Source organism: Paenibacillus sp. PL2-23, assembly GCF_040834005.1.
GTDB lineage: Bacteria > Bacillota > Bacilli > Paenibacillales > Paenibacillaceae > Pristimantibacillus.
Genome location: NZ_CP162129.1, coordinates 5,047,501 through 5,102,814 on the forward strand (window position 1 = coordinate 5,047,501; position 55,314 = coordinate 5,102,814).

The window sequence follows — 55,314 nt, forward strand, 5'->3', positions numbered from 1 at the left end:
ATCGCGTCGTCACGCGAACCCACCCTGGCGACATCATCCTCATGCATGCATCAGACACAGTCACGCAAACGCACGAAGCGCTGCCATCCATTATCGATCAGCTCAGAAGCGCGGGCTACGAGTTTGTCAGTGTGACACAGCTCATTTCTGGGACCGAAACGGAAGGCAGCGCTGTTCAAGACAAGCAGCCGTAACTCATTATCCGGCCGATTTCGCGGGCATAGCCGCGGAGTCGGCCGATTCTTTTTTGACCAGACGGTGCATCATCATATTCTGGTACGCATTGCAGATGAACAGTGGGAACATCATAAAGACGATCGCGGGTATATTGGTCTCCCCTTGCAGCGCCGGCCATGCCTCAACAAAGGTGACAACAAACAGAAGGAACATTGTCGGGATGAAGGCGCTTTGGTTCGTCTGCTTCACCTTCAGCCAGGCCATCAAAAGCGAAGCAAGCAGCACGACAAGCGGCAGCGTCCAGAAAAACCAATTGTTTGTGCGGTCTTCATACAGCACATAACCGAGGCCAAACACCGCGAATACGGTTGTGTACGCCTGAAGGGCGTTCCACAGGTATTTTTTGCGAAATACGCTAAGCGCGATATAGTTTAAGGTCAAATAAGCGAAGAAGCCCATTTGGCTGAACGCTCCGATCATCAAACCCGAGAGACCCATCATAAGCGCGTTGAAGCCTGTCACATCCATGCCAAGAAAGCCAAAGTCCTGGTCCGTGAGCAGCATAATGGAGCCGCACACCACACATACCAAAGCTCCCACTGCCATGGTGCTCCAGAATAAAAAGAACCATTTTCGTAAATTCACGCGATACTTCCTCCTACAAGGTAATTCCCTTTATTTTACCACGATCACATGAAAAAGCTAATGCCGGTCCATGATAAAACGGTGAACAATGCACATAATAAGATCGATCTCAGCCGCATCTCTACAAGAGGAGACCCAGCATTCAGCATTGACATAGAAGGGAGCAAGCAGGACATGCGCATTCGTTGGTCTTTATCGGCGTCTCTTATGGCGATCGCGTTATTATTGACAAGCTGCGGCGCTGGTTCGTCCGGCGGCAATTCGCAGCAGATGAGCTACAAGGACTTGAAATCGATGGTCATCGATATTCTGAAGACCGAAGACGCCCAGAAGGCGCTTCAGGAGTCGGCGGAACAGCTGTCCGGCTATACGGCGCAATCCTCCAAGCTGCTTTCCGTGCAGGATCAGGAGGAAGTGCGATTGGCCGTCAAGGATGTAATCAGCGCGCCTGATTACGATAAGGTCATCAAGAAGCTGATGACCGACACCCGATTCGCCGGAGAGTTCGCCAAAGCAGTGAACAAGGAAAACAAAACGATTCATAAGGAATTAATCAAAGACCCCGCTTATCAGCAAGAGCTGATCAAAACGATGAAAAATCCGGAGATGGAAAAGCTCATTCTGGAGGTGCTGAAGAGCGCCCAATACCGGAAAGAAGTTATGTCCCTGATGCAGGAATCCATGCAGAATCCGCTCTTCCGTCTCGAAGTGCTGGAGCTCATGAAAACGGCCGTCCAGGAAGAGCTTCAGCCGAAGCCGGACGAGAAGGTGCAGAAGCAAGAGGAAGAAGGACAGCAGCAAGAGGAGCAGGGCCAGGAGGAAGAGCAGCAGGGCATGGAAGAGGAAGAGCAGGCTCAGGAGGAAGAGCAGCAGTAACATGCGTCAAGATAGCGGCGGTAAAATGCGTCAAGACAGACAGCGGTGCGTTGCTTAAGGAAGAACAGCAGTAACATGCGTCAAGTAAGCAGCGTCAGCTGCAGGAGCGCTCATGCGGCATCCCCGGCATGAGAAGAAGCCCGAGCGGCAGGCATTATGCCTGAGGCTCGGGCTTCTTGCTGCCCTTGTGAACGGCCGCTTACGGTTCGCAGCGACGAATGACGTTGTCCGCCAGCTCCAGATAGAGACGGCCAGTCTCGCTATCCGCTTTGTACACAGATGGTGAGAAATCCGGCTCGGACACATGGTTGTCCGGCGCGCCAAGAGGAATCTGTGCCAGCAGATCGCAGTGCAGCGTCTCTGCCAGCTTGCCGCCGCCCCCTCTGCCGAATACGTATTCCTTGTCGCCCGACTTGGACACGTAGTAGGACATATTCTCGACAACGCCGATAATTTCGTGCTCCGTCTTGATCGCCATGGCGCCTGCGCGGGCTGCTACGAATGCCGCTGTCGCATGAGGCGTCGTGACGATAATCTCTTTGCTCTGCGGGATGATTTGGTGAATGTCCAGCGCGACATCCCCTGTTCCTGGAGGCAAGTCCAGCAGCATATAGTCCAGCTCGCCCCACTCGATCTCCTGGAAGAAGTTGCGCAGCATCTTGCCGAGCATAGGCCCGCGCCAAACGATGGGGCTGTTGTCCTCCACGAAGAAGCCCATGGAGATCACCTTCACGCCGAAGCGCTCGATGGGAATAACCCGATCGTCCACGACGACGGGGCGCTCCTCGATGCCCATCATATCGGGCACGCTGAAGCCATAGATATCCGCGTCGATGATGCCGACGCGTTTGCCCTGACGGGCCAGGGCGACCGCCAGATTGACGGTCACCGTAGACTTGCCGACGCCGCCCTTGCCGCTCGCGACGGCGATGAACTGCGTTCCGCTGCCCGCATCCAGCAGCGGGCTGGCCAGATCGGCCCCGTGCCCCTGTACGGGGCCGCCGGCCTGTCTGGCACCGGCGCTGCCGCCCGGTGCCGCCTGCGCTGCCGCGGGCGCCTGCTGCGCCCCGCCCGCGGCGGCTGGCGCCGCCTCGTCCCGAAACCGGCAATGCACGGTTTCGGCGCCGAGCGGCGCCAGGGCCTCGCGAAGCGAGGCCTCGAGCGCGGGCTGCTGCGCCGCGCTCGCTCCCAGAACCGTCAGCGATACTTGACGGTTCCGGACCATGACGTCGCGGAAGGCGATGCCCGCCGCGACATATCCTGAGGAGGCCATCGCAGATTCGATGGCCTCGATTGCTTGCTCACGTGTGATCATATGTAAGGGTCCCACCTTCATGGAATGAGAATAGCTCTAGCTCGCCATCTATTATAACACAGCATCGCGGAAAGTCATGAATTCGCGCTGATTCCGCGTTCCTCTACTTTACGTTGCCGTTCTGCAGGTCGATTTCCCGCTGCGCGCCGCCGCTCATCTGCTCTCCGGACGTGTACCGCAGTATGCCTTGATAGATCGATGCCGCCACCTTGCGCTGATAGTCGGAATCCGCAAGCCGCTGCGCTTCGCCCGGATTGGACAGGAAGCCCACCTCAACCAAAGCGGTTGGAATGTCTTTAATCGCTTTGATCAGATACACATCCCCCACCTTGGAGGCTATCCGCGTCGTATTCTCCAGATTGCGTTTGATCTCATCCTGAATAAACGCCGCCAGCATTCCGTTATCGGGATGATTGCCGGGATGGAAGAAGGTCTGCGCTCCCGACCATTGCTGCTGCGGGATGCTGTTCATATGAATGCTTACCACGATGGAGGCTCCGCTCTCGTTAATCAGCGTTGCTCTGCGCTTCAAATCCTCCGTCTTCCGCTTGCTGTACGCGTTAGCGTCACCGCTGGCCAGATCGTAGTCGCCTTCTCTTGTCATCACCACAATGGCCCCTGCCTGCTGCAGATAATCCCGTAAATACAGGGCAATCGCCAAGTTAAGATCCTTTTCAATCACACCGCTTCTGCTCACCGCTCCGCCATCCGCTCCCCCATGCCCCGCATCGATCACAATCGTCTTCCCCGTCAGCGGAAGCGTCCAATAGGACCATGTCCCGTTCGTCGGCAAGCTCTGGCGAAGCAAGTATCCGGTCAGCAAGATAACCAGCACCGCAAGCGCGATGCGCAGCGCTCCCTTCAGCGTAAGCCACACGACAAAATGTCGTTTCATTCGCCGAATCAAAAAAACCACCTCGTCTCCCCTGTCATTGAATGTTCAACCCGCTGCAGATCTATCCATTGGGATAAGCCCTGCGCGCACACATTCAAATATATGGGACGAGGTGGTTAATTATGAGCCCTTGCTTGAAGTTAGCCTACCGGCTGCTCCGTCATGCCTTCAATCAGAATCTTCGCAACCTCCGGACGCGAGAACTCTGGCGGCGGGCATACGCCGTCACGCAGCATCGCGCGAACCTTCGTGCCGGACAACGTCAGATGTGCCGACTTATCATGCGGACATGTCTTGGTTGTGGCCATATTGCCGCAGATCGTGCAGTAGAAGCTATGCTCGAAGTAGAGCGGCGTAATGCCCAGATCCTCAGTCGGAATCGTCTTCAGCAGCTCTTGCGCTTCGTACGTTCCGTAGTAGTCGCCTACGCCGGCATGGTCACGGCCCACAATGAAATGCGAGCAGCCATAGTTCTTGCGGACAAGCGCGTGGAAGATCGCCTCGCGTGGTCCTGCGTAGCGCATAGCGGCTGGGAATACGCCCAAGAATACGCGATCCGCCGGGTAGTAGTTCTCCAGCAGAGCCAGATAGCTCTTCATGCGTACGTTCGCTGGCACATCATCGGACTTGGTCTCGCCTACGAGCGGGTTCAGGAACAGCGCATCAACAATTTCCATAGCTGTCTTCTGGATGTACTCGTGCGCGCGGTGAACCGGATTACGCGTCTGGAAGCCAACAACCGTCTTCCAACCTTTTTCGGCAAAGATACGGCGAGTTTCCGAAGGGTCGAAATAAAACTCCTGGAACTTCTCCGGCTGTGGACGGTTAAGCACCGTAATGGAACCGCCAACGTAGGTTGAAGGGCGCTCCAGCAGCTTCTGTACGCCCGGATGCTCCAGATCGTCGGTCTTGAAGATGTTGACGGCTTCGACCTTCTGATCCACGGAGTAGATGCTCTCTACGTTGATTACGCCATAGGTTACGCCATCTTCGCCGATCAGAGCGGCTTTGTGTCCGACCTTCAATTCCTTCGCTTTCGTCTCGTCGACGGCAAGCGTAATGGGAATGCTCCATACCAATCCATTCGCGAGGCGCATGTTGTGAACAACCGACTGGTAATCCTCTTCATTCAGGAAGCCGGTCAGCGGCGAGAAGGCGCCAACGCCGATCAAGTCCAGATCGGAGATTGTCCATGCGTTAATCGTGATGGAAGATAGGGCTTGCGCTTCCTTCAGAAGCGCCTCGCGTTCTTCGCCTGCGGCGATCCGGTTAACCAGGTCGCCGCCATGAGGTTGAATTTGACTCATTATCGTTGAAAGCCTCCTAATATTTGCAAAGCAGCAAAGTATTTGTTCAATGATTGGGCTTACTTATGCAGACCGCATTCCGTCTTCTCTTGGCCCGACCAGCGTCCCGCACGCGGGTCTTCGCCCGGCATAACCTGGCGTGTGCAATATTCGCAGCCGATCGACGGATAATGATTGTCATGCAGCGGATTGTATACGACGTTGTTCTCGCGGATGTAGTTCCATACATCTTCACTCGTCCAGCTTGCGATAGGATTGAACTTCACAAGACCGAATTTCACGTCATACTCAATTTTCTTTGCGTTGGCGCGAGTTGGCGCCTGATCACGGCGAATGCCTGTAATCCAAGCGTCGTATTGCGACAGGATCTTCGTCAGCGGCTGCACCTTGCGGATATCGCAGCATTTGTTCGCGTCGGATTTCCACAGCTGGTCGCCGAATTGCGCCGCTTGCTCCTCAGGCGTAATCTCCGGCTTCACTTCCACGAACGGAATGCCAGGGTAACGCTCCGCCATACGGTCACGCGTCTCATACGTTTCCTTGAAGTGGAAATCGGTATCCAGATAGAAGATATCTGTCTTCGGACTTACCTTCTGCAGCATGTCTACAAGAACAACGTCCTCCGCGCCAAAGCTGCACGCAAAAGTAATGTTAGGGAATGTTTCGACTGCGAAACGAATAATCTCTTCCGGCGTAGCGTTCTCCAGCTCGACGGCTTGCTTCGCGATAAGAGCTTCTTTCTCAAACAAATTCATGCGTATAACCTCCGATATTAATTCCTAGTAAATTAGTCTGTATTACAAATTATACGCCTTTGACGCGTTGAGTTCAATGATAAGTTTTCACCATATTAAATGAGCCAAGGCATGGGCACGTTCCTATATTCCACCCACAAAAAAAAACGCCTGCTCTGTAATAGAGCAGACGTTCCGCTTGTATTAACGTTTCGAGAACTGTGGAGCGCGACGAGCGGCTTTGAGCCCGTATTTCTTACGCTCTTTCATACGTGGGTCACGAGTCAGGAAGCCTGCACGCTTAAGAGCCGGACGGAACTCAGGGTCTGCTTTGAGCAGAGCGCGGGAGATGCCGTGGCGGATTGCGCCAGCTTGACCGGACATGCCGCCGCCGTTAGCGATAACCAGCACATCGTATTTCGACAATGTATCAGTCAGGTTCAGCGGTTGCTTAACGATCAGCTTGAGTGTTTCCAGACCGAAATATTCGTTCAGATCGCGTTTATTAACAATGATTCGTCCTTCACCCGGCACAAGACGTACACGTGCAACAGAGTGTTTACGACGACCGGTTCCATAGTATTGCACTTGAGCCATGAAACTTGTCCTCCTCTTTATTACCCGCGAAGCTCGTAGACTTCAGGGTTTTGGGCTTGATGTGGATGTTCCGCACCTGCGTAAACTTTCAATTTAAGCTTCATCTTGTTGCCAAGACGGTTCTTCGGCAGCATGCCATGAACCGCGAACTCAATCACGCGCTCTGGCTTGTTCTTCAGCATCTCACCAGCAGGAGTAACCTTCAGGCCGCCTGGGTGCATGGAGTGACGGTAGTACTTCTTGTCAGCCAATTTGTTGCCTGTCAAAACAATCTTCTCTGCATTGATGACGATAACGAAATCGCCTGTGTCAACGTGTGGCGTAAATTGCGGTTTGTGTTTGCCGCGAATCAGGCTTGCAGCTTCACTGGCAAGACGACCGAGCGTTTTGCCTTCCGCATCGATGACGAACCATTTACGCTCAACTTCATTTGGCTTAGCCATATAGGTGGTACGCATGGATGATCCTCCTTAATTCTGTTACATTCATCGTTTTATAACAACGTTTCCGTTGGTTTGTTATACATAGTTGGAACTTGCGTTTGCGGCCATTCTTAGTCGGGGCTGTGGGAGAGCCACTAAGAAAGCACAAGTTATATTCTACTACAAAGAACAGTGAATCGCAAGCGTTAATTGAATTCAATATGCGAAGTTTTTATACATGACCAACTGGACTTAAGTCTGAGCCCTTAATCCATCACAGGACGGTATTCGCTCTCTTCGCCATACTGGTACAATATAGCTATTCAAACAGCAGTGCGATACCCTTGACCGACAAATCGGGGCGCTGCAAGCAAAAAGGAGAGAGGCTTTCATGAAACCAAAATCCCTGCTCGGAGTCACGTTTGTTGTGATCGGGCTGATTGGCTTGTATTACGTCTTCGCGAATGAAGGCAAGCTGCCGCTGGCTGGCCTGCACAGCGTCATCGGCTCAGAAATACAGGAGCAGAAAAAGGTGGAGCTTGACGGTATCCGGCATATCGAATTCGAGTCAAACAGTATTGATGCGAATTTCGTGCGCGGCGCCTCGGAGCAAGCGGTGTTCATGCTGGAAGGGCGTGCAACGAAATCCGTCATGGATAACCTGACCTTCGACTTTACGCAGGACGGCGATACGCTGGAGGTTACTCTGAAGCGGAACAACCCCTTCGGCTTCAACTGGTCCAGCCTGAAGCTAACCGTGGCGCTGCCGGAGCAGCAATGGGGCGATCTGTCCATCAGGCTGCGCAGCGGCGATCTTCAGCTGGAGGACCAGCTATTCGACAATGTGAACATCGCTTCCCATTCAGGCGATTTCGAAGCCGAGCGCTTAACCGTAGCCGGCGAGCTGTCCATTGATATCAACAGCGGCGATATTTTTGTAAAAGATTTTACGGCTGAGCTCGTGACATTCGACGTCTCAAGCGGCGACGTTCACCTCAAGGACGGAACCGCTGCTTACAAGGGCTCTACAAGCTCCGGCGATATTACGATTGAAGTGGAAGAGCTGCTCTACGACAGTGAGCTGGAAGCGAGCAGCGGCGACATTACCGTCAAGCTGGATCGTGATCCGGAATCCTTGGCGGTTCAATTCCGGGCCGGCTCAGGCGACGGCGTCATTAGCAAGAAGGGCTTCACGTATGACCGGGGCGCCCAAGGCGAACGTCATATCGAAGGAGCCTTTGGCAATGGCGATGTGCTTCTGCAAGCAGAGACCGGCTCAGGGGATTTCGTCCTGCGATAACAGGTTGAATCCGGCGCTGATACAGCGCCGGATTTGCTGCATCTGGGATGCCCGGCAGGGCTGCTACTCCTCATCCTCGTCGTCCATATCAGCCGAAGGCGGCGCAGTAAGCTCATGGGGATCCCCATACTCCACTCGAACAAGCGTAAGACCGTGAGGCATCGCCGTAGGCCCCGCGAGCGCTCTCGACCTGCCCTCCAGAATAGTCTTCATATCCTCCGGCTTCAGCTTGCCCTGGCCGACCCACAGGAGCGTTCCCATGATGACGCGCACCATGTTATACAGGAAGCCATTCCCCGTTATATACATGTGCAGCGCATCACCCTCCCGTTCAAAATAAGCCTCATACACCGTACGCACATGATGCGGCTTCGTCGAACGAATGGATGTAAACGATGTGAAATCAAATCTGCCCACAAGATAAGCCAGCCCCTCCGCCATCGCGTCCACATCCAGCTTCGTTGGGTGATGGAACCGATAGCTTCGGGCGAACACATCGGGGAATTTGCCCAGATCGATCGAATAACGATACGTCTTGCGTTTGGCCGACCGTCTGGAGTGGAAGATCTCCGGCACATCCCATGCGTCGAGGATAACAATGTCCTTCGGCAGCCGCGTATTCAGCGCGATCGCCCACCTTCCGGTAGGAATGGATGAGGCCGTATGGAAGTTGAATACCTGTCCCATCGCATGAACGCCCGCATCCGTCCGGCCGGAGCCGATGATCACGATATCTTCGCCGGTCAGATGCTTAATCGCCTTCTCGATTTCGTCCTGCACCGTCCGGCCGTACGGCTGCGATTGAAACCCGTTAAATCCAGCTCCATCATAGCTGACCCTGACGCATATGTTCCGCATGCCATTCACCCCCAGCCAACAAAAAAAGGTGGCCTCAAGGGTCCACCCTTTCTATGTGTCATTGAAACTTACGCGCGGTCAACCAGCTCAAGGTAAACCATAGGCGCGGAGTCACCGCGACGTGGTCCAAGCTTCAGGATACGCGTGTATCCGCCTGCGCGCTCCGAGTAACGAGTAGCCAGCTCAGAGAACAGCTTTTGAATTGCGTCTTGCTCACCGTTAACGGTTTCGCGACGAACGTAAGCTGCTACTTGACGACGAGCGTGCAGATCACCTTTCTTAGCTTTAGTGATCAGTTTTTCAGCGATGGAGCGAACCTCTTTCGCTTTAGCCTCAGTCGTTTGAATGCGCTCATACAGGAATAGATCAGTAACGAGGTCACGGAACAAAGCTTTCCGCGCGCTAGCGTCACGTCCTAGTTTTTGATATGCCATCTTGTTTTCCCCTCCCTTGCTCGGTTGTCAAATCTTGGTTGCAGTGAAGTCCTACTCTTCTACGCGAAGACCCAGACCCAGCTCTTCAAGCTTCTCTTGCACTTCCTCAAGCGACTTGCGGCCCAGGTTACGGACCTTCATCATGTCCTCTTCGGATTTGGTGATCAGCTCTTGAACAGTGTTGATGCCTGCACGCTTCAAGCAGTTATATGAACGTACCGAAAGATCCAGCTCCTCGATGGTCATCTCCAGAACCTTTTCTTTCTTGTCCTCTTCTTTCTCAACCATGATCTCCGCATCTTTGGCTTCATCCGTTAACCCAACGAACAAGTCCAAGTGCTCGGTCAATATTTTAGCGCCGAGGCTAACTGCCTCTTCAGGGCGAATACTGCCATCCGTCCAAACTTCCAGCGTCAGCTTGTCATAGTTCGTGACTTGGCCGACGCGTGTGTTCTCTACGCTGTAATTAACGCGAGTAATGGGCGTGTAGATCGAATCGACAGGAATGACGCCAATCGGTTGATCATCGCTCTTGTTCCGGTCCGCTTGCACGTAACCGCGTCCACGGTTAGCGAAGATACGCATATGGAGACGCGCTCCGGAGGCCAAGGTCGCAATGTGAAGATCAGGGCTCAGAATCTCGACATCGCTGTCAGCTCGAATATCGCCAGCTGTTACGTTGCCTTCGCCTTCCGCGTCGATTTCCAGTACCTTCTCTTCGTCGGAATGGATCTTCAGCGACAGGCCTTTCAGGTTCAGAATGATCTCCGTAACGTCCTCGATCACTCCTGGAACCGTAGAAAATTCATGCAGCACGCCATCGATTTGCACCGACGTAACAGCCGCACCAGGCAGAGACGATAACAGAATTCGGCGAAGCGAATTTCCTAGCGTCGTGCCGTATCCGCGTTCCAGCGGCTCGACCACGAATCGTCCGTAGGTTCCTTCATCATTCAGTTCTACGGTTTCGATTTTCGGCTTTTCGATCTCAATCACAATAGTACCCTCCTTCAAACGTCGTTCCGTTACCTAGTCGTTTTTATGTCTAATCTCGTAGTATGCCAAACCTTCACAACCATTATTCACAAGTTGCTGTTATTTGATACCACCTGAGATCCGACTATACGCGACGACGTTTCGGCGGGCGGCATCCGTTATGCGGAACTGGCGTTACGTCCTTAATAAGGTTAACTTCCAATCCTGCAGCTTGAAGCGAACGGATAGCGGCTTCACGGCCAGCGCCTGGTCCTTTAACCATAACCTCAACCGTTCTCATGCCATGCTCCATAGCTGCTTTCGCAGCGGATTCGGCAGCCATTTGAGCGGCAAACGGGGTGCTTTTGCGGGAACCCTTGAAACCAAGGTTGCCGGAGCTAGCCCATGAAATTGCGTTACCGTGCGGGTCGGTGATCGTAACGATCGTGTTGTTGAACGTGGAACGGATATGTGCCACGCCAGTGTCAATATTTTTCCGGTCGCGACGTTTTGTACGGACGACCTTTTTTGGTTTAGCCATTGATCATTATCCTCCCTTCTTATTTCTTCTTGTTCGCTACAGTACGACGAGGACCTTTGCGCGTGCGAGCGTTAGTTTTCGTACGTTGACCGCGAACAGGAAGACCGCGACGGTGACGAAGACCACGGTAGCAGCCGATCTCAGTCAGACGTTTGATGTTAAGCGAAATTTCGCGACGAAGGTCGCCTTCCACTTTAACGTTTTTATCGATGGCTTCGCGCAAACGAGCAAGCTCATCCTCAGTCAGATCGCGAACGCGAGTGTCTGGGTTCACTTCCGTAGAAGCCAGGATTTTTTGCGAAGTCGTTTTGCCGATACCGAAAATATACGTCAGGGCGATTTCAACGCGCTTGTCGCGCGGAATATCTACACCAGCTATACGTGCCATGGGCTATATTTCCCTCCTTTTATCCTTGTTTTTGTTTGTGTTTCGGATTTTCACAAATCACCATAACGTTGCCTTTGCGACGAATGACTTTGCATTTCTCGCAAATCGGCTTAACCGAAGGTCTAACCTTCATTGTGATTACCTCCCGAATCTTTCGTGGGCAAGCCGATAGAAACGGCCTACTTCCGATAGGTGATGCGCCCTCTTGATAAATCATAAGGCGATAACTGAATGACCACTTTGTCTCCGGTCAGGATGCGGATGAAATGCATTCTGAGCTTGCCGGACACATGGGCGAGAATCTGATGACCGTTCTCCAGTTCCACCTTGAACATGGCATTAGGCAACGGCTCAATAACCGTACCTTCGACCTCAATGACGTCTTCCTTAGCCAACCGTCATTCTCCTTTCGCATACGCAAACTTCTGAATCACATAACGCAACTTGGCATTGGTCACCCTGCCGGACTCTTGCATGCTGTTTGTTACCTCTTGACTGATGGCAGGCTGTAACTCGAGATGCAGAACGTTCTTCTTCTTCGGCGAATCGAATCTTCGCTTGTTGCCGTCCGCGATCAGAACGAATCGCTCGTCGATGATCCCGATAACAACGGCATAGCTTTCTTCGTCCTTCCCCCGAAGCACTTTGACGAGCTGACCAATCTGCGGGCGAGCTTCCATGGGTTAACCCTCAGGCTGCTGCGGCAGAATCGTCAGGATTTCAAAGCCGTCCTCCGTGACAGCTACCGTGTGCTCGAAGTGAGCGCACCAGGAGCCGTCCCGCGTTACGACTGTCCAATCGTCCTCGAGCGTCCGGACATACCGTTCACCGATATTGACCATCGGCTCGATAGCAAGCACCATACCCGGCTTCAGCCGCGGCCCTCTGTCCGGTATTCCGTAGTTCGGTATTTGCGGCTCCTCATGCAGATCCGCGCCGATTCCGTGCCCTACGTACTCCCGCACAACCGAAAATCCCGCTGCTTCGATTACCTTCTGGATGGCGTGCGATATCGTATAGAGTCTGACATCCGGCTTGATGAGCGCAAGACCCGCATACAGCGACTCTTCCGTGACATCGAGCAGTCTTTGAACCTCCGGCGTAACGCTTCCGACCGCGTAGGTCCAAGCGGAATCGCCATGATAGCCCTCATACTGCGCGCCGATATCGATACTAATAATATCGCCCTCGTTCAACTTGCGTGATCCGGGGAAGCCATGCACCAGCTCGTCATTGACTGAAGCGCATATGCTGGAAGGAAATCCATTGTAACCTTTAAACGAAGGAATGGCGCCTTGGCTTCTAATAAACGAGTCGGCAATCTCGTCGAGCTCACCTGTGGTGATTCCCGGCTTCACTGACTGCGCCATTAGACGATGCGTCTCCGCAACGATGCGTCCAGCTTCCTTCATTAATCGCAGCTCCGAATCGGATTTGCAAATAATCATTACAACGTACCTTTCAAGCAGGAGACGATATCGGATGTAACAACATCAATATCCTTCTCGCCGTCGACTTCGCGCAGGAGACCTTTACCGCTGTAATAATCAAGCAGTGGAGCCGTCTTGGACGTATATTCGTCCAGGCGCGTTCCCACCTTCTCCTCTGTATCATCGGAACGTTGATACAGCTCTCCGCCGTCCTTGTCGCAGACGCCTTCGACCTTGGGAGGGTTGAAAATCACATGGTAAGTCGTACCGCAAGTTCTGCAGATTCTTCTGCCCGTCAGACGAGCAAGCAATAATCCGCGGTCAACTTTTAAGTTTACTACATGATCTATGCTCCGGTCCAGCTCAGTAAGCATGGCATCAAGCGCTTCGGCTTGCTGCAGCGTACGCGGGAACCCGTCGAGCAGAAATCCTTGTCGGCAATCATCCAGAGCGAGACGCTCCTTCACGATGCCATTGGTTATTTCGTCCGGAACAAGCAGACCTTGGTCTACATATTCCTTGGCTTTCAAGCCAAGCGGCGTGCCTTGCTTCATCGCAAGACGGAACGCGTCGCCGGTCGAAATGTGCGGGATGCCGAACTCTTCTACGATCCGCTCCGCTTGCGTCCCCTTGCCGGCTCCTGGAGGGCCCATGAATAAAATGTTCATTACCGTGTTCCTCGCTTTAAACACAATAGGCTCGTTCGGGCCACGCGCGAACCTTCGAAGGCGCGTCAGCCCGCATTCGAACCTATTGTTATTTATTGATAAACCCTTTGTAATGGCGTTTGATCAACTGGCTCTCGATCTGCTTCATCGTATCAAGCGCTACGCCGACTACGATGAGGAGGGAGGTGCCGCCAAGCTGCACCGTACGCGGCAATCCAGCCAGCGCTCCGAAGAACACCGGGAGAACAGAGATGACCGCAAGGAAAATTGCGCCTGTGAGCGTAATCCGCGACATAACTTTCGTTAGGTATGCGGAGGTCGGCTTGCCAGGACGAATGCCGGGAATATATCCGCCATTCTTCTTCATCTGATCTGCCATTTGCACCGGATTAATTTGCACGAAGGTGTAGAAGAAGGTGAAGCCGATAATCAGCAATACGTACAGGACCATGCCAAGCGGACGGTCATAGTTCATATTGTTGATAATCCAGTCTGCCCAAGGCTGAGTGGACCAGAAGTTCGCAATCGTAACCGGGAACATGATCAGGGATACCGCGAAGATAACCGGGATAACGCCTGCGCCGTTCACCTTCATCGGAATATGAGTCGATTGTCCGCCGTACATCTTGCGTCCGACAACACGCTTCGCGTATTGAACCGGAATCTTCCGGATGCCTTGCTGGATGAAGATAACACCTACGATAATCGCGATGATCGCGACTACAATCAGAACCATCTTCGCAATGTTCAAGAACAGTTGATCCGCATTGCCTACGAATTGGGATTCGTAGATTGTACGAATGTGGCCAGGAATACCGGCTACGATCGCTGCGAAGATCAAGATCGAGATACCGTTCCCGATACCTCTCTCCGTAATTTGCTCGCCGAGCCACATCAGGAATGCTGTACCAGCAGTCAAGATAATCGCAATCAGCAAGTAATCCACGAAGGTTGCGCCCGGAATCATCTCAAAGCCGAATTGGCGGTTGAAGCCAATCGCCGTAGCGAAGCCCTGCACCAAGCCAAGGATAATTGTACCGTAACGCGTCATTTGAGCAAGCTTGCGCTTGCCGTTCTCGCCTTCCTTCGCCCATTCCGCAAATTTAGGGATAACGTCCATCGACAACAGCTGCACGATAATGGAAGCTGTAATGTATGGCGTAATCCCGATCGCGAAGATGGAGAATTGGAAGAGCGCACCGCCCGAGAACGTGTTCAGCAGGCCGAACAAGTCAGCGCCCGCCGAATCAATATTCTCGAATACGGTTTTATCTACCCCCGGCACCGGAATGAAGGAGCCGATACGGTAGATGAATAGAATGAAAAGCGTGAACAGGATCCGAGTTCTCAGATCCGACACCTTCCAAATGTTGGACACGGTTGTGAACAATTAGATCACCTCGGTTTTACCGCCGGCAGCCTGGATTTTCTCTACCGCAGATTGAGAGAACTTTTTCGCTTTTACAGTAAGCGCTACTGTCAATTCACCATTACCCAAGATCTTGATTCCTGCCAAAGGATTTTTTACAATACCTTGTTCAAGAAGAACCGCTGGTGTAACTTCAGTACCTGCTGCAAAGCCGTTAAGCTCTTCAATGTTAACAATCGCGTATTCCGTACGGAACGGGTTGTTGAAGCCGCGTTTCGGTACGCGACGGTACAACGGGTTTTGTCCGCCCTCGAATCCAGGACGAACGCCGCCGCCGGAACGAGCGTTTTGACCTTTGTGACCTTTGCCTGCCGTTTTGCCGTTGCCGGAACCGATACCGCGACCTTTGCGCTTAGGCGCTTGGGTCGAGCCCGGAGCTGGTGCTAACTCATGCAATTTCATCGTTCGTGCACCTCCTTGTAGATTTCGTTAAGTTTCGATCTATACTTAGACTTCTTCGACTTTGACCAGGTGGTTAACAGCGTTAACCATACCGCGGATAGCCGGGCTGTCGTTAAGAACGACCGATTGACGAATTTTGCGAAGGCCGAGCGATTCAACCGTAGCACGTTGTTTCTCGTTGCGGCCAATCAAACTGCGAACGAGGGTGATTTGCAATTTTGCCATCGTATGTCCCTCCTTAACCTAACAGCTCTTCGACTGTTTTGCCACGCAGCTTTGCAACGTCTTCCGCACGTTTCAGGCGGGATAGACCTTCCAAAGTTGCGTTGACCATGTTCAGGGAGTTCGAAGAACCAAGGGATTTCGTTAAAATGTCGCCTACGCCAGCAAGCTCGAGAACCGCACGAACTGGGCCGCCTGCGATAACACCTGTACCTTCGGAAGCCGGCTTCAGAAGAACTTCTCCAGCGCCGAAATGTCCGATTACAAGGTGAGGAATCGTTGTGTTTACGAGTGGTACATGGATCAGGTTTTTCTTCGCGTCTTCAATACCTTTGCGGATTGCATCAGGTACTTCGCCCGCTTTACCGATCCCTGCGCCAACGTAGCCTTTACCGTCGCCAACAACTACAAGCGCGCTGAAGCTGAAGCGGCGTCCGCCCTTAACAACTTTCGCAACGCGGTTGATATGAACGACTTTTTCAGTCAGTTCTAACGTATTAGGATCTACACGCAAGTCATTTTACCTCCTTATTAGATGATTAGAAATTCAAGCCTGCTTCGCGAGCTGCTGTAGCCAGCGCTTGAATTCTGCCGTGATACAAGTAACCTCCGCGGTCGAATACCACTTCGGATACGCCTTTCTCTTGAGCGCGCTTTGCGATCAATTCGCCGACTTTTGCAGCAGCCTCTACGTTGCCGCCGTTGCCGATCGCTTCTACCAGCTCTTTATCCTTTGTGGATGCGGAAGCCAGCGTTACGCCTGCTACGTCGTCGATCAATTGCGCGTACATATGCTTGGAGGAACGGAATACAGACAGACGCGGACGTGCAGCTGTTCCGTTGATTTTTTTACGAACGCGAAGGTGTCTTTTCAGACGGGCCTTGTTCTTGTCGCCTTTTGTAATCATGACCTAGGTTCACTCCTTTCCTTATGCCTTAGGAAGCTATCGCAAGGAACGCTTCAGGTTCCTTTACTTTATTTCTTCTTACCAGCTTTACCTTCTTTACGAAGGATGCGCTCGCCTTCGTACTTGATACCTTTGCCTTTGTATGGCTCAGGCTCACGTACGGAACGGATTTGAGCAGCAACTGCGCCTACGCGCTCTTTGTCGATACCGCGAACGGTAATCTTCGTGTTAGCTGGCACCTCGAACTCAATGTTTGCTTCTGGTGTAATCTCAACGGGGTGAGAGTAACCAACATTAAGAACGATTTTGTCGCCAGTTTTGTTAGCACGGTAACCTACGCCTACAAGCTCCAGATTTCTCGAGAAGCCTTCAGTAACGCCTGTCACCATGTTAGCCACGATCGAGCGAGTCGTTCCGTGCAGGGAACGGTGCAATTTATTATCGGAAGGACGTTCGATCACGATTTCGTTTTCCGCTACATTCACTTTCATGTCTTTGTGAAGCTCGCGGGAAAGCGTGCCTTTCGGTCCTTTTACAGTAATCACTGTGTTATCCAAGTTAACAGTTACGCCAGCAGGCACTTGGATCGGTTTACGACCAATACGGGACATTGTTACACCTCCTGTCTTTCTGACTTATTTCTTACCAAACGTAGCAGACTACTTCGCCGCCGGATTTCACTTGGCGAGCTTCTTTGTCTGTCATTACTCCTTTGGACGTGGAAATGATAGCAATTCCAAGTCCACCCAGAACGCGAGGAACCTCAGTCGCTTGAGTGTATACACGAAGACCAGGCTTCGAGATACGCTTCAGGCCAGTGATGACGCGCTCTTGGTTAGGGCCGTATTTCAAGAAAATACGGATAATCCCTTGTTTGTTGTCCTCGATATATTCAGCATCGCGGATAAAGCCCTCGCGCTTCAAAATCTCAGCGATTTGCTTCTTCACTTTCGAAGCTGGCATTTCCACCGTTTCGTGACGAACGACATTCGCGTTACGAATACGTGTCAACATATCTGCAATCGGATCAGACATAACCATTTGTGTGAACCTCCTTCCCGAACTAGGCTAAATTACCAGCTTGCTTTTTTAACGCCAGGAATCTGGCCCTTGTATGCTAACTCGCGGAAACAAATCCGGCAAATTTTGAACTTTTGCAAAACAGAATGCGGACGGCCGCAACGCTCACAGCGCGTATATGCGCGCACTTTGAACTTAGGTGTGCGTTGTTGCTTCACTTTCATCGAAGTTTTTGCCACTGGGTACTACACCTCCTAGAAGTGGATTACTTCGCGAACGGCATGCCCATTTGGGTCAGCAGCTCACGAGATTCTTCGTCCGTTTTTGCCGTCGTCACGATGACGATGTCCATACCACGAACTTTATCAACTTTATCGTATTCGATCTCTGGGAAGATCAGCTGCTCTTTAAGGCCCAGCGTGTAGTTCCCGCGTCCGTCGAACGCTTTAGTCGATACACCGCGGAAGTCACGCACGCGTGGAAGCGAGATGTTGAACAGCTTGTCGAGGAAGTGGTACATACGCTCGCCGCGCAGTGTAACCTTAACCCCGATTGGCATGTTCTCACGAAGCTTAAAGCCAGCGATAGACTTCTTAGCGCGTGTAACAACCGGTTTTTGACCGGAGATGATGCGAAGCTCTTCAACCGCAACATCCAGAATTTTGGAGTTGGAAACCGCTTCGCCAACACCCATATTGATTACAACTTTCTCAATTTTCGGCACTTGCATAACCGAAGTATAGTTGAACTTCTGCATCAGAGCAGGAGTGATTTCATTAAGAAAGCGACCTTTCAGTCTTGTTGTCATTGATCATGGACCTCCTTTCTTACCACAACGATTAGTCGATCTGTGCTCCGGATTTTTTGGCGATCCGGACTTTCTTGCCGTTGTCCAGCACTTTGTAGCCGATACGGGTTACTCCACCGCTCTTCGGATCTACGTGCATCACGTTGGACACGTGGATTGGAGCTTCTTGCTCGAGGATTCCGCCTTGCGGGTTCGCCTGGGAAGGACGCGAATGCTTCTTCACCATGTTGACGCCCTCTACAAGCACGCGGTTTTCTCGTGGATAAGCTGCGATGACGCGGCCTTTTTTGCCTTTGTCCTTGCCGGAAATCACAATGACAGTGTCATCTTTCTTTACGTGCAGCTTATTGTTATGGGATTCCAATACTTTTTTCAGCCTTGGCATTTGTTACACCTCCTGCTCGCTAAGCTATCAGGCATTTATCGGTTCGTTCTTAGATTACTTCTGGTGCAAGCGATACGATCTTCATGAAGTCCTTATCGCGAAGCTCACGGGCAACTGGTCCGAAGATACGAGTGCCGCGAGGGCTCTTGTCTTCTTTCACGATTACCGCAGCGTTCTCGTCGAACGCGATGTAGGATCCGTCTTTACGGCGTACGGAACGCTTCGTACGAACGATTACCGCTTTAACAACGTCACCCTTTTTGACAACGCCGCCTGGCGTTGCTTGTTTGACGGAGCAAACGATCAGGTCGCCGATATGTCCAACGCGACGGCCAGTGCCGCCCAGAACGCGGATACACATCAATTCTTTCGCACCGGAGTTGTCGGCAACTCTCAGTCGTGTAAATGGTTGAATCATGTTTACGTCCTCCTTTCAGCAGAGAAATGCTTAGGTCGATCTAACGCTATTAGAGAACAACAGCAACTTCTACGACTTCAACCAGTCTGAAGCGCTTGTCTTTGGACAATGGACGAGTCTCCATGATTTTCACGGTATCGCCAATCTTCGCTTGGTTGTTTTCGTCATGCGCTTTGTACTTTTTCGTGTACTTGATGCGTTTATGGTACAAATCATGTTTTTTGTAAGTTTCTACAGCCACCACGATTGTTTTATCCATTTTGTCGCTTACGACTTTGCCGATCTGAACTTTGCGGGCATTGCGTTCGCTCATGTTCTTCCTCCTTCCTTCATCCGTGATCGTTATTTTTTCAGTAAGGATCTATTAGCTGCTGATTCCGAGTTCTCTTTCACGCAGAACGGTTTTAGCACGAGCTATTTCCTTACGCACGTCACGAATCCGAGTCGGGTTGTCCAGCTGGCCAGTAGCCAATTGGAAACGAAGGTTGAACAGCTCTTCTTTGAAACCAGCGATTTGTTGTTCAATCTCGACAGAGGTTAGGTTGCGAAATTCACTAGCCTTCATTTGCTTCACCACCCACTTCTTCGCGTTTCACGAACTTCGTTTTGACAGGCAGTTTGTGAGCCGCAAGACGCATTGCTTCACGAGCTACTTCTTCAGGTACGCCGGCAAGCTCGAACATAATTTTGCCCGGTTTAACAACGGATACCCATTTCTCTACGTTACCTTTACCGCTACCCATACGAACCTCAAGAGGCTTCTGAGTGATTGGCTTGTCAGGGAAAATCTTGATCCATACTTTACCGCCACGTTTGATGTAACGTGTCATCGCGATACGAGCAGCCTCGATTTGGCGGTTCGTGATCCAAGATGGCTCAAGTGCTTGCAGACCGTATTCGCCGAATACGACTGTAGTGCCGCCTTTAGCGCGGCCTTTCATGCTGCCGCGTTGCTGCTTGCGGTGTTTTACACGTTTAGGTACCAACATGATTAGTTGCCTCCTTCCTGGGGAGCTGCTACTTTCTTCTTCGTAGGAAGGACTTCGCCGCGGTAGATCCATACTTTTACGCCGATGCGGCCGTAAGTTGTATGTGCTTCAGCTGTGCCGTAGTCGATGTCTGCGCGCAGTGTGTGAAGCGGAACTGTACCCTCGCTATAACCTTCCGTACGTGCGATCTCAGCGCCGCCAAGGCGTCCGCTAACCGCAGTTTTGATTCCTTTTGCGCCAGCTCTCATCGAGCGTTGGATCGCTTGTTTCAGTGCGCGGCGGAAAGATACCCGGCGCTCCAATTGTTGTGCGATGCTTTCAGCTACCAAGATAGCGTCCAGATCCGCTTGTTTGATTTCGGAGATATTGATGTGAACCTTTTTGCCTTTAGTAATCTTGCCAAGCTCCGTACGCAGGTTCTCAACTTCGGAACCGCCTTTGCCGATTACCATACCCGGCTTCGCCGTTTGGATCGTTACGTTTACGCGGTTAGCCGCACGCTCGATCTCAATGTGGGAAACTGCCGCGTCTTTCAGCTTGTTCTTCAAGTATTCACGAATTTTTACGTCTTCCAGAAGAAGATCGCCAAAGTCTTTGCCAGCGTACCATTTGGATTCCCAATCACGGATAATCCCGACACGAAGGCCGACTGGATTTACCTTTTGACCCACACGTTATCCCTCCTTATTTTTCAGATACCACCAAGGTGATGTGGCTGGTTCTTTTGTTAATCCGGCTTGCACGTCCCATAGCGCGAGGACGGAAACGTTTCATAGTTGGTCCTTGGTTCGCAAATACTTGCGATACGACCAAATTGTTAATGTCCAGCTGGTAGTTATGCTCAGCGTTCGCAATCGCGGAGTTGAGCAGCTTCTCGATGATCGGGGAAGCAGATTTTGGCGTGTGACGCAGAATTGCGATCGCTTCGCCAACTTGCTTGCCGCGAATCAGGTCCGCTACGAGCTGCGCTTTGCGAGGTGCGATACGTACGAAACGCGCGTGCGCTTTAGCTTCTGGCATGTGGGAACCTCCTCTCGTTCATTAGGAAATATAGAAGGGCAAATTAGCGTCTGCCCGTTTTTTTGTCATCGCTGGCATGGCCTTTGTAAGAACGAGTTGGTGCAAACTCACCGAACTTGTGTCCTACCATGTCCTCCGTCACGTACACCGGCACGTGCTTGCGTCCGTCATAGACAGCAACTGTGTGGCCGATGAATTGCGGGAAAATCGTCGAACGGCGGGACCATGTTTTGATAACGACCTTCTTGTTTGTTTCGTTCAGATCCTCGACTTTCTTCATCAGATGATCGTCGATGAATGGACCTTTCTTCAAACTGCGACCCATGTGGAATCCTCCCTTCGCGTAAGCGCTGGCGTGAGACTCCTCTCACGCGCATTGTATCAAGCGGCTATTACTTCGTGCGACGACGAATAATGTATTGGCTCGATGCTTTCTTCTTCTTGCGAGTTTTGTAGCCCAGAGTCGGTTTGCCCCAAGGGGACAACGGCGACTTGCGACCGATTGGAGCGCGGCCTTCGCCACCACCGTGCGGGTGATCGTTCGGGTTCATAACTACGCCGCGAACTTCTGGACGTTTGCCCAGCCAACGGGAACGGCCGGCTTTACCGATTTTCACAAGCTCATGGTCTTCGTTGCCTACGGAACCGATTGTCGCGCGGCAAGTCGACAGGATGCGGCGAACCTCGCCGGAGCTCAGACGAACCGATACGTAATCTTCTTCTTTACCCAGCAATTGAGCTTCAGTACCCGCTGCGCGAACCAACTGGCCGCCTTTGCCTGGTTTCAACTCGATGTTGTGGATAACTGTACCGACTGGGATGTTCTTAAGCGGCAACGCGTTGCCGATCTTGATGTCCGCGTCAGGTCCGGAAACGACTTGATCGCCTACTTTCAGGCCTTTAGGGGCAATGATGTAAGCTTTCGCGCCGTCCACGTAGTGGATCAAAGCGATGTTGGAAGTACGGTTCGGATCGTATTCGATCGTCGCAACGTTACCCACAACGCCGTCCTTTGTACGTTTGAAGTCGATGATACGGTATTTGCGCTTATGTCCGCCGCCATGGTGACGAACCGTAATTTTACCTTGGTTGTTGCGGCCTGCTTTCTTGAACAGTGGAGCCAGCAACGATTTCTCCGGTGTGCTTGTCGTAATCTCTTCGAAAGTGGATACCGACATGTTACGACGTGCAGGAGAGGTCGGTTTGTACTTTTTGATTGGCACTTGGTTTCCCTCCTTTTCTATACAGACGTTTCAAAGAACTCAAGTTCTTTGCTGTCATCGCTCAGTTGAACGATCGCTTTTTTCCAGTCAGGTCTATAACCGCTATGTCTGCCATAACGTTTTGGTTTACCCGCAACACGCATTGTGTTCACGCCGGTTACTTTTACGTTAAAGATTTGCTCAATAGCTTGTTTGATTTCTGTTTTGTTCGCGCGAAGATCGACTTCAAACACATAACGTTTGGCAGCCATGAAATCGCTCGTACGTTCCGTAATAACCGGGCGCTTGATAATATCGCGAGGATTTTTCATTACGCAAGCACCTCCTGTACTTTCTCTACTGCTTCTTTAGTGATAATCAGCTTGTCGTATACAAGCACATCGCGAACATTGATGCCGTCAGCAGCGACGAACTTCACGCCAGGGATGTTGCGAGCGGACAATGCTACATTATCCTCGTAGCTAGCCGTAACAACCAGTGCCTTACGGTCAACCTTCAGGTTGTTCAGGATGCCTTTGAATTCCTTCGTCTTAGGAGCCGCGAATGTCAGCTGATCCAGAACGATGATGCTTTCTGCAATCACTTTGGAAGACAGTGCGGATTTAATCGCAAGACGGCGAACCTTCTTAGGCAGTTTGAAGCCGTAAGTCCGTGGCGTAGGACCGAATACAGTACCGCCGCCAACCCATTGCGGGGAGCGGATCGAACCTTGACGAGCGCGGCCTGTGCCTTTTTGTTTCCAAGGCTTGCGACCGCCGCCGCGTACTTCGGAGCGTCCTTTTGTTTTGTGCGTTCCTTGACGTTCAGCAGCTTGCTGCAGAACGACAGCGCTGTGCATAACATGAGCGTTAGGCTGGATGCCGAATACGCTATCGGCCAGTTCCAGTTCGCCTACTTGCGAACCGCTCACGTTAAATACTGTTACTTTAGGCATTTCGTGTTCCTCCTTTCTTCAAGAGCGATTAGTTCTTAACGGTTTGTTTTACTTTAACGAAGCCGTTTTTAGGACCCGGAATGGAGCCTTTGACCAGAAGCACGTTGCGTTCTGCGTCTACACGGATAACTTCGAGCTTTTGAATCGTAATGGTCTCGTGACCCATATGACCTGGAAGGCGTTTGCCCTTCGGTACGCGGTTCGCTTGGATGGAACCCATGGAGCCTGGTCCGCGATGGTAGCGGGAGCCGTGAGACATTGGTCCAGTGCTTTGTCCCCAACGCTTGATTACGCCGGCAAAGCCTTTACCTTTCGAAATACCTGTTACGTCAACAAATTCGCCCTCTGCGAACAAGTCAGCTTTCACTTCCTGGCCAACTTCGTACTCGCCAAGGTTAATCCCGCGAATTTCACGAACGTAGCGCTTAGGAGTCGAGCCTGCTTTTTTAGCGTGGCCGATCTCTGGCTTGATCGATCTCTTCTCTTTCTTATCGGCGAAACCAAGTTGAACAGCCTCATAGCCGTCGGTTTCTACCGTTTTCTTCTGAAGCACTACATTCGGACCAGCTTCGATAACCGTTACTGGAACGACGTTGCCCTCAGCGGTAAATACTTGAGTCATTCCAAGTTTTTTCCCTAAGATACCTTTCATGTTGACACCTCATTTCCTCTCTATGATCGTCTATAACGTTGTTACTGCTATTACAGCTTGATTTCGATATCTACACCGGATGGCAGATCCAGACGCATCAGCGCATCAACCGTTTGCGGCGTTGGATTCACAATATCGATAAGGCGCTTGTGTGTGCGCATTTCGAATTGCTCACGGGAATCCTTGTACTTGTGTACCGCGCGGAGAATGGTGATGATTTGCTTTTCCGTTGGCAACGGAATCGGCCCGGATACGCCTGCACCGGAACGTTTTGCAGTTTCCACGATTTTCTCAGCGGATTGATCAAGAATTCTGTGATCGTATGCTTTCAAGCGGATACGAATCTTTTGCTTTGCCATATAAGTCCCTCCTTCTTTCGCCCAATTTTTTAATCGGACATACTCCGTGAGAATAACCCGCCACTAGCTCCATGGCAAAGGAGCCGGGTGTGTCGGCAACCTCTCACATCAACGCAACGTCAGACCAACAGTCAATATTATATCGAATTGAGTGGGCGATTGCAACTAAAACATTTAGGTTTTTGCATAAAAGATTAAAAAGCCGAATCCCGGTCGGGGACTGGCTTTTCATCTGCTGGGAATATTGGATGGGCCGTCGCCATCTGTTTCTTCAATAATACTGCTGCATATACTTCCGGCCGCTGTCAAACATCGTGATCCTTTAACCCAACACCACGCGGTCATCGGCCATCTTCTTGCCGCTGATTTGCTCGAATTCGCCAAGCAGTCGTTCCACGGTGAGGTCCTTCTTGCGATCCTCGTCGACCTGGAGGATGATCTTGCCCTTGTCCATCATAATGAGACGATTGCCGAGACGGATCGCCTGCTCCATGTTGTGCGTGACCATAAGCGTCGTCAGGCTCAGCTCGCGGACGATGCTTTCCGTTAAAGTGGTGACGAGCTCAGCGCGCGCCGGATCCAGAGCAGCTGTGTGCTCGTCCAGCAGCAGAATCTGGGGACGAGTGAACGTCGCCATCAGCAGGCTCAGCGCTTGCCGCTCCCCGCCGGATAGCAGACCCACCTTGGCGCCCATGCGATTCTCCAGGCCAATGCCGAGACGGCTCAGCTCATTCCGGAAGATTGTGCGCGTCTTGCTGCCTGCGCCGATGGAGAAGCCCCGTTGCTTGCCGCGCTTGTAAGCGATCGCCAAATTCTCTTCGATCGTCATACGCGGGGCGGTGCCTGCCATGGGGTCCTGAAAGACGCGGCCGATCCACTGGCTCCGCTTGTATTCCGACAGCTGGCTTACATCCTGGCCATCAATGAAAACTTTGCCTGCATCAGGCTTCATGACGCCAGAGATAATATTCATAAGCGTGGATTTCCCCGCGCCGTTGCTGCCAATCACCGTGACGAAGTCGCCTGGCTTAAGATGAAGGTTCGCGCTTAGAAGCGCTATTTTCTCATCTACAGTTCCGGGATTAAACAGCTTGGATACATGCTCAATCTTCAGCATTAACGGCCACCCCCGCTATTGGAGCCAAGAGATGCCAGCACCTCTGACGTTCTCTTCTTCGCCATTTTCTTCATTTTGTACGCGGCCCTTAACGTTGGCACGACCAGCGCGCCAATAATGATGATAGCCGTAATCAGCTTCAGATCCTGCGCCTGCATCCCTGGGACGCGCAAGGCGAGGGCATAAATGATCCGATAGATGATCGCGCCAATAACGACGGCCAGCGTCGCTCTAAATATCGTTTTGGCCCCCACAATCGCTTCACCAATAATAACCGAGGCAAGACCGATCACGATCATCCCGATGCCCATGCTGTTGTCCGCATATTTCTGATAATGTGCAATGAGAGCGCCTGAACTAGCCACAAGTGCATTGGACAACGCGATACCAATAATCGTCGTTACATCGGTATTAGCGCCAAAGCTGCGTATCATCCGTTTGTTGTCACCGGTTGCGCGCAGACTTAATCCCAGATCTGTCTTGAAAAACAGGTCCAGCATAAATTTCACCAATACCGCCAATACAACGGCAAGGATAAGGGGCTCAAGATGATCGAAGAGATTGGCTTCATTCCGAAGCGAAACGTTTGGTTTGCCGAGTATCCGAAGGTTAATGGAATACAGGGCAATCATCATAATAATCCCGGACAACAAGCCGTTGATTTTTCCCTTTGTATGCAGCAGTCCTGTACAGGTCCCCGCAGCCGCTCCACCCATGAACGCGCAAATAATCGCCAGAAAAGGCGGAGTACCGCTAATCGTCATAACGGTTCCAATTGCCGCCCCTGTCGTAAAGCTCCCGTCAACGGTCAAATCCGGGAAATCCAAAATTCGAAAAGTTATATATACGCCAAGTGCCATCAGAGCGTACAACAACCCCTGCTCAATGCCGCCCATTAAGGATACAAGCATGAGGCTTTCCTCCTTCTATCATAGGAATGGGGTGAACCGATTCCGCTCACCCCACTCGCTCAATTGTTGATGTTATTCAATGATGTTATTTTCTGCATCCTTCACATACGCCTTCATGGCGTCAGTAACCTCAATACCCTGCTCTGCAGCTGCTTTGAGATTGAAGATAAAATCGAGCTTTTGCGGTACAGAAACGTCCATATCGCCCGGGTTTTTGCCCTTCAGGATCTCAACCGCCATTTGACCGGCTTCATAGCCATGATCATAATAGCGGAATCCAACCGTGGCGAAAGCGCCCTTCTCTACCGTATCACGGTCAGCGGAGAAAAACGGAATGTCGTTCTCATTGGCAATTTCAATGATGCTATCCACGCCGCCCACAACCATATTATCCAGCGTAATATAGATCGCGTCGACACGTCCGACAAGCGAAGTCGCTGCCGTCTGAATATCGGAGCTGTTCGCCACTGGCGCTTTCACAAGCTCGATGCCATGCTTGGCCAGCGCTTCTTCAGCAATAGCGCTCATGACTACTGCGTTGGCTTCGCCTTCATTAATAACAAGTCCTACCTTCTTAACGGATGGGAACTCCTTCGCAATGAAGTCCATCGTCTGTACAATCGCATCCGGATTCGTATCCGCTGCGCCTGTTACATTGCCGCCTGGCGCCGTCAGCTGCGGCACGATGCCCGCATCAACAGGATCCGTGACAGCCGCGAATAGGACCGGCTTGTCCTTCACTTCATCTACAAGCGCTTGAGTGGTTGGAGTGGCAATTCCGAACGCCAGATCCACATTGGCCGATGCTATCTTCTGGGCAATGGTCACCACGTTAGCGGCTTCTCCTTGCGCATTGTTGTAATCAACCTTCAAGTTTTTACCTTCTTCAAACCCTGCGTCCTTCAGAGCCGCCAGGAAGCCGTCTCTTGTCGCATCCAAGGATGGATGCTCCACGATTTGCGAGATTGCGATTGAATACGTTTGTCCTTCGGCGCCGGCGTTGCCCGAAGCTTGTTCTTCATTCTCCGTGTTCCCTTTGCCCGCATTGCCGCCGCAAGCCGCTGTTACCGTCATCAGGGAAGCAAGAGCCAATCCTAGCCAAAATTTCTTTCTCAATTGAATAACCCCTCTCAACATCTTTTCTGTTGCAAAATAGCAAACATACTGCAAAGCTTTGTCGCTTTCCGACGCTAAAGTATTAATGCATCAATAAATAATTCCCTTTTTTTAGCGAAAAAAAAGATTTTATATAAACTTTATTAATATCTTAATTGTAGTATTGTCTTCCGTCAATGCAAAATTCCATGTTAAATGCTGCTAGCGCTTGGTGGAGAAAATGGCAAGAGCCCTCACCGAAGTGAGGGCTCTCCCAGCCAATGCGGCCTGACGGCCGCGTATGGACTATTTCAGGATTGTTGCAACAGCGCCAGCGCCTACAGTACGGCCGCCTTCACGGATGGAGAAGCGAGTGCCCTCTTCAACCGCGATTGGAGCGATCAGTTCAACTGTAACAGTGATGTTGTCGCCAGGCATAACCATTTCTGTACCTTCTGGCAGGTTGATGATACCTGTAACGTCAGTTGTACGGAAATAGAACTGTGGACGGTAGCCAGTGAAGAAAGGCTTGTGACGGCCACCCTCTTCTTTAGTCAGAACGTAGATTTGAGCAGTGAAGCTAGTGTGTGGCTTAACGGAACCCGGTTTTGCAATTACTTGTCCGCGCTCGATGTCTTTACGGTCAACGCCGCGAAGAAGTGCGCCGATGTTGTCGCCAGCTTGAGCGGAGTCCATAAGTTTACGGAACATCTCAACGCCAGTTACAACGGATTTGCGAGTTTCTTCTTGAAGACCGATGATTTCAACTTCGTCGCCAACTTTAACCGTACCACGGTCAACACGGCCAGTTGCTACTGTACCACGGCCAGTGATTGTGAATACGTCCTCGACAGGCAGAAGGAAAGGCTTCGCTGTGTCGCGCTCTGGAGTTGGGATGTAAGTGTCAACTTGCTCGAACAGCTCAACGATTTTGTCAGCCCAAGGACCGTCTGGGTTTTGCAAAGCTTCACGAGCTGCGCCGCGGATGATTGGAGTGTCATCGCCTGGGAAGTCGTATTCGGACAGAAGGTCGCGAACTTCCATTTCAACCAGCTCAAGAAGCTCTTCGTCTTCAACCATGTCGCATTTGTTCAGGAATACAACGATGTAAGGAACGCCTACTTGGCGGGAGAGCAGGATGTGCTCGCGCGTTTGCGGCATTGGGCCGTCAGAAGCGGATACAACCAGGATCGCGCCGTCCATTTGAGCCGCGCCAGTGATCATGTTTTTAACATAGTCGGCGTGACCAGGGCAGTCAACGTGAGCGTAGTGACGGTTAGGAGTCTCATACTCAACGTGAGCTGTGGAGATCGTGATACCGCGCTCGCGCTCTTCTGGAGCTTTGTCGATTTGGTCGAACGCGATAGCCGCGCCGCCGTATTTTTTGGAAAGTACAGTCGTGATCGCAGCAGTCAAAGTTGTTTTGCCGTGGTCAACGTGACCGATTGTACCGATGTTAACATGCGGTTTATTACGTTCAAATTTTGCCTTAGCCATTGAACTGAATCCTCCTCAATATATCTTGATTTTGTATGTGTGGGCCGGCACCGAGAGTGCTGAGCACACCTGATGACGGCCAATTGCAAACTTAAGCTATCAGCATGACTTGAGTATTACTCAGCGCTGCCTTTATGCTTAGCAATGATCTCTTCAGAGATCGACTTCGGAACTTCCTCGTAGTGGGAAAGCTCCATTGAGAATACGCCGCGTCCCTGTGTACCGGAACGAAGTGTCGTGGAGTAACCGAACATCTCGGAGAGAGGCACCTTAGCACGGATAATCTGCGCACCAGCGCGGGAATCCATACCCTCGATGCGACCGCGGCGGGAGTTCAGCATGCCCATAACGTCGCCCATGTACTCTTCTGGAACAGTAACCTCTACCTTCATGATTGGCTCAAGAAGGACAGGCTTACATTTTTCTTTCGCAGCCTTAAGCGCCAGGGAGCCCGCGATCTTAAACGCCATCTCGGAGGAGTCGACGTCATGGTAGGAACCATCGACAACGGTAGCTTTGATATCAACGAGCGGGAAGCCGGCGATTACGCCGTTCTTCATGGACTCTTCAATACCAGCCTGGATTGGAGCGATGAATTCACGTGGAATTGCGCCACCCACAACCTTGCTTTCGAAGATAAAGCCTGTACCAGCCTCTTGTGGTTCGAACTCGACCCAACAATGACCGAACTGACCTTTACCGCCGGACTGACGAACGAATTTACCTTCAACTTTAGCCGCAGCGCGGAAAGTCTCACGGTATGCAACCTGAGGCTTACCTACATTCGTTTCTACTTTGAATTCACGAAGCATACGGTCAACGAGGATTTCAAGGTGAAGCTCACCCATACCCGCGATAATCGTTTGGTTCGTTTCTTCGTCTGTATACGCACGGAATGTTGGATCTTCCTCAGCGAGCTTGGAGATCGCAACGCCAAGCTTGTCTTGGTCTGCTTTCGTCTTAGGCTCAATCGCGATTTGGATAACCGGTTCAGGGAAGTTCATCGATTCAAGTACAATCGGGGACTTCTCTTCACACAGCGTATCGCCAGTCGTTGTATCCTTCAGACCTACCGCAGCAGCGATATCGCCTGCGTATACTTCCGAAATCTCTTGACGGCTGTTCGCGTGCATCTGCAGAATACGTCCGATACGCTCGCGCTTGTTCTTCGTTGCATTCAGAACATAGGAGCCGGATTTCAGGATACCGGAGTATACGCGGAAGAACGTCAGGCGTCCTACGTAAGGGTCCGTCATGATCTTGAATGCCAGAGCCGAGAACGGCTCGGAATCGGAGGATTGACGTACCGCTTCTTCGCCATCTTCAAGCGTACCTTTGATAGCTGGTACGTCTACTGGCGCAGGCAAGTAGTCAACAACCGCATCCAATACCAATTGAACGCCTTTGTTACGGTAGGAGGAACCTGCAACAACCGGGAAGATTTTAACTTCGCAAACGCCTTTACGAAGAACAGCCTTCAGCTCTGGAATTGTAATTTCTTCGCCTTCCAGATACTTCATCATCAGCTCTTCGTCCAATTCAGCGACCTTCTCTACCAGCTCTTGACGAAGCTCTTCAACTTGGTCAGCATACTCGGCAGGAATTTCGGATTGAATTGGCTCTTTGCCAAGGTCATCCTTGTACGTGTAAGCCACACGCTCCACAAGGTCAATTACGCCGATGAAATCGGACTCAGCGCCCATAGGAAGCTGAATCGCAACAGCATTGGCTTGAAGACGCTCACGCATGTCTTTAACGACATTCAGATAGTCCGCGCCAATGATGTCCATCTTGTTAACGTAAGCAATCCGCGGAACGCCGTAACGGTCAGCTTGACGCCATACCGTCTCGGACTGAGGCTCAACGCCTTCTTTCGCACTGAAAACACCAACGGCCCCGTCCAATACGCGAAGGGAACGTTCAACTTCAACTGTGAAGTCAACGTGACCCGGAGTATCGATGATATTGATGCGGTTACCTTTCCATTGAGCGGTTGTTGCGGCAGACGTAATTGTGATGCCGCGCTCTTGCTCCTGCTCCATCCAGTCCATCGTCGCTGCACCTTCGTGCACCTCGCCGATTTTGTGGGTACGACCAGTGAAGAACAAGATCCGTTCAGTTGTCGTGGTTTTACCAGCATCGATATGCGCCATGATACCGATATTACGCGTATTTTCCAAGGAGAACTCTCTTGCCATGAATATGTCTCCTCTCGATTATGGTTATCCTACCAGCGGTAGTGAGCAAACGCTTTGTTCGCTTCTGCCATTTTGTGTGTGTCTTCGCGCTTCTTAACGGATGCGCCAGTGTTGTTGGAAGCATCCAGAATCTCAGCAGCCAGACGCTCTGTCATCGTTTTCTCGCCGCGGTTACGCGAGTAGTTCACGAGCCAACGAAGACCAAGAGCCGTACGGCGCTCAGGTTTAACCTCGATTGGTACTTGGTAGTTAGCGCCGCCTACACGGCGAGCTTTAACCTCAAGAACCGGCATGATGTTTTTCAATGCTGCTTCGAACACTTCCATTGGATCTTTACCGGAACGCTCTTGGATCAGCTTGAAAGCATCGTATAACAGCGTTTGTGCAGTACCTCTCTTGCCGTCGATCATAATGCGGTTGATCAGACGAGTTACCAGTTTGCTATTGTAAACCGGATCCGGCAGCACATCGCGTTTCGTTACAGGACCTTTGCGTGGCATGTAAAGTCCCCCTTTCTTCTCATAGTAACTTGTTCTAGCTTGTTATTAACCCGTTCGGGTTATACCATTACTTCTTAACTTTAGGACGCTTCGTACCGTATTTGGAACGAGCTTGGTTACGGTTGTTCACACCCGCTGTATCAAGCGCGCCGCGAACGATATGGTAACGTACGCCCGGAAGGTCTTTAACACGACCGCCGCGGATCAGAACGACGCTGTGCTCTTGAAGGTTATGACCGATACCTGGAATGTACGCAGTAACCTCTACACGGTTAGTCAAGCGTACGCGCGCGTATTTACGAAGCGCGGAGTTCGGTTTCTTCGGAGTCATAGTACCTACACGAGTGCACACACCGCGTTTTTGAGGCGCGCTGATGTCAGTCGCTTCACGTTTCAATGCGTTGAAACCTCTTTGCAAGGCTGGCGATTTCGATTTAACGACCTTCGCTTGACGACCTTTGCGAACGAGCTGGTTGATTGTTGGCATGTTGCCACCCCCTTCCACATATTTATGTCTTTATAATGGTAGACATTTCACCCAAGTTTTAAGCCCACAGAGCCAGGCGGTTCATAATTTATCAAAACAATTCCCGAGCCTGGGCGTCAGGCACACTTCGATATATTATCACTTTGGCAATAGGCGTGTCAAGCATAATAGTCATTGTTTTTTGTCAGGTTGTCCAATTTACAATATTATAACTAAAGCGTGCTGGGATCCCGGTATATCACATAGCTTTTATGCTTCATTTGCAGGATATTGGGCTCCCTATATGCGAGCACGAAGCTGAATGGAAATGGTGTCGTCATAAATGAAACCTCCTCCGGCATCTCCGTTCTTCATTGAAAACAGGCTTACTATTTCAGAGACGCCGGATTCATTAACAAGGTTGCATCTGCATCTTGATTAACTTTTTGATATTGCTTGCTCATCCTTAACCGCGCCATTGTCATACACAACATGCGTCATGCTGACGCCTCCGAGCACCACAATAGCCTCTGTTCTCTCATCGTCCATATAATATACCTTTCGGTCGATGCCGCTGCCCCCCTGCCAATCTGGAGCTCCCGCTATAGCGTTCAAGTCTTCGACGATCGTCCCGGCAGCTCCACCCTGCTTCACGATCTTCTCGGCATCGCTCAACGTTAACCGTGCTTGGTCATACGGCAGCAGCCCCACGACGATTAGAGCATCGCGCGTCCACGCTCCGATTCCCATGCTGTCGTCCGCCTCCAGCCGCTGCAGCGCGGTTCGCTCGTCCGAGCTCTCCGCCAAGGCGTAGAAAGCGTCGTAATCCTCCATGTGTGCAAGCGCGATCAATTCCTCCCGGTCCGAGCCCTCCGCCTCGTTGGGATTGCCCTCTAATACATAGGAGAACAGCGCAAGTACAATTAGCGCACTCAGAAATATAAGATTGGATTGATAATCTCTCATCCGATTACCTCCTCACCATGACTGCTACCAGTATATGAGCAAATCGCCCTCCGGTTGATTCAATGACCAAGCCAATAACAAAAAAAGCGACACATGGCCTGCTCGTTGTCTGCAGAGACCATGTGTCGCTTCATATAGAGCCGTTAATGAATACGGCTGACCTTATTTATTCTACTACTACAGCTTCCGTCGCTTCATTCAGCTCCGCGGATTCTACAGCTTCCTCTTCCAGTCCAGCAAAACGAATGTTGCGGTAGCGCTGCATGCCCGTGCCTGCCGGGATCAGCTTACCGATAATAACATTCTCCTTCAGACCGAGAAGCTGGTCGACCTTGCCTTTGATCGCGGCATCCGTCAGGACACGAGTTGTCTCCTGGAAGGACGCTGCGGACAAGAACGAATCCGTCTCAAGGGACGCCTTCGTAATACCGAGCAATACCGGCTTTGCCACCGCAGGCTCCTTGTCGGCGAAGATGGCTTCGCTGTTAGCTGCTTCGTATTCATGCATGTCTACGAATGCGCCTGGGAGCAGCGTCGTATCGCCCGCGTCTACGATGCGGATCTTGCGAAGCATCTGCTTAATCATAACCTCGACGTGCTTGTCGTTGATCTCAACGCCTTGGTTACGGTATACGCGCTGTACTTCCTGCAGAATGTAATTCTGTACGCCGCGGATGCCCTTGATGCGAAGCATATCCTTCGGATCGATGGAGCCATCCGTCAGCTCGTCGCCCGCCTCGATCTGCTGGCCTTCCGTCACGCGGATACGCGAGCCGTAAGTAACAGCATACACCTTGGACTCAGCTTCGCCTTGCACTTCGATTTCGCGGCGGTCCTTCGCCTCGCGAATTTCCTTCACGACGCCGTCGAGCTCGGAGATAATCGCTTGGCCCTTCGGATTACGAGCCTCGAAGAGCTCCTGAATACGCGGAAGACCTTGCGTGATGTCATCGCCGGCAACGCCGCCCGTATGGAACGTACGCATCGTGAGCTGTGTGCCCGGCTCGCCGATGGATTGCGCCGCGATAATGCCAACCGCTTCGCCAATCTCAACATGCTTGCCAGTCGCCAGGTTACGGCCGTAGCAGATCTTACATACGCCGTGACGCGCGCGGCAGCTAAGCACCGAACGAATCTGCAGACGTTCAACGCCGGCAGTAACAATCGCTTCCGCTTTGTTCGAATCGATCAGCTCGTTCCGATTCACGATGACCTCGCCGGTCTTCGGATCGCGAACTGTCTCGAACGCGTAGCGGCCTTCAATACGATCGTACAGATCCTCGATAACCTCTTTGCCGTCTTGAATCTTCGCGACGGAGAAGCCTTTGTCCGTGCCGCAGTCGTCTTCGCGAACAATAACGTCTTGCGCGACGTCTACGAGACGACGTGTCAGGTAGCCGGAGTCAGCCGTACGAAGGGCTGTATCCGCCAGACCTTTCCGCGCGCCGTGCGTCGAGATGAAGTACTCGAGTACCGTCAGGCCTTCGCGGAAGTTCGATTTGATTGGCAACTCGATGATTCGGCCGGACGGATTCGCCATCAGACCGCGCATGCCGCCGAGCTGGGTAATCTGCGATTTGTTACCCCGTGCTTTGGAGTCCACCATGAGCATGATGTTGTTGTAACGATCCATCGATCTCATAAGGATTTCGGTGATCTCGTCTTTACATTTGCTCCAGATGCCGATGATTCGGTCATAACGCTCTTCGTTCGTAATCAGACCGCGGCGGTACTGATTCATAACGGTAGCAACCTTCTCGTCGGACGCTTTCATAATCTCCACTTTTTCCTTCGGAATGATAACGTCGGATACACCGATCGTGATACCCGCTTTGGTGGAATAAGTGAAGCCCAGCTGCTTAATGCGGTCAAGCGTAATTGCCGTAAGCGTCGTGTGATACTGACGGAAGCATTCGGCGATAATCGTACCGAGGTAGTCCTTGCCTACCGCGCCCGCAGTTGGAAGCTCCTCCATAAACTTCTGAAGATCGGAGCCCTTCTCGTACACGAAGTACTTGTCAGGCGTGCCTTGCAGAAGGTTCACTTTGGTCGCTTCGTTGATATATGGGAAATCCTCTGGGAAGATTTCGTTGAAGATGACTTTGCCGACCGTTGTCGCCATCAGGGAAGCTTGCTGCTGCTCTGTGAAGTTTGTTTTCTTCAGCACCTTCACCGGAATGAAGATACGGGCATGCAGCGAAACGATGCCGCGCTGATATGCGGAGATCGCTTCGTTCACAGACGCGAACACAGAGCCCGAGCCTTTGGCTTCCTTGTTGTCCATCGTCAGATAATACGATCCGAGAACCATATCCTGGGATGGTGTAACAACCGGCTTGCCGTCCTTAGGGTTCAAGATGTTGCCCGATGCCAGCATAAGCAGACGGGCTTCCGCTTGCGCTTCCGCAGAGAGCGGAACGTGAACGGCCATCTGGTCACCGTCGAAGTCGGCATTGTAGGCCGTACATACGAGCGGATGCAGCTTGATTGCGCGTCCCTCAACCAGAATCGGTTCGAAAGCCTGAATACCGAGTCTATGCAGTGTGGGGGCACGGTTCAGCAGAACCGGATGCTCCTTGATGACTTCCTCAAGCACATCCCATACCTCAGGGCTGACGCGTTCAACTTTGCGCTTCGCGCTCTTGATGTTATGGGCGAGGCCTTTGTTGACCAGCTCTTTCATAACGAACGGCTTGAACAGCTCAAGCGCCATTTCCTTCGGAAGTCCGCACTGGAACATCTTCAGGTTCGGTCCAACAACGATAACGGAACGACCGGAGTAGTCAACCCGTTTGCCCAGCAGGTTCTGACGGAAACGTCCCTGCTTACCCTTCAGCATATGGCTGAGCGATTTCAGCGGACGGTTGCCCGGACCTGTGACCGGACGGCCGCGGCGGCCGTTGTCGATCAGAGCGTCAACCGCTTCCTGAAGCATACGTTTCTCGTTCTGTACGATAATGTCAGGAGCGCCCAGATCAAGCAGACGCTTCAGACGGTTGTTACGGTTGATGACACGGCGATACAGATCGTTCAGGTCGGAGGTCGCGAAGCGTCCGCCGTCCAGCTGTACCATCGGACGCAGCTCCGGCGGGATGACCGGCAGCACATCAAGGATCATCCATTCCGGCGCGTTGCCGGAGTTGCGGAATGCCTCGATCACTTCAAGGCGCTTGATTGCGCGGTTACGGCGCTGGCCTTGAGCCGTACGCAGCTCTTCCTTCAGCTGCTCAAGCTCGCGTTCAACATCGATATCCTGAAGCAGCTTCTTCACCGCTTCGGCACCCATTCCAGCTTGGAAGCCGTAGCCGTATTTCTCGCGGTAGCTGCGATATTCCTTCTCGGACAGGAGCTGTTTCTTCTCCAGAGGCGTATCGCCTGGATCCGTCACAACATAAGATGCGAAATAGATAATTTCCTCCAGAGAACGAGGAGACATATCCAGCGCAAGACCCATACGGCTCGGGATGCCTTTGAAATACCAGATATGGGATACCGGAGCGGCAAGCTCGATATGGCCCATCCGTTCACGGCGCACCTTCGCGCGCGTCACTTCAACGCCGCAACGATCGCAGACGACGCCTTTGTAGCGTACGCGCTTATATTTGCCGCAATGGCATTCCCAGTCCTTGGTCGGTCCGAATATCTTCTCGCAGAAGAGACCTTCCTTCTCAGGCTTGAGCGTTCTGTAGTTAATGGTTTCCGGCTTCTTGACTTCTCCGCGGGACCACGAGCGAATTTTATCCGGCGAAGCCAGACCAATTTTCATATACTCGAAGTTGTTCACGTCCAACAAGGAGCAACCCTCCTTCGTCATGTATGACTGTGTCTTATCAGAAGCTGAACTCCAACCGTGGCCCTGTATGCATACGGCCGCGGCTGAAGCTCAGTCCTCCGTTATTTATTCAACGCCTGCTTCAGCGCCTTCTAAATTAAGATTGAGCTTATCGCCCGTAGCTTCGTCGTCATCGTCAATTTCCTTCATTTCGATCTCTTCTTCGTTCTCGGTCAGGATCTTAACGTCCATACCCAAGCTTTGAAGCTCCTTGATCAAAACCTTGAACGACTCCGGTACGCCTGGCTCCGGAACATTCTCGCCCTTGACGATCGACTCGTACGTCTTCACGCGGCCGACCACGTCATCGGATTTGACGGTAAGAATCTCTTGAAGCGTGTAGGCTGCGCCGTACGCCTCAAGCGCCCAAACCTCCATCTCGCCGAAGCGCTGTCCGCCGAACTGGGCTTTACCGCCGAGAGGCTGCTGCGTAACGAGTGAGTAAGGACCCGTCGAGCGGGCATGGATTTTGTCATCGACCATGTGCGCCAGCTTGATCATATACATGACGCCTACCGTCACTTCGCGCTCGAAGCTCTCGCCGGTACGTCCATCGTACAGAATCGTTTTGCCGTTACGCTGCATGCCGGCTTCTTCCATCGTATCGAATACGTCGTTCTCGCGAGCGCCGTCGAATACAGGAGTAGCGGCATGAATGCCGAGACGCTTGCACGCCATGCCAAGGTGAACCTCCAGCGCCTGGCCGATGTTCATCCGGGACGGTACGCCGAGCGGGTTCAGAACGACCTCAACAGGCGTTCCGTCCGGCAGGAACGGCATATCCTCTTCCGGCATGATACGCGCGATAACACCCTTGTTACCATGGCGTCCTGCCATCTTATCGCCTTCAGAAATCTTACGCTTCTGTGCGATATAAGCGCGAACCAGCTGGTTCACGCCCGGCGGCAGCTCGTCGCCGTTCTCGCGGGTGAACACCTTCACGTCTACGACGATACCGTCCGTACCATGCGGAACGCGGAGTGACGTATCGCGAACCTCGCGCGCCTTCTCGCCGAAGATCGCATGAAGCAATCTTTCCTCGGCTGTCAGCTCCGTTACGCCCTTCGGCGTTACCTTGCCGACGAGAATATCGCCAGCGCTGATCTCAGCGCCTACACGGATAATGCCGCGCTCGTCGAGATTGCGAAGAGCCTCTTCGCCGACGTTCGGAATATCGCGTGTAATCTCCTCAGGTCCCAGCTTCGTGTCGCGGGCTTCGGATTCGTATTCCTCGATGTGAATGGACGTGTACACGTCTTCCTTCACCAGCTTCTCGCTCAGGAGGATGGCATCCTCGTAGTTGTAGCCTTCCCACGTCATAAACGCTACGACGACGTTGCGGCCCAGAGCCAAGTCGCCCATTTCGGTCGAAGGACCGTCGGCCAGAATGTCGCCCTTCTTGATGACGTCGCCCTTACGGACGATAGGACGCTGGTTGATGCACGTGCCTTGGTTGGAACGCATAAATTTGTGCAGCTTATGCTTGACCAGATCCCCGTTCACCGGCTTGCCGTCGATCATCTCGACGCGGCGCAGCCAGATCTCGTTCGCGGACGAGCGTTCGATGACACCGTCATATTTGGATACGATACAGACGCCGGAATCCTTGGCTGCCTTGTGCTCCATGCCCGTGCCGACGAACGGCGCCTTCGGAATAAGGAGCGGAACGGCCTGCCGCTGCATGTTCGATCCCATCAGGGCGCGGTTGGAGTCGTCATTCTCAAGGAATGGAATGAGCGCTGTCGCAACCGATACGACCTGCTTAGGCGATACGTCCATGTAGTCGACGCGGTCGCTTGGCATCGTCAGGATGTTGTCTGCCTGCTTCTTGTAACGCACGATCGTCTGCGCTTGCGCGAACTTGCCTTCTTCGGTCAGCTCCGCGTTCGCTTGCGCGATAACGTAGTTGTCCTCTTCATCGGCAGTCAGATAAGCGATCTGCTCCGTGACGATTCCCGTCTTGGGATCTACCCAGCGATATGGCGCCTCGATGAAGCCATATTCATTGATGCGGGCGAAGGTCGACAAGGAGTTGATCAAGCCGATGTTCGGACCCTCTGGCGTCTCGATCGGACACATACGGCCGTAGTGGGACGCATGGACGTCTCGGACCTCGAAGCCCGCGCGCTCGCGCGTCAGACCGCCCGGTCCAAGCGCGGACAGACGGCGCTTATGCGTAAGCTCAGCCAGCGGATTCGTCTGGTCCATGAACTGGGACAGCTGGGACGAGCCGAAGAACTCCTTGATCGAAGCGATAACCGGACGTATGTTGATCAGCGCCTGAGGCGTAATCGCGTTCGCGTCCTGAATCGACATTCTCTCGCGTACGACGCGCTCCATACGGGATAGACCGATACGGAACTGATTCTGCAGCAGCTCGCCTACAGAACGCAGACGACGGTTGCCCAGGTGGTCGATATCATCCGTGCTGCCAACACCGTGCAGCAGGTTGATGAAATAGTTGATCGAAGAGATAATGTCCGCAGGCGTAATATGCTTAACGGACTTATCGATGATGCCATTGGCGATGACCTTGATCACCTTCGTATCATCCAGCGGCGAGAATACACTAATCGCCTGCAGTGGAATACTATCGGCATCCAGGACGCCGTTGGCGACATGGTACGTCTTGAAGCCCACGTTCGTCTCCAGCTTCTCCAGAATCTCATCCAGGAGACGACGGTCAATCATCTGTCCCGTCTCGGCGATAATCTCGCCAGTGGACGGATCAACCAGATTCTCCGCAAGACGCTGATTGAACAGACGGTTCTTGATGTGGAGCTTTTTATTTATTTTGTAACGGCCGACATTGGCCAGATCATAGCGTTTCGGGTCGAAGAATCGCGCGACCAGAAGGCTCTTCGCGTTGTCCAGCGTTGGAGGCTCGCCCGGGCGCAGACGCTCGTAAATCTCGATGAGCGCTTTCTCCGTGGAATCCGTGCTGTCCTTATCCAGCGTGTTGCGAATATACTCATCATGGCCGAGCAGATCCAGAATTTCAGCGTCTGTGCCGAATCCTAGCGCACGCAAAAGCACCGTTACCGGTATTTTCCGGGTCCGGTCAATACGAACGTAGATGATATCCTTGGCATCCGTCTCAAGCTCCAGCCAAGCGCCGCGGTTAGGGATAACCGTAGCCGTGTACGTTTTCTTCCCGTTCTTATCAACCTTCGTGCTGAAGTACACACTTGGGGAGCGAACCAATTGGCTGACGATAACGCGTTCGGCGCCGTTAATGATAAACGTGCCCGTCTCCGTCATAAGCGGGAAATCGCCCATGAACACTTCTTGTTCCTTAACCTCGCCCGTTTCCTTGTTGAACAGACGTACCTTTACGCGTAGTGGAGCAGCGTATGTAACGTCGCGTTCTTTTGATTCATCCACCGAATATTTCGGCTCGCCCAAGCTGTAGTCGATAAACTCAAGCGATAGATTACCCGTAAAGTCCGAGATCGGCGAGATATCCTGGAACAATTCGATCAAATCGTTGTCCAGAAACTTCTCGTACGATTTTTGTTGGATTTCAATCAGGTTCGGGACTTCCAGCACCTCTTTGATCCTTGCGTAGCTTCTCCGCTGACGCCGACCATACTGAACAAGTTGTCCTGCCAACTTAACCTCACCCCTCATGTCTGTCTCCCAGCATCGATATTTACTGCGTTACCCTAGGACGGCCCAAGCCGCACTTTAGATAAATAAAGAAAAGCCCTTATCGAATATGTTCGAAAAAAGAGCATGTTCCGGCAGCTTACCGCACGCAGCGCGAGCATCGCGGTCTCATATCAAGTAATTTTGCCCAAAATGTAAACATTATACGTCAAATGCCAATAAAATATGCATTTTCGCGCTCAAAAATTACACTTGACATTTTAGTTAACTAAAGAGATTTCAAGCAATTTTATGCTGACATTTTATAATACTACCATATTCAAAATGTCAAGTCAAATTATTTCTAGCGATTTTCAACCTTTTTTTTGCGCTCGGAAGATTCGATAGCCTTTGTCCTTCGTAACCTCATCCACTTCTCCAAAAATAGCTTCAAGCTTTTCGTACGCGGACGGAGCGCCTTGCTTCTTCTGAATGACAACCCACATGACGCCGCCATCGGCCAGTAGCTCATAGCCCTCTTCAAAGATCCGATGCACAACGGCTTTGCCGGCCCGAATAGGCGGATTCGTCAGGATCGCATCGAAGCAATCACCCCGCACAGCTTCGAACAGATCGCTTTGGCGGATCGTAACGTTCGCAATCCCGTTGAGCCTAGCATTCTCCTTCGCCAATTCGACGGCTCTCTCATTAATATCGATCATCGTCACATGACCGCCAGCAGCAAGCTTCGCTGCCGTAAGCCCGATGGGTCCATATCCGCAGCCTACATCAAGCACCCGGTCATTCTCTCTCAGCTCCATCGCTTCAATGAGAACGCGGCTTCCATAATCGACTCCCGCCTTGGAGAATACGCCCGCATCCGTTACAAACTTCAATTCATAGCCTCTCAGCTTGTCCCCATGGGTTTGACGGTTATGTGCCGTGCCCGGCGTCTTCGAATAATAATGATTCGACAAGTCTCGTCCTCCTTGACCGATATGACCTGCAACATACAACGAACCCCTTGAAACCTGAAGGTTTCAAGGGGTTCGTCAGCCTCGGACCGCAGGAAGCGAGCCGAGACTGGCTAAGTCCGTGCTATTACTTCACTTCTACAGCTGCGCCAGCTTCTTCAAGCTTAGCTTTTACGCCGTTAGCTTCTTCTTCGCTAACTTTTTCTTTGATTGCTTTTGGTGCGTTGTCAACCAGGTCTTTTGCTTCTTTCAGGCCAAGACCAGTGATTTCGCGAACTACTTTGATAACGTTGATTTTGGAAGCGCCAGCGCTTGTCAAGATAACGTCGAATTCTGTTTGAGCAGCAGCTTCAGCAGCGCCGCCGCCAGCTACTACTGCAACTGGAGCTGCAGCTGTTACGCCGAATTCTTCTTCGATTGCTTTAACAAGATCGTTCAGTTCAAGAACAGTCATACCTTTGATTGCTTCTAGGATTTGCTCGTTAGACATGGTATATACCTCCGAAAATTGGTTTAGTTTTTTTATAACTCAATTATGAAGCTGGCCTGAGGCCTGGCTCCAGCAAAGCTGTAATCTTATGCGCCAGCTTCTTGTTTCTCTCCAACCGCTTTAACCGCAAGCGCGAAGTTGCGCATTGGAGCTTGAAGCACGCTGAGGAGCATGGAAAGCAAGCCTTCGCGGGAAGGAAGCTCTGCAAGCGCCTTGATTTCGTCAGCGCCTACCACTTTACCTTCTACAACGCCGCCCTTCAGCTTCAGAGCGTCGTTCTTCTTCGCGAAATCGTTCAGGATTTTCGCAGGAGCAACAGCGTCTTCTCCGCTGAATGCTACCGCTGTAGGTCCTGTAAGAATGTCGTTCAGCGACGTCAGTTCAGTACCTTCCGTAGCGCGGCGAACGATGGAGTTCTTCAGAACTTGGAACTCTACGCCTGCTTCGCGAAGCTGCTTACGCAGCTCAGTCACTTGCGCAACGTTCAGTCCGCGATAGTCGGCAATAACTGTGCTCGGGCTCGAAGTGATCTTCGACGCGACCAAAGCAACCGCTTCTTGTTTCTCTTGGATGATCTTAGCGTTAGCCAAACTGTACACCTCCTGTAATAGTTATACATCCCGTGTATGTGATGAGTATTCCTCTCCTATGGTGCATGAGAAAGGCCTTCGCGGACAAAGCGAAGGCCATGATGTCGTCACACAATTGCGGCAGGCAAGCTGCCGCGAACTCGGACATTTTATCATAACACCTCGGTAGGAAATTAAGTCCTCTCGGACACCTACTGTCTACGGTATGCGTGTTCGATTGTGAATCGGGTTCTCTCTCCGTCTTAACGGAACGATGCAGTCGAGACGCGAGCGCCAGGACCCATTGTGGAGGAAACCGCGATGTTTTTCAGGTAAACGCCTTTGGCAGCAGCCGGTTTCGCGCGAACCAGGGCGTCGATCAGAGCTTTCAGGTTTTCGTTCAGCTTCTCAGCGTCGAACGAAACCTTGCCGATTGGAGCGTGGATTTGACCCGCTTTGTCCAGACGGTACTCGATCTTACCTGCTTTGATTTCTTGAACGGCTTTCGCAACGTCGAACGTTACGGTACCTGCTTTCGGGTTCGGCATAAGGCCTTTACCGCCCAGGATACGGCCGAGCTTACCAACTTCAGCCATCATGTCCGGCGTCGCTACGCAGACGTCGAATTCGAACCAGCCTTGTTGGATTTTGTTGATCATGTCAGCATCGCCAACATAATCAGCGCCAGCAGCTTCCGCTTCTTTCACTTTTTCGCCTTTAGCGAAAACGAGAACGCGCTTAGTCTTGCCTGTGCCATGCGGAAGTACGACAACGCCGCGTACCGCTTGGTCTTGTTTACGAGGGTCTACACCCAGACGTACTGCTACTTCGACGGACTCGTCGAACTTCGCTGTCGCCGCCTTCTTCACAAGCTCAATCGCTTCTTGAGGCTCGTAGCTTGCTTCGCTGTCAATCAGCTTCGCTGCTTCTACATATTTCTTGCCGTGTTTAGCCATTGTAAGTTCCTCCTTATGTGGTTATAACGGTTCATCCCGATTTCGGAATGATCCTCCCACCTCGCGAAGCCTATGCTTCGCCAAGCGAGATGTCCGAAGACATCCGAATGCATTCGCCCTAATCGGCGAAGGCCGTATTAGTCAACGATCGTTACGCCCATACTGCGAGCTGTACCTTCAACCATACGCATTGCCGCTTCAACGGAAGCTGCGTTCAGGTCTTGCATCTTACTTTCTGCGATTTCGCGAACTTTGTCACGCTTCACAGTAGCGACCTTCTTCTTGTTCGGTTCGCCCGAACCCTTCTCGATACCAGCTGCTACGCGGAGCAATACTGCTGCCGGCGGCGTCTTCGTCTCGAAAGTGAAGGAACGGTCTTCGAATACAGTGATCACGACTGGAATAATCAGACCTGCCTGATCCGCTGTACGAGCGTTGAACTCCTTACAGAATGCCATGATGTTAACGCCTGCTTGACCGAGCGCCGGACCGATTGGAGGAGCCGGATTCGCTTTGCCTGCTGGAACTTGCAGCTTGACCATCTTGATGACCTTTTTTGCCATGATTCACACCTCCTTGCCTTAATATACAAGCGTGACCGCTTGCTTCCGGAAACCGGATAGTTATATCTTCTCCACTTGAGTGTAGTCCAGCTCAAGCGGGGTTTCCCTGCCAAACATGTTTACATGGACTTTCAGCTTCGCTTTGTCAAGCAGAATCTCTTCCACCGAACCTACAAAATCAGCGAACGGACCTACTTTGACGCGAACGGTTTCCTTAAGCTCGAATTCGATCTTCGGCTTCGGCTCTTCCATGCCCATGTGTTTCAGAATCTGATCCACTTCATCAGGCAGCAGAGGAGTAGGTTTGGAGCCAGATCCCGTCGACCCTACGAATCCCGTTACACCAGGCGTATTCCGAACAACGTACCACGAATCGTCGGTTTGAACCATCTCTACTAGAACGTAGCCAGGGTAGACCTTGCGCTGAACGGTTTTTTTCTTCCCGTCCTTCTCTACCACTTCGTCCTCCATAGGAACGAGCACGCGGAAGATCTTATCCTCCATGCCCATCGATTCAACCCGGCGCTCCAAGTTGGTTTTCACCTTGTTCTCATAGCCGGAGTAAGTGTGCACGACATACCATCTTTTTTCCATCAATAATCCACCTTTGGTCCCTTCTTAGACAATCAGCTGAACCAATTCCGAGATCCCGATGTCAAGAAGCCAGAAGTAAATCGTCACCGCGATAACCGTGAAGAACACGATTAAGGAATAGCTGGTGAGCTCCTTACGACTTGGCCAGCGAACCTTCTTCAGCTCCGCCCAGCTGTCGGCAAAAAAACTAAACGTCGTACCAAAGCCTTGCTTCAGTCTCGCCAAAAAAGCCACGGTAACACCTCCAATGGACTATCGCGTCTCGCGATGAGGAGTTTGCTCGTTACAGAACTTGCAAAACTTCTTCAACTCGATGCGATCGGGGTGATTGCGTTTGTTCTTTGTTGTCGCATAGTTTCTCTGTTTGCAGTTTGTGCATGCCAACGTGATGATTACCCGCACCCGAATTACACCTCCCGAACTGCTTAAAAATACGAATCATGAAGCTCTATATGAATTTCATTGATTCCATCGCCAATACGAAAAAAACCTCGAATTTCAGGCCTACCTAAACACTTTATCACAGCGCTAACACCATGTCAACGAAAGATGTCGACTTCGAGCCCTGCGAAATAATGGCACCGCGATCCCGGATTGGATGCTACCAGTATAGCCTCATACATGCGCTTTAAAACCAACGGACTGCCAGCCCTCCCCGAAAAAGCGAGACAAAGCCGCAGTCCGTTATAATCGCTATCGCTACACGTTGCCGAAATCGCGTACTTCCAAATACTTCTCCAGCTTGCGCTTCACGCGCTGAAGAGCGTTGTCGATGGACTTGACATGTCTGTCGAGATCCACGGCAATCTCCTGATAAGATCTTCCGTCCAGATAGAGCATCAGCACCTTGCGCTCCAGATCGCTCAGTATCTCGGACATCTTGTCCTCCAGGCCGACAAATTCTTCTTGATTAATAATCAATTCTTCGGGGTCGGACACTCGGTTGCCGCAAATGACGTCTAGCAAAGTTCTGTCGGAGTCCTCATCATAGATGGGCTTGTCTAACGAAACATAAGAATTAAGAGGAATATGCTTCTGCCGGGTAGCCGTCTTGATCGCTGTAATGATCTGCCTGGTGATGCACAGCTCAGCGAAAGCCTTGAAGCTGGCCAGCTTGTCCCCTTTGAAGTCGCGAATCGCCTTATACAAGCCGATCATGCCCTCCTGCACGATATCCTCGCGGTCTGCACCGATTAGAAAGTAGGAACGGGCCTTCGCTCTCACAAAATTCTTATATTTGTTAATCAAATACTCCAGCGCTATGCTGTCGCCGTGACGGACCGCCTCTACAATGTCTTCGTCTGCGCTGCACTCATATTCGAGCGTACTCCACTCTTTGAGGTCGATACTCACGTCTATCCCTCCGGCCTGCAAGGCGTACGCCGCGCTAGATTTCGAGTTTATAGGATTGCGTTATTCCCGCAAGAAGATCGCTGGAAACATGATGTCAGTATACATTATGTAACCTTACACCGTCAACCAATCCCGGCCCCGAAAACTATCGATTTTATAGAAAAATTGTAACTTTGTGCCACTCTATGAAAAAACGATGAAAGCTTGCGGCTATGCGCTTACTCGCCTCTTCGGAGCCGCTCCAGCTTACTCCACACGTCGAGGCTCACGTTCTGATCGACGGAGTTCCGGCGGATCGGCTTCTCCTCCCGGATGGACTGCTCGATCAGCCTGCGGTTCTGTACGATCTCGACCAGCAGCTCTCTGGCGGAGAGGCGCAGGGCGCCCTTGCCGAATACCACGTGCTGCTCGATCATATCGGAGGTTGCCACGAACAGATGGCGCCGCCGCGCGATCAGCTCGTTGCACAGCCTCTCGATACATTCATCCGCCGTCTCCTTCTCCTTGGTGTAGACGACCGTAAGCTTATACTGCTTGAAGGCTTTGCCGAGGCCAGGCACCTGATGCGCGTCGAATATGACGTAAATCTGCATCCCCGTAAAGCCCTGATAGTCAGCCAGCATGCCCAGCAGCTTGTCGCGCGCGTCCTCCAGATCCTGCTCCTTGAGCTTGGCCAGCTCCGGCCAGGCGCCGATCATGTTGTAGCCATCCACAAGCAGGACGTCATTGCGCCGATTCATGCTCTACAGTTCCCGGCGCTGCCTGACGACCTCGTACATCAGCACGCCGGCGGCGACGGATGCGTTCAAGGAGTTGAGCTGCCCCTTCATCGGGAGCTTCACGAGAAAATCGCATTTCTCCTTGATGAGACGCCCCATCCCTTTGCTTTCATTGCCGATAACGATCGCCAGCGGCATATCGAATTTCGTCTTGTACACATCCTGCTTGGCGCTCACATCGGTGCCTGCCACCCACACGCCCGCTTCCTTCAGCTTGTCGATGGTCTGGGCCAAATTCGTCACCCGGGCGACCGGCACATATTCCGCCGCTCCTGCCGACGTCTTCAGCACCGTTGCCGTCAGCCCCGCCGCGCGCCGCTTCGGAATGATGACGCCATGCACGCCTGTGCATTCCGCTGTGCGGAGAATGGAGCCCAGATTATGGGGATCCTCGATCTCGTCCAGCAGCAGGATGAAGGGCGTTTCGTCTTTCGCCTTCGCCGCCGCGAGAATATTCTCCACCTCGGCATAAGCGAACGCGGCCGCCTGAGCAATCACGCCCTGATGCGCAACGCCTGCCGCCATGCTGTCCAGCTTGCGCTTGTCCACAAACTGGACCACAATGCCCAGCTTTTTGGCCTCCGCCGTGATAGGCTGGGTCATGCTTTTCTGCGAGCCCTCGGCTACCCATATTTTGTTAATCTCACGCCCTGAACGCAGCGCTTCCAGAACAGGATGCTTGCCGGCTATAAGCTCCTCTTGATTCATTTCAACGGACATAATTGTCCTCCTGTCTTATTGGTTGTGGCATACCTTCTATTCACCCGCCAGCTCCCGCTCTCCAAGCGCGATGGCGAGCAGTTCACCGATCCGTCCCAGCCTGCCTTCAAAATAAAGATGGCCCACCAGGCACTCCAGCGCAGTCGCGTGCCTGTAATCACCAGGATCGGCGTTCCTCGGCGGAGCGCCGGATTTCGTGTTGCGTCCGCGGCGCACAATGTCCGCTTCCTCCTCCGTCAGATGAGGCTGCCATCTCTCCAGTATCGCCCTCTGGGCCTTGGCCGAGACAAGCTTGGTGGCCTCCTTGTGCAGATGATGAGGCTTGTGGTTCGGCAGCGAGATCAAATATTGCCTGACCAGCAGCTCGAATACCGCGTCGCCCATATAGGCCAGCACGACGGGGTTAACCAGCCCCGCCCGCTGGGCCGGGGAGTGGAAGGCCAGCGGGTTGCCGCCGGCTGCTTCCAGGGCAGAATGGCTCCCGATGCCAGGATGCGCGTCCTCCGCCGGCCTCATCATTTGCGCCGCCAGCGGATGCCTTGCGGCGTATCCTCAAGCACGATGTTTTTTTCATTCAGCAGGTCCCGGATTTCATCCGCTCTCGCCCAGTTTTTCGCCTTGCGAGCTTCCGTCCGCTCCACGATCAGACCCTCGATCTCCTCATCCAGCAGGTCCTGCTCCGTTTCTCCAGGCAGCAGGCCCAGCACGTTGTCGAAGCGGTCGAATACGGCAAGCAGCGCTTGCAGCCCCTCCGCCTTAGCATTGCCTGTCATATAATGATTCGCTTCGGAGACGAGATCGAACAGCGCCGTAATGGCATCCGGCGTACTGAAATCATCATTCAGCTTAGCCACGAAGCGCGCTTGAATGGCATCCAGCTTCTCCTGAAGCGCTATTTCGGCTGCTTGCTCCCCCTGTATGTGGGTCGTCGACTTCAGCCTATGCTTGAGATTCGTATAGCAGTTCGCGATTCGCTCCACGCTGTTCTCCGCCTGCGCAATGGTGTCGTCGCTGAAATTCAGCGGGCTCCGGTAGTGCGTAGCCAGCATGAAATAGCGGATAGCCTCCGGCTTCACCTGCTGCACGAGCTCATGCACCTTGATTCCGTTGCCAAGCGACTTCGACATTTTTTCGTTATTTATGTGAACGAAGCCATTGTGCATCCAGTAATTGGCGAGGGGCTTGCCTGTTACGGATTCCGACTGCGCCACTTCGCATTCATGATGCGGGAATTGCAGGTCATGGCCGCCGCCGTGAATGTCGAGGGTATCGCCCATGTATCGGCGCGCCATCGCCGAGCATTCGATATGCCAGCCCGGACGTCCCGGTCCCCAAGGACTATCCCAGTTGATCTCACCCGGCTTCGCGCCCTTCCACAGCACGAAGTCGACCGGGTTCTCCTTGCGCTCGCCAATTTCGACGCGAATGCCGAATTGAAGCTCTTCGATATTTTGATGGGACAGCTTGCCGTATTCTTGGAATGAGGATGTCCGGAAGTAGACATCGCCTTCGCTTGCGTATGCATAGCCTTTGTCGACAAGCTCCGCGATAAACGAGATAATGTCAGGAATATGTTCCGTGACGCGGGGATTGATCGTCGCCTTGCGTACGCCAAGCGCCTCGATGTCGGCGTTGAACGCCCCGATGAACCTTTCGGCCACCTCTGGAACCGTTGTACCCAGCTCTTCCGCCTTGCGAATCAGCTTGTCGTCGACATCGGTGAAGTTGACCACATACTGCACCTCATACCCGGCATCCTCCAGATAGCGGCGAACCACATCGAAGAAGATAACCGGACGCGCATTGCCGATATGAATATAGTCATAGACCGTCGGTCCGCATACGTACATCTTCACCTTGCCCTGCTCCTGTGGCTGGAAGGCCTCCTTCGAGCGAGTAAGGGAATTATAAATAGAAACTGTCATGAATGAATTCTCCTTCTAATGGGTACTGGGATATTCGAGCTGCGATAACGGCGAACGGTAAAAGCTGACGGCCTCCACACGGCTGCAATTACGACTGCTGCACAGCCCCTATACGCGATTGGCTTCTCGAAGCTCATTTTTCAAATCGTCAATTTCCTTCTGCATCGCTCTCAGCATCTCGATAACGGGATCAGGAAGCTGCGTATGGTCTAGCCGATCGCCAACCCTCTCTCCGTTCCGCCGCACAACACGCCCCGGATTGCCGACAACTGTGCAGTTGTCTGGCACCTCACGCAGCACAACCGCATTGGACCCGATATTGGAATGATCACCTACCGAGAACGAGCCCAGCACCTTCGCGCCGGAGCCGATAACCACATTATTGCCAATAGTGGGATGCCTCTTCCCCTTCTCCTTGCCCGTGCCTCCCAGCGTCACGCCCTGATAGATCACCACATCGTCGCCGATCTCGCAGGTTTCCCCGATGACAACGCCCATACCGTGATCGATAAAGAGCCTTTTGCCAATGCAGGCCCCGGGATGAATCTCGATGCCGGTCATAAATCGGCTGATCTGCGAAATAATCCGCGCCAGCGTGAACCATTTTCTCTTGAATAACGCATGCGCCAAGCGATGCGCCCAAATCGCGTGCAGCCCCGAATAGGTGAATATCACCTCAAACCGGCTGCGCGCCGCCGGATCGTTTTCGAACACGGTCTGCACATCCGACTGCAATTGCCGTAGCATAATGACCTCTCCCTCCATGCTGCCCATCCCTATTCAGCCGAAGCCCTTCGGCGCCGTAGCGACATCTCGTGTCGCTGTTGCACAAACTAGCTGCTCATTCCGCGCTATAGCGACATCTCGTGTCGCTGTTACACAAACCAACTGCTCATTCCGCGCCATAGCGACATCTCGTGTCGTTATCGCCTACACAGGACCGTGGGCTGGTGCTATAGCGACACCTCGTGTCGCTGTTACACAAACCAACTGCTCATTCCGCGCCATAGCGACATCTCGTGTCGTTATCGCCTACACAGGACCGTGGGCTGGTGCTATAGCGACACCTCGTGTCGCTGTTACACAAACCAACTGCTCATTCCGCGCCATAGCGACATCTCGTGTCGTTATCGCCTACGCAGGACCGTGGGCTGGCGCTATAGCGACACCTCGTGTCGCTGTTGCACAAACTAGCTGTGACTAGCCTACAAAAAAAGCCCCTGCAGCATCTGTATGCTGCAGAGGCGTGTACACTCGCGGTTCCACTCTGCTTGAACGGCCTGGTTCAGGAAGGCACCAAGCATCCCTTGCTCAGTCAGCCGCTCATCTCTCACCGTCTTTAACGCAGACGCTACGTTGCCGCCTACCTCGCATCCGCCAGAAATCGTGCATCTGACTGGACAACGGATCGGGACAAGGCTCCCAGGTGCATGTTTCCGTAATAGGCGGACTAGACAACTTGCAGCCTCATTCCGTGACGACGCTGTCAGCAGCATCACTTGAAATGTCGGTTGTCCTCTCTGCGAATCCGTTAGCCTAACGTACTTCTCCTGTTCACTGCCGATTGCTTATTATTAGTCATAGTATACCGGATTGTGCCAAAGCGCAAGTGGCTATACGTAACGATATGCGGGTCAAGTAAGTTCGGTGCTTATCCCTTCCACTTGATCTTCATTACGCCAGCCGTTGCTTCAATCTCGCCACAACCTTAGGCTTGCCTAGCAGAACGATGGATTGGTTCAGGTCCGGGCCATGCGTCTGACCGGTCAACGCCGCGCGGATCGGCATGAACAGCGCTTTACCCTTGAAGCCGGTATCCTTCTGCACAGCTTTGATCATATCCTTGATACCGTCAACTGTAAAAGGTGCCGCCTCCGACTCGATAAGCGTAAGGAAGGCCTGCAGAACGGTTGGCACCTGCTCTTCAGCAAGCACGCCTGCCGCTTCCTCTTCGTCCACAACATTCTCTCGGAAGAACAGCTCCGTCACGCTGACGATATCCGACGCGCTGCGCAGCTTGTCCTGATGTAGAGCCACAAGCTGGGAAATCCACTCCCTGCCATCCGCGTCCAGCACATCCGGAACGCAGCCCGCCTTCTCCAAATGAGGCAGGCACATGTCGACGATGCGAGGAAGCTCGGCTTTTTTGATATATTCGTTGTTCATCCAGCTCAGCTTCTGCGTATCGAATACAGCCGGGCTCTTGCTGAGACGCTCCGCGTTAAACACTTGAATTAGCTCTTCACGCGTAAAAATCTCCCGCTCGCCCTCTGGCGACCAGCCCAGCAGCGTAATGAAATTGAACATCGCCTCCGGCAAGTAGCCAATCTCGTCATACTGAGAGATGAATTGAATAATGGATTCATCCCGCTTGCTCAGCTTCTTCCTGCTTTCGTTCACAATCAACGTCATGTGGGCGAATACCGGCGGCTCCCAGCCAAACGCTTCGTAGATCATGAGCTGGCGCGGCGTATTGGAGATGTGGTCTTCCCCGCGCAGCACGTGGCTAATCTTCATAAGGTGATCATCCAGCACCACGGCGAAGTTATAGGTCGGTATGCCATCCTTCTTCACAATGACGAAATCGCCCATCTCCGACGTATCGAAGCTGATGGAGCCTTTGACCATATCGTCGAACGTATAGGTTTTATTGGCGGGCACCCGGAATCGGATGCTCGCAACGCGGCCTTCCGCTTCGAAAGCCCGCTGCTGCTCAGGCGTCAAGTCGCGATGCTTGCCGGAGTAACGCGGCGTCTCGCCGCGAGCCTGCTGCTCCTCGCGCTCCTGCTCCAGTTCCTCTTCGGTGCAATAGCAGCGGTAAGCAAGGCCGCGGTCAAGCAGATCCTGCCAGTATTTGCTGTAGATATCGAGTCGCTCTGTCTGGCGGTACGGACCGTAGCCGCCGCCTACGTCGGTGCTTTCATCCCAGTCGATGCCGAGCCACTTCAGATACGTCAGCTGACTCTCCTCGCCCCCGGCCACATTGCGTTTCACGTCGGTATCCTCGATACGAATGATGAATTTGCCGCCCTGGCTTCTTGCAAACAAATAATTGAATAATGCCGTCCTTGCGTTACCGATATGCAAATGTCCCGTCGGCGAAGGAGCGTAGCGTACGCGCACTTCTGCTGTCATATAAGGTTTCCTCCTTGATTTGTATGTATGTATGTTTGTAGCACCATTAAGCGTGTGTGGCACGTCTATTTGGTCACAGCGAGCTCCATTCTAGCAAATAGACGTTTCTGGCACGTCTAATTCGCCAAATCCCGCTCACCGGCGCCATTTAGACGTTTCTGGCAATTCTATTTGGTCACGGCGAGCTCCATTCGAGCAAATAGACGTTTCTGGCACTTCTAATTCGCCAAATCCCGCTCACCGGCGCCATTTAGACGTTTCTGGCACTTCTAATTCGCTCAAGACTGCGCCCCTGAGCAAATTAGACGTTTACAGAACGTCTATCCCGCTCCAACGCGCGCCCTCCGAGCCAGCAACAAGCCTACGCCTGCACCAGCAGCACCACCGACTGGGCGGCGATGCCTTCGCCGCGGCCGGTGAAGCCGAGCTGCTCCGTCGTCGTCGCCTTGACGTTGATCTGGCTGACGTCGGCCTCCAGCGCTCCGGCGATGATCTCCGCCATCTGCGGAATGTAAGGCAGCATCTTCGGCCGCTGCGCGATGATAGTGGAGTCCGCGTTGCCCAGCTTATAGCCGCGCTCCTTCGCCAGCGCCCATACCCGCTCCAGCAGCTTCAAACTGTCGGCGTCCTTGAACGCGGCATCCGTGTCAGGGAAGTGCTTGCCGATGTCGCCAAGCCCTAGCGCCCCCAGAATCGCGTCGGATATCGCATGGAGCAGCACGTCCGCGTCGGAGTGGCCCAGCAAGCCCTTTTCATATGGAATATGTACGCCTCCGATGATGCATGGACGGCCCTCCACCAATTGATGCACATCGAAGCCTTGTCCTACTCTTATGGTCATCCGCCTAATTCCCCTCTCCCGTTCGACGCCCCGCCTCCGCGCCGCTGCTCCAGCAGAAACTCGGCGTAAGGCAAATCATCCGGCGTCGTAATCTTAATGTTCGTGTAGTCCCCTTCCGCGACGGCGACAGGCGCCCCCATCCGCTCGACCACCATCGCGTCGTCCGTGCCGAGGAAGCCCTCCTCCGCCGCGCGCTCATGCGCTTCCAGCAGCATTACACGACGAAAAGCTTGCGGCGTCTGGATCGCCCACAAGCTTCTTCTATCCGGCGTCGATACGATCACGCCCGCGGCATCCACCTGCTTGATCGTGTCCTTCACCGGAACGGCAAGAACGGCAGCGCCCTTCTCCAGAGCAACGCGGCAGCAGCTCGCCACCGCAGCCTCCGTCACAAGAGGACGCACGCCGTCATGCACCATCACCCATTCCGATTCAAGCACCCGCAGGCCGCGCGCCACGGAATGCTGACGCTCAGACCCGCCGCTCAGCACGGCGGACACCTTGCTCAGACCGTATTCGCCGACCCACATCCGGCACCGCTCGATATCGTCCTCGCCCACCACCAGCGCAATTTCGTCCACAAAGCCCAGCCTGTTGAACAGCTCCAGCGTATGAACGAGAATCGGCTTGTCCGATAAGCGCAAATATTGTTTACTCTCCTGTTTGCCCATGCGCGTGCCTCGTCCGGCTGCGACAATGACGACGCCCCACTTTGCTTCCATGACCTCAACCTGCCTCCGAGCCGATAGTTCGCGCCGGGAAGAACGGCCACTCCGCACTTGCAAGGCCGAAATCCTGTACGCGCGCTGCCCTAGACCTGGATCATGCCGTTCCGACACAAGCGGAGCCGACATGCCGATCTATGTACAATAGTACTATCATACCTTGTTACTGCGCTTTTTCCAACAGCTTCGGCTTGGCAAATATCATTCGTCCCGCAGACGTCTGCAGAACGCTGGTCACGAGCACCTCCATCGTCGTTCCAATATAATCGCGGCCGCCCTCCACCACGATCATCGTGCCGTCGTCCAGATAGGCAACGCCTTGCCCATGCTCTTTGCCATCCTTAATCACTTGAACGATAATTTCTTCTCCCGGCAGCACGACCGGCTTCACAGCATTGGCAAGATCATTAATATTGAGCACGGATACGCCTTGCAGCTCGCACACCTTGTTCAGGTTGAAATCATTGGTGACCACCTTGCCGCGCAGCGCCTTCGCCAGCTTCACCAGCTTGCTGTCCACCTCGCCGATCTCCTCGAAGTCGCCTTCGTAGATCAGCACCTTCACGTCCAGCTCCTTCTGGATTTTGTTCAAAATATCAAGGCCTCGCCGACCGCGATTGCGCTTCAGCAAATCCGAGGAGTCGGCGATATGCTGCAGCTCCTCCAGCACAAATTCCGGAATGACCAGCGTGCCCTCGATAAAGCCCGTCTTGCAAATATCCGCGATCCGCCCGTCGATAATGACGCTGGTATCGAGAATTTTATGCTCCTCGTATCCGCGCGTCTCCTCTGCTGCAGGCGCCGAGCGCTGCATCTCCGCAAGCGCCGAGATGCCGTCCGCAAGCTCCTCCTGCTTCGACAAGCCGATGCGAAGACCCAAATAACCGAATGCCAGCGCCATCACTCCAGGCAGCAGCGCGCCTACTCCTTCAAGCTCCGATACAGCCGGGTACAGCAGCACGGCAAGCAGCAGTCCCGCCAGCAGGCCGCCAGATCCCGATAACAGCTGGCGAAGCGGCATCTCCGCCGTCATCTCCACGCCTTTTTGCATCAGTCGTATCGCCGGGCCCGCGAGCATTGAAGCCGCCATAACGCCCAGGAGAGCGCCTACCGCTACATTCATGTAATAAGTGCCGGATTGCTGAAGCATGCCGAAGGAAGAGGAGCCTGCCCATGCAGACGCGCCGTT

At 52.7% G+C, this 55,314-nt stretch carries 70 protein-coding genes and 1 other annotated feature (2 of these 71 cut by a window edge); of the genes, 3 read left to right on the forward strand and 67 right to left on the reverse strand.

Annotated elements, in window-relative coordinates; translation table 11 throughout:
* A protein-coding gene (gene pdaB, locus AB1S56_RS22345; RefSeq protein WP_340870900.1) for a polysaccharide deacetylase family sporulation protein PdaB crosses the window boundary here: on the forward strand, nt 1–194 show its final stretch. The gene continues 577 nt to the left of window position 1, outside the view; 194 of the gene's 771 nt are visible here — the last part of the coding sequence; the start codon falls outside the window, past its left edge; it ends in the stop codon at nt 192–194.
* A gap of 4 nt (nt 195–198) precedes the next feature.
* Here the strand turns inward: pdaB and AB1S56_RS22350 are convergent, their stop codons facing one another.
* Nucleotides 199–822 carry a KinB-signaling pathway activation protein gene (locus AB1S56_RS22350; RefSeq protein WP_340870901.1) on the reverse strand — a complete coding sequence of 208 codons (624 nt, stop codon included), beginning with the start codon at nt 820–822 and terminating at the stop codon, nt 199–201.
* Nucleotides 823–996: 174 nt separating this feature from the next.
* On the opposite strand from AB1S56_RS22350, the gene gerD reads away from it, so the two are divergent.
* The gene (gene gerD, locus AB1S56_RS22355; protein ID WP_340870902.1) at nt 997–1,698 is read left to right on the forward strand and encodes a spore germination lipoprotein GerD; all 702 of its coding nucleotides are present in this window, start codon (nt 997–999) and stop codon (nt 1,696–1,698) included.
* A gap of 199 nt (nt 1,699–1,897) precedes the next feature.
* On the opposite strand, the gene AB1S56_RS22360 is transcribed toward gerD, so the two are convergent.
* The 6 genes from AB1S56_RS22360 to rplM all read right to left on the reverse strand — a co-directional run bounded on the left by AB1S56_RS22360 (nt 1,898) and on the right by rplM (nt 7,004).
* A complete protein-coding gene (locus AB1S56_RS22360) occupies nt 1,898–3,013 on the reverse strand; it encodes an Mrp/NBP35 family ATP-binding protein (protein WP_340870903.1) in 1,116 nt (371 codons plus the stop codon).
* Between the two features lie 103 nt (nt 3,014–3,116).
* Nucleotides 3,117–3,908: an N-acetylmuramoyl-L-alanine amidase CwlD gene (gene cwlD, locus AB1S56_RS22365; RefSeq protein WP_340871015.1), complete on the reverse strand. Its 792-nt coding sequence runs from the start codon at nt 3,906–3,908 to the stop codon at nt 3,117–3,119.
* A 140-nt stretch (nt 3,909–4,048) separates the two neighbouring features.
* Nucleotides 4,049–5,215 carry a sulfate adenylyltransferase gene (gene sat / locus AB1S56_RS22370; protein WP_340870904.1) on the reverse strand — a complete coding sequence of 389 codons (1,167 nt, stop codon included), beginning with the start codon at nt 5,213–5,215 and terminating at the stop codon, nt 4,049–4,051.
* Between the two features lie 59 nt (nt 5,216–5,274).
* Nucleotides 5,275–5,970 (reverse strand): phosphoadenylyl-sulfate reductase, encoded by a 696-nt coding sequence (locus tag AB1S56_RS22375; RefSeq protein WP_340870905.1) that lies wholly within the window; start codon nt 5,968–5,970, stop codon nt 5,275–5,277.
* A gap of 183 nt (nt 5,971–6,153) precedes the next feature.
* Nucleotides 6,154–6,546: a 30S ribosomal protein S9 gene (gene rpsI, locus AB1S56_RS22380; protein ID WP_028609625.1), complete on the reverse strand. Its 393-nt coding sequence runs from the start codon at nt 6,544–6,546 to the stop codon at nt 6,154–6,156.
* Nucleotides 6,547–6,566: 20 nt separating this feature from the next.
* Nucleotides 6,567–7,004, reverse strand: a complete 438-nt coding sequence (rplM, locus tag AB1S56_RS22385) for a 50S ribosomal protein L13 (RefSeq protein WP_340870906.1) — start codon at nt 7,002–7,004, stop codon at nt 6,567–6,569.
* Between the two features lie 355 nt (nt 7,005–7,359).
* Here rplM and AB1S56_RS22390 point away from each other — a divergent pair, with 355 nt between their 5' ends.
* Entirely contained in the window at nt 7,360–8,268 is a 909-nt protein-coding gene (locus AB1S56_RS22390; RefSeq protein ID WP_340870907.1) for a DUF4097 family beta strand repeat-containing protein, read from the forward strand.
* 63 nt (nt 8,269–8,331) lie between these two features.
* Here AB1S56_RS22390 and truA read toward each other — a convergent pair whose 3' ends face one another.
* The 60 genes from truA to AB1S56_RS22690 form a co-directional block, all read right to left on the reverse strand.
* Nucleotides 8,332–9,126 (reverse strand): tRNA pseudouridine(38-40) synthase TruA, encoded by a 795-nt coding sequence (gene truA / locus AB1S56_RS22395; protein WP_340870909.1) that lies wholly within the window; start codon nt 9,124–9,126, stop codon nt 8,332–8,334.
* A gap of 68 nt (nt 9,127–9,194) precedes the next feature.
* On the reverse strand, nt 9,195–9,560 hold the full coding sequence (gene rplQ, locus AB1S56_RS22400) for a 50S ribosomal protein L17 (protein WP_340870910.1): 366 nt from the start codon (nt 9,558–9,560) through the stop codon (nt 9,195–9,197).
* Between the two features lie 51 nt (nt 9,561–9,611).
* Nucleotides 9,612–10,556 (reverse strand): DNA-directed RNA polymerase subunit alpha, encoded by a 945-nt coding sequence (locus AB1S56_RS22405; RefSeq protein ID WP_257451728.1) that lies wholly within the window; start codon nt 10,554–10,556, stop codon nt 9,612–9,614.
* Between the two features lie 124 nt (nt 10,557–10,680).
* The gene (gene rpsK / locus AB1S56_RS22410) at nt 10,681–11,076 is read right to left on the reverse strand and encodes a 30S ribosomal protein S11 (protein ID WP_028609630.1); all 396 of its coding nucleotides are present in this window, start codon (nt 11,074–11,076) and stop codon (nt 10,681–10,683) included.
* Nucleotides 11,077–11,095: 19 nt separating this feature from the next.
* On the reverse strand, nt 11,096–11,464 hold the full coding sequence (rpsM, locus tag AB1S56_RS22415; protein ID WP_087570330.1) for a 30S ribosomal protein S13: 369 nt from the start codon (nt 11,462–11,464) through the stop codon (nt 11,096–11,098).
* A gap of 19 nt (nt 11,465–11,483) precedes the next feature.
* The gene (rpmJ, locus tag AB1S56_RS22420) at nt 11,484–11,597 is read right to left on the reverse strand and encodes a 50S ribosomal protein L36 (protein ID WP_003333770.1); all 114 of its coding nucleotides are present in this window, start codon (nt 11,595–11,597) and stop codon (nt 11,484–11,486) included.
* Between the two features lie 46 nt (nt 11,598–11,643).
* Nucleotides 11,644–11,859: a translation initiation factor IF-1 gene (gene infA / locus AB1S56_RS22425; protein WP_015847200.1), complete on the reverse strand. Its 216-nt coding sequence runs from the start codon at nt 11,857–11,859 to the stop codon at nt 11,644–11,646.
* A gap of 3 nt (nt 11,860–11,862) precedes the next feature.
* On the reverse strand, nt 11,863–12,144 hold the full coding sequence (locus AB1S56_RS22430) for a KOW domain-containing RNA-binding protein (RefSeq protein ID WP_340870911.1): 282 nt from the start codon (nt 12,142–12,144) through the stop codon (nt 11,863–11,865).
* A 3-nt stretch (nt 12,145–12,147) separates the two neighbouring features.
* Nucleotides 12,148–12,912 carry a type I methionyl aminopeptidase gene (gene map, locus AB1S56_RS22435; protein WP_340870912.1) on the reverse strand — a complete coding sequence of 255 codons (765 nt, stop codon included), beginning with the start codon at nt 12,910–12,912 and terminating at the stop codon, nt 12,148–12,150.
* The gene (locus AB1S56_RS22440) at nt 12,912–13,562 is read right to left on the reverse strand and encodes an adenylate kinase (protein ID WP_340870913.1); all 651 of its coding nucleotides are present in this window, start codon (nt 13,560–13,562) and stop codon (nt 12,912–12,914) included. The genes map and AB1S56_RS22440 overlap by 1 nt, the downstream gene beginning before the upstream one ends.
* 88 nt (nt 13,563–13,650) lie before the next feature.
* Complete coding sequence (gene secY, locus AB1S56_RS22445) at nt 13,651–14,952, reverse strand: preprotein translocase subunit SecY (protein ID WP_340870914.1); 1,302 nt, start codon at nt 14,950–14,952, stop codon at nt 13,651–13,653.
* Nucleotides 14,953–15,393, reverse strand: coding sequence for a 50S ribosomal protein L15 (gene rplO / locus AB1S56_RS22450; protein ID WP_340870915.1), 441 nt, complete (start codon nt 15,391–15,393; stop codon nt 14,953–14,955).
* 45 nt (nt 15,394–15,438) lie between these two features.
* Nucleotides 15,439–15,618 (reverse strand): 50S ribosomal protein L30, encoded by a 180-nt coding sequence (rpmD, locus tag AB1S56_RS22455; RefSeq protein WP_257451710.1) that lies wholly within the window; start codon nt 15,616–15,618, stop codon nt 15,439–15,441.
* A gap of 13 nt (nt 15,619–15,631) precedes the next feature.
* Nucleotides 15,632–16,129, reverse strand: coding sequence for a 30S ribosomal protein S5 (rpsE, locus tag AB1S56_RS22460; RefSeq protein ID WP_119803816.1), 498 nt, complete (start codon nt 16,127–16,129; stop codon nt 15,632–15,634).
* A gap of 25 nt (nt 16,130–16,154) precedes the next feature.
* Nucleotides 16,155–16,523, reverse strand: coding sequence for a 50S ribosomal protein L18 (gene rplR, locus AB1S56_RS22465; protein WP_340870918.1), 369 nt, complete (start codon nt 16,521–16,523; stop codon nt 16,155–16,157).
* 68 nt (nt 16,524–16,591) lie between these two features.
* The gene (gene rplF, locus AB1S56_RS22470; RefSeq protein WP_340870919.1) at nt 16,592–17,134 is read right to left on the reverse strand and encodes a 50S ribosomal protein L6; all 543 of its coding nucleotides are present in this window, start codon (nt 17,132–17,134) and stop codon (nt 16,592–16,594) included.
* A 31-nt stretch (nt 17,135–17,165) separates the two neighbouring features.
* Nucleotides 17,166–17,564 (reverse strand): 30S ribosomal protein S8, encoded by a 399-nt coding sequence (gene rpsH, locus AB1S56_RS22475; protein ID WP_087570321.1) that lies wholly within the window; start codon nt 17,562–17,564, stop codon nt 17,166–17,168.
* A 32-nt stretch (nt 17,565–17,596) separates the two neighbouring features.
* Nucleotides 17,597–17,782 carry a type Z 30S ribosomal protein S14 gene (locus AB1S56_RS22480; RefSeq protein WP_013312154.1) on the reverse strand — a complete coding sequence of 62 codons (186 nt, stop codon included), beginning with the start codon at nt 17,780–17,782 and terminating at the stop codon, nt 17,597–17,599.
* Between the two features lie 26 nt (nt 17,783–17,808).
* Nucleotides 17,809–18,351: a 50S ribosomal protein L5 gene (gene rplE / locus AB1S56_RS22485; RefSeq protein WP_340870921.1), complete on the reverse strand. Its 543-nt coding sequence runs from the start codon at nt 18,349–18,351 to the stop codon at nt 17,809–17,811.
* A 31-nt stretch (nt 18,352–18,382) separates the two neighbouring features.
* A complete protein-coding gene (gene rplX / locus AB1S56_RS22490; protein ID WP_340870922.1) occupies nt 18,383–18,736 on the reverse strand; it encodes a 50S ribosomal protein L24 in 354 nt (117 codons plus the stop codon).
* Between the two features lie 49 nt (nt 18,737–18,785).
* Nucleotides 18,786–19,154, reverse strand: coding sequence for a 50S ribosomal protein L14 (rplN, locus tag AB1S56_RS22495; protein WP_087570318.1), 369 nt, complete (start codon nt 19,152–19,154; stop codon nt 18,786–18,788).
* A 49-nt stretch (nt 19,155–19,203) separates the two neighbouring features.
* Nucleotides 19,204–19,467, reverse strand: a complete 264-nt coding sequence (rpsQ, locus tag AB1S56_RS22500) for a 30S ribosomal protein S17 (protein WP_068679351.1) — start codon at nt 19,465–19,467, stop codon at nt 19,204–19,206.
* A 51-nt stretch (nt 19,468–19,518) separates the two neighbouring features.
* Nucleotides 19,519–19,719 carry a 50S ribosomal protein L29 gene (rpmC, locus tag AB1S56_RS22505; RefSeq protein WP_119803804.1) on the reverse strand — a complete coding sequence of 67 codons (201 nt, stop codon included), beginning with the start codon at nt 19,717–19,719 and terminating at the stop codon, nt 19,519–19,521.
* On the reverse strand, nt 19,709–20,143 hold the full coding sequence (gene rplP / locus AB1S56_RS22510) for a 50S ribosomal protein L16 (protein WP_340870925.1): 435 nt from the start codon (nt 20,141–20,143) through the stop codon (nt 19,709–19,711). Before rplP ends, rpmC begins: the two co-directional genes overlap by 11 nt.
* Nucleotides 20,144–20,145: 2 nt before the next feature.
* On the reverse strand, nt 20,146–20,814 hold the full coding sequence (rpsC, locus tag AB1S56_RS22515) for a 30S ribosomal protein S3 (RefSeq protein WP_340870926.1): 669 nt from the start codon (nt 20,812–20,814) through the stop codon (nt 20,146–20,148).
* 13 nt (nt 20,815–20,827) lie between these two features.
* Nucleotides 20,828–21,163, reverse strand: a complete 336-nt coding sequence (rplV, locus tag AB1S56_RS22520) for a 50S ribosomal protein L22 (RefSeq protein ID WP_340870927.1) — start codon at nt 21,161–21,163, stop codon at nt 20,828–20,830.
* A 43-nt stretch (nt 21,164–21,206) separates the two neighbouring features.
* Entirely contained in the window at nt 21,207–21,488 is a 282-nt protein-coding gene (gene rpsS / locus AB1S56_RS22525; protein WP_340870930.1) for a 30S ribosomal protein S19, read from the reverse strand.
* Between the two features lie 67 nt (nt 21,489–21,555).
* Complete coding sequence (gene rplB / locus AB1S56_RS22530; RefSeq protein WP_340870932.1) at nt 21,556–22,386, reverse strand: 50S ribosomal protein L2; 831 nt, start codon at nt 22,384–22,386, stop codon at nt 21,556–21,558.
* Nucleotides 22,387–22,403: 17 nt separating this feature from the next.
* Nucleotides 22,404–22,697, reverse strand: a complete 294-nt coding sequence (gene rplW, locus AB1S56_RS22535; protein ID WP_340870933.1) for a 50S ribosomal protein L23 — start codon at nt 22,695–22,697, stop codon at nt 22,404–22,406.
* Nucleotides 22,697–23,320, reverse strand: coding sequence for a 50S ribosomal protein L4 (gene rplD, locus AB1S56_RS22540; RefSeq protein WP_340870934.1), 624 nt, complete (start codon nt 23,318–23,320; stop codon nt 22,697–22,699). Before rplD ends, rplW begins: the two co-directional genes overlap by 1 nt.
* Nucleotides 23,321–23,348: 28 nt before the next feature.
* Entirely contained in the window at nt 23,349–23,972 is a 624-nt protein-coding gene (gene rplC / locus AB1S56_RS22545; protein WP_340870935.1) for a 50S ribosomal protein L3, read from the reverse strand.
* Between the two features lie 50 nt (nt 23,973–24,022).
* Nucleotides 24,023–24,331, reverse strand: coding sequence for a 30S ribosomal protein S10 (gene rpsJ / locus AB1S56_RS22550; RefSeq protein WP_005544556.1), 309 nt, complete (start codon nt 24,329–24,331; stop codon nt 24,023–24,025).
* Between the two features lie 322 nt (nt 24,332–24,653).
* Nucleotides 24,654–25,448, reverse strand: a complete 795-nt coding sequence (locus AB1S56_RS22555) for an ABC transporter ATP-binding protein (RefSeq protein ID WP_340870937.1) — start codon at nt 25,446–25,448, stop codon at nt 24,654–24,656.
* Nucleotides 25,448–26,359, reverse strand: coding sequence for an ABC transporter permease (locus AB1S56_RS22560; RefSeq protein WP_340870938.1), 912 nt, complete (start codon nt 26,357–26,359; stop codon nt 25,448–25,450). The genes AB1S56_RS22555 and AB1S56_RS22560 overlap by 1 nt, the downstream gene beginning before the upstream one ends.
* Before the next feature lie 72 nt (nt 26,360–26,431).
* Entirely contained in the window at nt 26,432–27,475 is a 1,044-nt protein-coding gene (locus AB1S56_RS22565) for an ABC transporter substrate-binding protein (protein WP_340870939.1), read from the reverse strand.
* A gap of 285 nt (nt 27,476–27,760) precedes the next feature.
* On the reverse strand, nt 27,761–28,951 hold the full coding sequence (tuf, locus tag AB1S56_RS22570) for an elongation factor Tu (protein WP_340870940.1): 1,191 nt from the start codon (nt 28,949–28,951) through the stop codon (nt 27,761–27,763).
* 116 nt (nt 28,952–29,067) lie between these two features.
* Nucleotides 29,068–31,149 (reverse strand): elongation factor G, encoded by a 2,082-nt coding sequence (gene fusA, locus AB1S56_RS22575; RefSeq protein ID WP_340870942.1) that lies wholly within the window; start codon nt 31,147–31,149, stop codon nt 29,068–29,070.
* A gap of 29 nt (nt 31,150–31,178) precedes the next feature.
* Nucleotides 31,179–31,649, reverse strand: a complete 471-nt coding sequence (gene rpsG / locus AB1S56_RS22580; protein WP_087570303.1) for a 30S ribosomal protein S7 — start codon at nt 31,647–31,649, stop codon at nt 31,179–31,181.
* Between the two features lie 67 nt (nt 31,650–31,716).
* The gene (gene rpsL, locus AB1S56_RS22585; RefSeq protein ID WP_119602809.1) at nt 31,717–32,136 is read right to left on the reverse strand and encodes a 30S ribosomal protein S12; all 420 of its coding nucleotides are present in this window, start codon (nt 32,134–32,136) and stop codon (nt 31,717–31,719) included.
* Between the two features lie 417 nt (nt 32,137–32,553).
* On the reverse strand, nt 32,554–33,081 hold the full coding sequence (locus AB1S56_RS22590; RefSeq protein WP_340870944.1) for a hypothetical protein: 528 nt from the start codon (nt 33,079–33,081) through the stop codon (nt 32,554–32,556).
* A 166-nt stretch (nt 33,082–33,247) separates the two neighbouring features.
* Nucleotides 33,248–36,874, reverse strand: a complete 3,627-nt coding sequence (gene rpoC, locus AB1S56_RS22595) for a DNA-directed RNA polymerase subunit beta' (protein WP_340870945.1) — start codon at nt 36,872–36,874, stop codon at nt 33,248–33,250.
* Between the two features lie 105 nt (nt 36,875–36,979).
* Entirely contained in the window at nt 36,980–40,543 is a 3,564-nt protein-coding gene (gene rpoB / locus AB1S56_RS22600; RefSeq protein ID WP_340870946.1) for a DNA-directed RNA polymerase subunit beta, read from the reverse strand.
* A 332-nt stretch (nt 40,544–40,875) separates the two neighbouring features.
* Nucleotides 40,876–41,478: a class I SAM-dependent methyltransferase gene (locus AB1S56_RS22605; protein ID WP_340870948.1), complete on the reverse strand. Its 603-nt coding sequence runs from the start codon at nt 41,476–41,478 to the stop codon at nt 40,876–40,878.
* Between the two features lie 124 nt (nt 41,479–41,602).
* Nucleotides 41,603–41,965, reverse strand: a complete 363-nt coding sequence (gene rplL, locus AB1S56_RS22610; protein WP_340870949.1) for a 50S ribosomal protein L7/L12 — start codon at nt 41,963–41,965, stop codon at nt 41,603–41,605.
* An 86-nt stretch (nt 41,966–42,051) separates the two neighbouring features.
* The gene (gene rplJ / locus AB1S56_RS22615) at nt 42,052–42,555 is read right to left on the reverse strand and encodes a 50S ribosomal protein L10 (RefSeq protein WP_340870950.1); all 504 of its coding nucleotides are present in this window, start codon (nt 42,553–42,555) and stop codon (nt 42,052–42,054) included.
* A 57-nt stretch (nt 42,556–42,612) separates the two neighbouring features.
* Nucleotides 42,613–42,777: a sequence feature (ribosomal protein L10 leader region), on the reverse strand.
* Between the two features lie 20 nt (nt 42,778–42,797).
* A complete protein-coding gene (rplA, locus tag AB1S56_RS22620; RefSeq protein ID WP_340870951.1) occupies nt 42,798–43,490 on the reverse strand; it encodes a 50S ribosomal protein L1 in 693 nt (230 codons plus the stop codon).
* A 137-nt stretch (nt 43,491–43,627) separates the two neighbouring features.
* Nucleotides 43,628–44,053 (reverse strand): 50S ribosomal protein L11, encoded by a 426-nt coding sequence (gene rplK, locus AB1S56_RS22625; RefSeq protein ID WP_119602820.1) that lies wholly within the window; start codon nt 44,051–44,053, stop codon nt 43,628–43,630.
* Between the two features lie 60 nt (nt 44,054–44,113).
* Nucleotides 44,114–44,647 (reverse strand): transcription termination/antitermination protein NusG, encoded by a 534-nt coding sequence (nusG, locus tag AB1S56_RS22630; RefSeq protein WP_340870953.1) that lies wholly within the window; start codon nt 44,645–44,647, stop codon nt 44,114–44,116.
* 24 nt (nt 44,648–44,671) lie between these two features.
* Nucleotides 44,672–44,881, reverse strand: a complete 210-nt coding sequence (gene secE, locus AB1S56_RS22635; RefSeq protein ID WP_257451618.1) for a preprotein translocase subunit SecE — start codon at nt 44,879–44,881, stop codon at nt 44,672–44,674.
* Between the two features lie 18 nt (nt 44,882–44,899).
* Nucleotides 44,900–45,049 carry a 50S ribosomal protein L33 gene (gene rpmG, locus AB1S56_RS22640; protein WP_082967189.1) on the reverse strand — a complete coding sequence of 50 codons (150 nt, stop codon included), beginning with the start codon at nt 45,047–45,049 and terminating at the stop codon, nt 44,900–44,902.
* Between the two features lie 297 nt (nt 45,050–45,346).
* Nucleotides 45,347–46,000 (reverse strand): RNA polymerase sporulation sigma factor SigH, encoded by a 654-nt coding sequence (gene sigH, locus AB1S56_RS22645; RefSeq protein ID WP_340870954.1) that lies wholly within the window; start codon nt 45,998–46,000, stop codon nt 45,347–45,349.
* A gap of 218 nt (nt 46,001–46,218) precedes the next feature.
* Entirely contained in the window at nt 46,219–46,740 is a 522-nt protein-coding gene (locus AB1S56_RS22650) for an NYN domain-containing protein (RefSeq protein WP_340870955.1), read from the reverse strand.
* Between the two features lie 3 nt (nt 46,741–46,743).
* Entirely contained in the window at nt 46,744–47,499 is a 756-nt protein-coding gene (gene rlmB / locus AB1S56_RS22655) for a 23S rRNA (guanosine(2251)-2'-O)-methyltransferase RlmB (RefSeq protein WP_340870956.1), read from the reverse strand.
* A gap of 36 nt (nt 47,500–47,535) precedes the next feature.
* A complete protein-coding gene (locus tag AB1S56_RS22660; RefSeq protein WP_340871016.1) occupies nt 47,536–47,883 on the reverse strand; it encodes a ribonuclease III domain-containing protein in 348 nt (115 codons plus the stop codon).
* Between the two features lie 131 nt (nt 47,884–48,014).
* A complete protein-coding gene (gene cysS, locus AB1S56_RS22665; RefSeq protein WP_340870957.1) occupies nt 48,015–49,424 on the reverse strand; it encodes a cysteine--tRNA ligase in 1,410 nt (469 codons plus the stop codon).
* A gap of 108 nt (nt 49,425–49,532) precedes the next feature.
* Nucleotides 49,533–50,171 (reverse strand): serine O-acetyltransferase, encoded by a 639-nt coding sequence (gene cysE / locus AB1S56_RS22670; protein WP_340870958.1) that lies wholly within the window; start codon nt 50,169–50,171, stop codon nt 49,533–49,535.
* Between the two features lie 927 nt (nt 50,172–51,098).
* Nucleotides 51,099–52,559, reverse strand: a complete 1,461-nt coding sequence (gene gltX / locus AB1S56_RS22675) for a glutamate--tRNA ligase (protein ID WP_340870961.1) — start codon at nt 52,557–52,559, stop codon at nt 51,099–51,101.
* Nucleotides 52,560–52,920: 361 nt separating this feature from the next.
* On the reverse strand, nt 52,921–53,400 hold the full coding sequence (gene ispF / locus AB1S56_RS22680) for a 2-C-methyl-D-erythritol 2,4-cyclodiphosphate synthase (RefSeq protein ID WP_340870963.1): 480 nt from the start codon (nt 53,398–53,400) through the stop codon (nt 52,921–52,923).
* Nucleotides 53,397–54,122 (reverse strand): 2-C-methyl-D-erythritol 4-phosphate cytidylyltransferase, encoded by a 726-nt coding sequence (ispD, locus tag AB1S56_RS22685; protein ID WP_340870964.1) that lies wholly within the window; start codon nt 54,120–54,122, stop codon nt 53,397–53,399. The genes ispF and ispD overlap by 4 nt, the downstream gene beginning before the upstream one ends.
* Before the next feature lie 166 nt (nt 54,123–54,288).
* Nucleotides 54,289–55,314 carry the 3' portion of a PIN/TRAM domain-containing protein gene (locus AB1S56_RS22690; protein ID WP_340870965.1) on the reverse strand. It continues 75 nt past the right edge of the window, so the window shows 1,026 of its 1,101 coding nt (coding positions 76–1,101); its start codon lies beyond the right edge, outside the window; the stop codon is at nt 54,289–54,291.

Excerpts from the sequence above, each read along its gene's own strand:
- AB1S56_RS22440 (WP_340870913.1), bottom strand. The coding sequence starts at position 13,562 with ATGAACATTTTATTCATGGGCCCTCCAGGAGCCGGCAAGGGGACGCAA.
- rplC (WP_340870935.1), bottom strand. The coding sequence starts at position 23,972 with ATGAAAGGTATCTTAGGGAAAAAACTTGGAATGACTCAAGTATTTACC.
- cysE (WP_340870958.1), bottom strand. The coding sequence starts at position 50,171 with ATGCTACGGCAATTGCAGTCGGATGTGCAGACCGTGTTCGAAAACGAT.
- ispF (WP_340870963.1), bottom strand. The coding sequence starts at position 53,400 with ATGACCATAAGAGTAGGACAAGGCTTCGATGTGCATCAATTGGTGGAG.
- rplQ (WP_340870910.1), bottom strand. The coding sequence starts at position 9,560 with ATGGCATATCAAAAACTAGGACGTGACGCTAGCGCGCGGAAAGCTTTG.
- rpmJ (WP_003333770.1), bottom strand. The coding sequence starts at position 11,597 with ATGAAGGTTAGACCTTCGGTTAAGCCGATTTGCGAGAAATGCAAAGTC.
- rplD (WP_340870934.1), bottom strand. The coding sequence starts at position 23,320 with ATGCCTAAAGTAACAGTATTTAACGTGAGCGGTTCGCAAGTAGGCGAA.
- AB1S56_RS22555 (WP_340870937.1), bottom strand. The coding sequence starts at position 25,448 with ATGCTGAAGATTGAGCATGTATCCAAGCTGTTTAATCCCGGAACTGTA.
- gltX (WP_340870961.1), bottom strand. The coding sequence starts at position 52,559 with ATGACAGCAGAAGTGCGCGTACGCTACGCTCCTTCGCCGACGGGACAT.
- rlmB (WP_340870956.1), bottom strand. The coding sequence starts at position 47,499 with ATGTCCGTTGAAATGAATCAAGAGGAGCTTATAGCCGGCAAGCATCCT.
- rpsK (WP_028609630.1), bottom strand. The coding sequence starts at position 11,076 with ATGGCTAAACCAAAAAAGGTCGTCCGTACAAAACGTCGCGACCGGAAA.
- AB1S56_RS22375 (WP_340870905.1), bottom strand. The coding sequence starts at position 5,970 with ATGAATTTGTTTGAGAAAGAAGCTCTTATCGCGAAGCAAGCCGTCGAG.
- fusA (WP_340870942.1), bottom strand. The coding sequence starts at position 31,149 with ATGGCAAGAGAGTTCTCCTTGGAAAATACGCGTAATATCGGTATCATG.
- sat (WP_340870904.1), bottom strand. The coding sequence starts at position 5,215 with ATGAGTCAAATTCAACCTCATGGCGGCGACCTGGTTAACCGGATCGCC.
- cysS (WP_340870957.1), bottom strand. The coding sequence starts at position 49,424 with ATGACAGTTTCTATTTATAATTCCCTTACTCGCTCGAAGGAGGCCTTC.
- tuf (WP_340870940.1), bottom strand. The coding sequence starts at position 28,951 with ATGGCTAAGGCAAAATTTGAACGTAATAAACCGCATGTTAACATCGGT.
- AB1S56_RS22660 (WP_340871016.1), bottom strand. The coding sequence starts at position 47,883 with ATGGGCGACGCGGTATTCGAGCTGCTGGTCAGGCAATATTTGATCTCG.
- rplA (WP_340870951.1), bottom strand. The coding sequence starts at position 43,490 with ATGGCTAAACACGGCAAGAAATATGTAGAAGCAGCGAAGCTGATTGAC.
- rplV (WP_340870927.1), bottom strand. The coding sequence starts at position 21,163 with ATGCCAGAAGCTAAAGCGCACGCGCGTTTCGTACGTATCGCACCTCGC.
- ispD (WP_340870964.1), bottom strand. The coding sequence starts at position 54,122 with ATGGAAGCAAAGTGGGGCGTCGTCATTGTCGCAGCCGGACGAGGCACG.
- AB1S56_RS22560 (WP_340870938.1), bottom strand. The coding sequence starts at position 26,359 with ATGCTTGTATCCTTAATGGGCGGCATTGAGCAGGGGTTGTTGTACGCT.
- rplM (WP_340870906.1), bottom strand. The coding sequence starts at position 7,004 with ATGCGTACCACCTATATGGCTAAGCCAAATGAAGTTGAGCGTAAATGG.
- rpsI (WP_028609625.1), bottom strand. The coding sequence starts at position 6,546 with ATGGCTCAAGTGCAATACTATGGAACCGGTCGTCGTAAACACTCTGTT.
- rpsG (WP_087570303.1), bottom strand. The coding sequence starts at position 31,649 with ATGCCACGCAAAGGTCCTGTAACGAAACGCGATGTGCTGCCGGATCCG.
- nusG (WP_340870953.1), bottom strand. The coding sequence starts at position 44,647 with ATGGAAAAAAGATGGTATGTCGTGCACACTTACTCCGGCTATGAGAAC.
- rpsH (WP_087570321.1), bottom strand. The coding sequence starts at position 17,564 with ATGGTTATGTCTGATCCGATTGCAGATATGTTGACACGTATTCGTAAC.
- gerD (WP_340870902.1), top strand. The coding sequence starts at position 997 with ATGCGCATTCGTTGGTCTTTATCGGCGTCTCTTATGGCGATCGCGTTA.
- rpoB (WP_340870946.1), bottom strand. The coding sequence starts at position 40,543 with ATGAGGGGTGAGGTTAAGTTGGCAGGACAACTTGTTCAGTATGGTCGG.
- rpsQ (WP_068679351.1), bottom strand. The coding sequence starts at position 19,467 with ATGAGCGAACGCAATGCCCGCAAAGTTCAGATCGGCAAAGTCGTAAGC.
- rpmD (WP_257451710.1), bottom strand. The coding sequence starts at position 15,618 with ATGGCAAAATTGCAAATCACCCTCGTTCGCAGTTTGATTGGCCGCAAC.
- AB1S56_RS22650 (WP_340870955.1), bottom strand. The coding sequence starts at position 46,740 with ATGAATCGGCGCAATGACGTCCTGCTTGTGGATGGCTACAACATGATC.
- rplL (WP_340870949.1), bottom strand. The coding sequence starts at position 41,965 with ATGTCTAACGAGCAAATCCTAGAAGCAATCAAAGGTATGACTGTTCTT.
- AB1S56_RS22430 (WP_340870911.1), bottom strand. The coding sequence starts at position 12,144 with ATGGAAGCTCGCCCGCAGATTGGTCAGCTCGTCAAAGTGCTTCGGGGG.
- truA (WP_340870909.1), bottom strand. The coding sequence starts at position 9,126 with ATGCGGAACATATGCGTCAGGGTCAGCTATGATGGAGCTGGATTTAAC.
- rpsM (WP_087570330.1), bottom strand. The coding sequence starts at position 11,464 with ATGGCACGTATAGCTGGTGTAGATATTCCGCGCGACAAGCGCGTTGAA.
- rplO (WP_340870915.1), bottom strand. The coding sequence starts at position 15,393 with ATGAAATTGCATGAGTTAGCACCAGCTCCGGGCTCGACCCAAGCGCCT.
- rplX (WP_340870922.1), bottom strand. The coding sequence starts at position 18,736 with ATGCCAAGGCTGAAAAAAGTATTGGAATCCCATAACAATAAGCTGCAC.
- rpmC (WP_119803804.1), bottom strand. The coding sequence starts at position 19,719 with ATGAAGGCTAGTGAATTTCGCAACCTAACCTCTGTCGAGATTGAACAA.
- rpsJ (WP_005544556.1), bottom strand. The coding sequence starts at position 24,331 with ATGGCAAAGCAAAAGATTCGTATCCGCTTGAAAGCATACGATCACAGA.
- rplP (WP_340870925.1), bottom strand. The coding sequence starts at position 20,143 with ATGTTGGTACCTAAACGTGTAAAACACCGCAAGCAGCAACGCGGCAGC.
- map (WP_340870912.1), bottom strand. The coding sequence starts at position 12,912 with ATGATTATTTGCAAATCCGATTCGGAGCTGCGATTAATGAAGGAAGCT.
- rplN (WP_087570318.1), bottom strand. The coding sequence starts at position 19,154 with ATGATTCAACCATTTACACGACTGAGAGTTGCCGACAACTCCGGTGCG.
- rpsS (WP_340870930.1), bottom strand. The coding sequence starts at position 21,488 with ATGGGTCGCAGTTTGAAGAAAGGTCCATTCATCGACGATCATCTGATG.
- cwlD (WP_340871015.1), bottom strand. The coding sequence starts at position 3,908 with ATGAAACGACATTTTGTCGTGTGGCTTACGCTGAAGGGAGCGCTGCGC.
- rpsL (WP_119602809.1), bottom strand. The coding sequence starts at position 32,136 with ATGCCAACAATCAACCAGCTCGTTCGCAAAGGTCGTCAAGCGAAGGTC.
- AB1S56_RS22390 (WP_340870907.1), top strand. The coding sequence starts at position 7,360 with ATGAAACCAAAATCCCTGCTCGGAGTCACGTTTGTTGTGATCGGGCTG.
- rplE (WP_340870921.1), bottom strand. The coding sequence starts at position 18,351 with ATGACAACAAGACTGAAAGGTCGCTTTCTTAATGAAATCACTCCTGCT.
- rplW (WP_340870933.1), bottom strand. The coding sequence starts at position 22,697 with ATGAAAAATCCTCGCGATATTATCAAGCGCCCGGTTATTACGGAACGT.
- AB1S56_RS22590 (WP_340870944.1), bottom strand. The coding sequence starts at position 33,081 with ATGAGAGATTATCAATCCAATCTTATATTTCTGAGTGCGCTAATTGTA.
- AB1S56_RS22360 (WP_340870903.1), bottom strand. The coding sequence starts at position 3,013 with ATGATCACACGTGAGCAAGCAATCGAGGCCATCGAATCTGCGATGGCC.
- rplK (WP_119602820.1), bottom strand. The coding sequence starts at position 44,053 with ATGGCAAAAAAGGTCATCAAGATGGTCAAGCTGCAAGTTCCAGCAGGC.
- rplF (WP_340870919.1), bottom strand. The coding sequence starts at position 17,134 with ATGTCCCGTATTGGTCGTAAACCGATCCAAGTGCCTGCTGGCGTAACT.
- rplR (WP_340870918.1), bottom strand. The coding sequence starts at position 16,523 with ATGATTACAAAAGGCGACAAGAACAAGGCCCGTCTGAAAAGACACCTT.